The sequence below is a fragment of the Nocardioides sp. NPDC057767 genome (assembly GCF_042798275.1).
GTDB lineage: Bacteria > Actinomycetota > Actinomycetes > Propionibacteriales > Nocardioidaceae > Nocardioides.
Window position 1 is genome coordinate 1 of record NZ_JBHVKJ010000035.1, and the last position, 57102, is coordinate 57102.

51 protein-coding genes (1 of these 51 only partly in view) are annotated in these 57102 nt (G+C 70.8%); 18 read left to right on the forward strand and 33 right to left on the reverse strand.

The features are described 5' to 3' along the window. Positions 1-67 precede the first annotated feature (67 nt). Both ald and ACFVDI_RS18250 read right to left on the reverse strand, forming a co-directional pair. A complete protein-coding gene (gene ald / locus ACFVDI_RS18245; RefSeq protein WP_378907635.1) occupies positions 68-1183 on the reverse strand; it encodes an alanine dehydrogenase in 1116 nt (371 codons plus the stop codon). Positions 1184-1328: 145 nt separating this feature from the next. After that, the gene (locus ACFVDI_RS18250) at positions 1329-1970 is read right to left on the reverse strand and encodes an NUDIX domain-containing protein (protein WP_378907638.1); all 642 of its coding nucleotides are present in this window, start codon (positions 1968-1970) and stop codon (positions 1329-1331) included. A gap of 22 nt (positions 1971-1992) precedes the next feature. On the opposite strand from ACFVDI_RS18250, the gene pepN reads away from it, so the two are divergent. After that, complete coding sequence (gene pepN / locus ACFVDI_RS18255; RefSeq protein ID WP_378907641.1) at positions 1993-4431, forward strand: aminopeptidase N; 2439 nt, start codon at positions 1993-1995, stop codon at positions 4429-4431. 106 nt (positions 4432-4537) lie between these two features. Continuing rightward, positions 4538-5011: an SRPBCC family protein gene (locus ACFVDI_RS18260; protein WP_378907644.1), complete on the forward strand. Its 474-nt coding sequence runs from the start codon at positions 4538-4540 to the stop codon at positions 5009-5011. Between the two features lie 67 nt (positions 5012-5078). Here the strand turns inward: ACFVDI_RS18260 and ACFVDI_RS18265 are convergent, their stop codons facing one another. From ACFVDI_RS18265 to ACFVDI_RS18295, 7 genes are all read right to left on the reverse strand, one after another. Next, positions 5079-6791, reverse strand: coding sequence for a CTP synthase (locus ACFVDI_RS18265; protein ID WP_328530905.1), 1713 nt, complete (start codon positions 6789-6791; stop codon positions 5079-5081). Between the two features lie 14 nt (positions 6792-6805). Next, on the reverse strand, positions 6806-8758 hold the full coding sequence (steA, locus tag ACFVDI_RS18270; protein ID WP_378907648.1) for a putative cytokinetic ring protein SteA: 1953 nt from the start codon (positions 8756-8758) through the stop codon (positions 6806-6808). A 189-nt stretch (positions 8759-8947) separates the two neighbouring features. Further along, a complete protein-coding gene (gene recN / locus ACFVDI_RS18275) occupies positions 8948-10711 on the reverse strand; it encodes a DNA repair protein RecN (RefSeq protein WP_378907651.1) in 1764 nt (587 codons plus the stop codon). Continuing rightward, positions 10704-11675, reverse strand: a complete 972-nt coding sequence (locus ACFVDI_RS18280) for an NAD kinase (protein ID WP_378907822.1) — start codon at positions 11673-11675, stop codon at positions 10704-10706. The genes recN and ACFVDI_RS18280 overlap by 8 nt, the downstream gene beginning before the upstream one ends. Positions 11676-11695: 20 nt before the next feature. Next, a complete protein-coding gene (locus ACFVDI_RS18285; protein ID WP_378907654.1) occupies positions 11696-12559 on the reverse strand; it encodes a TlyA family RNA methyltransferase in 864 nt (287 codons plus the stop codon). A gap of 11 nt (positions 12560-12570) precedes the next feature. Continuing rightward, a complete protein-coding gene (locus tag ACFVDI_RS18290; RefSeq protein WP_378907657.1) occupies positions 12571-12837 on the reverse strand; it encodes a hypothetical protein in 267 nt (88 codons plus the stop codon). Next, entirely contained in the window at positions 12834-13883 is a 1050-nt protein-coding gene (locus ACFVDI_RS18295; RefSeq protein WP_378907660.1) for an HAD-IIA family hydrolase, read from the reverse strand. Before ACFVDI_RS18295 ends, ACFVDI_RS18290 begins: the two co-directional genes overlap by 4 nt. A 65-nt stretch (positions 13884-13948) precedes the next feature. On the opposite strand from ACFVDI_RS18295, the gene ACFVDI_RS18300 reads away from it, so the two are divergent. Next, complete coding sequence (locus ACFVDI_RS18300; protein WP_378907663.1) at positions 13949-15109, forward strand: DUF1015 family protein; 1161 nt, start codon at positions 13949-13951, stop codon at positions 15107-15109. Here ACFVDI_RS18300 and ACFVDI_RS18305 read toward each other — a convergent pair. From ACFVDI_RS18305 to argC, 10 genes are all read right to left on the reverse strand, one after another. After that, positions 15106-15525 carry a single-stranded DNA-binding protein gene (locus ACFVDI_RS18305; RefSeq protein WP_378907665.1) on the reverse strand — a complete coding sequence of 140 codons (420 nt, stop codon included), beginning with the start codon at positions 15523-15525 and terminating at the stop codon, positions 15106-15108. The two genes, ACFVDI_RS18300 and ACFVDI_RS18305, sit on opposite strands and share 4 nt — an antisense overlap. A 126-nt stretch (positions 15526-15651) precedes the next feature. Continuing rightward, positions 15652-16221: a DNA-3-methyladenine glycosylase gene (locus ACFVDI_RS18310; protein ID WP_378907667.1), complete on the reverse strand. Its 570-nt coding sequence runs from the start codon at positions 16219-16221 to the stop codon at positions 15652-15654. Next, positions 16221-17642, reverse strand: a complete 1422-nt coding sequence (gene argH / locus ACFVDI_RS18315) for an argininosuccinate lyase (RefSeq protein ID WP_378907676.1) — start codon at positions 17640-17642, stop codon at positions 16221-16223. Before argH ends, ACFVDI_RS18310 begins: the two co-directional genes overlap by 1 nt. Next, positions 17639-18109, reverse strand: a complete 471-nt coding sequence (locus tag ACFVDI_RS18320; RefSeq protein WP_378907679.1) for an NUDIX hydrolase — start codon at positions 18107-18109, stop codon at positions 17639-17641. The genes argH and ACFVDI_RS18320 overlap by 4 nt, the downstream gene beginning before the upstream one ends. After that, the gene (argG, locus tag ACFVDI_RS18325) at positions 18109-19569 is read right to left on the reverse strand and encodes an argininosuccinate synthase (protein ID WP_378907682.1); all 1461 of its coding nucleotides are present in this window, start codon (positions 19567-19569) and stop codon (positions 18109-18111) included. Before argG ends, ACFVDI_RS18320 begins: the two co-directional genes overlap by 1 nt. Before the next feature lie 25 nt (positions 19570-19594). After that, positions 19595-20122 (reverse strand): arginine repressor, encoded by a 528-nt coding sequence (locus ACFVDI_RS18330; protein WP_378907685.1) that lies wholly within the window; start codon positions 20120-20122, stop codon positions 19595-19597. After that, positions 20119-21042 carry an ornithine carbamoyltransferase gene (gene argF, locus ACFVDI_RS18335; protein ID WP_378907688.1) on the reverse strand — a complete coding sequence of 308 codons (924 nt, stop codon included), beginning with the start codon at positions 21040-21042 and terminating at the stop codon, positions 20119-20121. Before argF ends, ACFVDI_RS18330 begins: the two co-directional genes overlap by 4 nt. Then, positions 21039-22292: an acetylornithine transaminase gene (locus ACFVDI_RS18340; RefSeq protein WP_378907691.1), complete on the reverse strand. Its 1254-nt coding sequence runs from the start codon at positions 22290-22292 to the stop codon at positions 21039-21041. Before ACFVDI_RS18340 ends, argF begins: the two co-directional genes overlap by 4 nt. After that, positions 22289-23230: an acetylglutamate kinase gene (gene argB, locus ACFVDI_RS18345; RefSeq protein WP_378907693.1), complete on the reverse strand. Its 942-nt coding sequence runs from the start codon at positions 23228-23230 to the stop codon at positions 22289-22291. The genes ACFVDI_RS18340 and argB overlap by 4 nt, the downstream gene beginning before the upstream one ends. Continuing rightward, entirely contained in the window at positions 23227-24264 is a 1038-nt protein-coding gene (gene argC / locus ACFVDI_RS18350) for an N-acetyl-gamma-glutamyl-phosphate reductase (protein WP_378907824.1), read from the reverse strand. Before argC ends, argB begins: the two co-directional genes overlap by 4 nt. 108 nt (positions 24265-24372) lie before the next feature. On the opposite strand from argC, the gene ACFVDI_RS18355 reads away from it, so the two are divergent. The 4 genes from ACFVDI_RS18355 to ACFVDI_RS18370 all read left to right on the forward strand — a co-directional run bounded on the left by ACFVDI_RS18355 (position 24373) and on the right by ACFVDI_RS18370 (position 27739). Then, positions 24373-25200, forward strand: a complete 828-nt coding sequence (locus tag ACFVDI_RS18355; protein ID WP_378907696.1) for a maleylpyruvate isomerase family mycothiol-dependent enzyme — start codon at positions 24373-24375, stop codon at positions 25198-25200. A gap of 9 nt (positions 25201-25209) precedes the next feature. After that, the gene (locus ACFVDI_RS18360) at positions 25210-25764 is read left to right on the forward strand and encodes a TIGR00730 family Rossman fold protein (protein ID WP_378907698.1); all 555 of its coding nucleotides are present in this window, start codon (positions 25210-25212) and stop codon (positions 25762-25764) included. A gap of 93 nt (positions 25765-25857) precedes the next feature. After that, on the forward strand, positions 25858-26919 hold the full coding sequence (locus tag ACFVDI_RS18365; RefSeq protein ID WP_378907700.1) for an ATP-binding cassette domain-containing protein: 1062 nt from the start codon (positions 25858-25860) through the stop codon (positions 26917-26919). A gap of 1 nt (position 26920) precedes the next feature. Continuing rightward, positions 26921-27739 carry an ABC transporter permease gene (locus tag ACFVDI_RS18370; protein ID WP_378907703.1) on the forward strand — a complete coding sequence of 273 codons (819 nt, stop codon included), beginning with the start codon at positions 26921-26923 and terminating at the stop codon, positions 27737-27739. On the opposite strand, the gene ACFVDI_RS18375 is transcribed toward ACFVDI_RS18370, so the two are convergent. Next, positions 27736-30714 (reverse strand): ATP-binding protein, encoded by a 2979-nt coding sequence (locus ACFVDI_RS18375; protein WP_378907705.1) that lies wholly within the window; start codon positions 30712-30714, stop codon positions 27736-27738. The two genes, ACFVDI_RS18370 and ACFVDI_RS18375, sit on opposite strands and share 4 nt — an antisense overlap. A gap of 91 nt (positions 30715-30805) precedes the next feature. On the opposite strand from ACFVDI_RS18375, the gene ACFVDI_RS18380 reads away from it, so the two are divergent. Then, positions 30806-31834 carry a threonine aldolase family protein gene (locus ACFVDI_RS18380; protein WP_378907708.1) on the forward strand — a complete coding sequence of 343 codons (1029 nt, stop codon included), beginning with the start codon at positions 30806-30808 and terminating at the stop codon, positions 31832-31834. Between the two features lie 194 nt (positions 31835-32028). Here the strand turns inward: ACFVDI_RS18380 and pheT are convergent, their stop codons facing one another. Continuing rightward, the gene (pheT, locus tag ACFVDI_RS18385) at positions 32029-34524 is read right to left on the reverse strand and encodes a phenylalanine--tRNA ligase subunit beta (protein WP_378907711.1); all 2496 of its coding nucleotides are present in this window, start codon (positions 34522-34524) and stop codon (positions 32029-32031) included. Further along, positions 34521-35627: a phenylalanine--tRNA ligase subunit alpha gene (gene pheS / locus ACFVDI_RS18390; RefSeq protein ID WP_378907715.1), complete on the reverse strand. Its 1107-nt coding sequence runs from the start codon at positions 35625-35627 to the stop codon at positions 34521-34523. Before pheS ends, pheT begins: the two co-directional genes overlap by 4 nt. Positions 35628-35814: 187 nt before the next feature. On the opposite strand from pheS, the gene ACFVDI_RS18395 reads away from it, so the two are divergent. Genes ACFVDI_RS18395 through ACFVDI_RS18430 form a run of 8 tightly spaced genes read left to right on the forward strand, consistent with a single transcriptional unit; the run spans position 35815 to position 47823 of the window. Then, positions 35815-39477 (forward strand): nitrate reductase subunit alpha, encoded by a 3663-nt coding sequence (locus ACFVDI_RS18395; protein WP_378907718.1) that lies wholly within the window; start codon positions 35815-35817, stop codon positions 39475-39477. A 22-nt stretch (positions 39478-39499) separates the two neighbouring features. Then, on the forward strand, positions 39500-41194 hold the full coding sequence (gene narH / locus ACFVDI_RS18400) for a nitrate reductase subunit beta (protein WP_378907721.1): 1695 nt from the start codon (positions 39500-39502) through the stop codon (positions 41192-41194). After that, positions 41191-41862, forward strand: coding sequence for a nitrate reductase molybdenum cofactor assembly chaperone (gene narJ, locus ACFVDI_RS18405; RefSeq protein WP_378907723.1), 672 nt, complete (start codon positions 41191-41193; stop codon positions 41860-41862). Before narH ends, narJ begins: the two co-directional genes overlap by 4 nt. After that, complete coding sequence (narI, locus tag ACFVDI_RS18410; protein WP_378907726.1) at positions 41862-42629, forward strand: respiratory nitrate reductase subunit gamma; 768 nt, start codon at positions 41862-41864, stop codon at positions 42627-42629. Before narJ ends, narI begins: the two co-directional genes overlap by 1 nt. Continuing rightward, positions 42626-43840: an MFS transporter gene (locus ACFVDI_RS18415; protein ID WP_378907729.1), complete on the forward strand. Its 1215-nt coding sequence runs from the start codon at positions 42626-42628 to the stop codon at positions 43838-43840. The genes narI and ACFVDI_RS18415 overlap by 4 nt, the downstream gene beginning before the upstream one ends. A 44-nt stretch (positions 43841-43884) precedes the next feature. Next, positions 43885-44682, forward strand: a complete 798-nt coding sequence (locus tag ACFVDI_RS18420) for an ABC transporter ATP-binding protein (protein WP_378907732.1) — start codon at positions 43885-43887, stop codon at positions 44680-44682. Between the two features lie 25 nt (positions 44683-44707). Further along, the gene (locus tag ACFVDI_RS18425) at positions 44708-45727 is read left to right on the forward strand and encodes an iron-siderophore ABC transporter substrate-binding protein (RefSeq protein WP_378907736.1); all 1020 of its coding nucleotides are present in this window, start codon (positions 44708-44710) and stop codon (positions 45725-45727) included. Next, positions 45724-47823 (forward strand): iron ABC transporter permease, encoded by a 2100-nt coding sequence (locus ACFVDI_RS18430; RefSeq protein WP_378907739.1) that lies wholly within the window; start codon positions 45724-45726, stop codon positions 47821-47823. The genes ACFVDI_RS18425 and ACFVDI_RS18430 overlap by 4 nt, the downstream gene beginning before the upstream one ends. Positions 47824-47837: 14 nt before the next feature. Here the strand turns inward: ACFVDI_RS18430 and ACFVDI_RS18435 are convergent, their stop codons facing one another. From ACFVDI_RS18435 to ACFVDI_RS18475, 9 genes are all read right to left on the reverse strand, one after another. Further along, positions 47838-48881 (reverse strand): ATP-binding protein, encoded by a 1044-nt coding sequence (locus ACFVDI_RS18435; RefSeq protein ID WP_378907742.1) that lies wholly within the window; start codon positions 48879-48881, stop codon positions 47838-47840. 9 nt (positions 48882-48890) lie between these two features. After that, positions 48891-50096 (reverse strand): MFS transporter, encoded by a 1206-nt coding sequence (locus tag ACFVDI_RS18440; RefSeq protein ID WP_378907747.1) that lies wholly within the window; start codon positions 50094-50096, stop codon positions 48891-48893. 3 nt (positions 50097-50099) lie between these two features. Continuing rightward, positions 50100-51155 carry a MerR family transcriptional regulator gene (locus ACFVDI_RS18445; protein WP_378907750.1) on the reverse strand — a complete coding sequence of 352 codons (1056 nt, stop codon included), beginning with the start codon at positions 51153-51155 and terminating at the stop codon, positions 50100-50102. Between the two features lie 34 nt (positions 51156-51189). Continuing rightward, positions 51190-51531: an iron chaperone gene (locus ACFVDI_RS18450; protein WP_378907753.1), complete on the reverse strand. Its 342-nt coding sequence runs from the start codon at positions 51529-51531 to the stop codon at positions 51190-51192. Positions 51532-51551: 20 nt separating this feature from the next. After that, entirely contained in the window at positions 51552-52307 is a 756-nt protein-coding gene (locus tag ACFVDI_RS18455; RefSeq protein ID WP_378907755.1) for a TrmH family RNA methyltransferase, read from the reverse strand. Between the two features lie 118 nt (positions 52308-52425). Next, positions 52426-52809, reverse strand: a complete 384-nt coding sequence (gene rplT / locus ACFVDI_RS18460) for a 50S ribosomal protein L20 (RefSeq protein WP_008359372.1) — start codon at positions 52807-52809, stop codon at positions 52426-52428. Positions 52810-52852: 43 nt separating this feature from the next. Beyond that, positions 52853-53065 (reverse strand): 50S ribosomal protein L35, encoded by a 213-nt coding sequence (locus ACFVDI_RS18465; protein WP_008359371.1) that lies wholly within the window; start codon positions 53063-53065, stop codon positions 52853-52855. 67 nt (positions 53066-53132) lie between these two features. After that, on the reverse strand, positions 53133-53876 hold the full coding sequence (infC, locus tag ACFVDI_RS18470; RefSeq protein ID WP_378907759.1) for a translation initiation factor IF-3: 744 nt from the start codon (positions 53874-53876) through the stop codon (positions 53133-53135). A gap of 309 nt (positions 53877-54185) precedes the next feature. Further along, the gene (locus ACFVDI_RS18475; protein WP_231380283.1) at positions 54186-54680 is read right to left on the reverse strand and encodes an SseB family protein; all 495 of its coding nucleotides are present in this window, start codon (positions 54678-54680) and stop codon (positions 54186-54188) included. A 100-nt stretch (positions 54681-54780) separates the two neighbouring features. Here ACFVDI_RS18475 and ACFVDI_RS18480 point away from each other — a divergent pair, with 100 nt between their 5' ends. Together ACFVDI_RS18480 and ACFVDI_RS18485 are read left to right on the forward strand one after the other, a co-directional pair. Beyond that, positions 54781-55230 (forward strand): hypothetical protein, encoded by a 450-nt coding sequence (locus ACFVDI_RS18480; RefSeq protein WP_378907764.1) that lies wholly within the window; start codon positions 54781-54783, stop codon positions 55228-55230. Position 55231: 1 nt separating this feature from the next. Continuing rightward, positions 55232-55780, forward strand: coding sequence for a 4-amino-4-deoxy-L-arabinose transferase (locus ACFVDI_RS18485; protein ID WP_378907768.1), 549 nt, complete (start codon positions 55232-55234; stop codon positions 55778-55780). Here ACFVDI_RS18485 and ACFVDI_RS18490 read toward each other — a convergent pair. Both ACFVDI_RS18490 and ACFVDI_RS18495 read right to left on the reverse strand, forming a co-directional pair. Further along, the gene (locus ACFVDI_RS18490) at positions 55777-56724 is read right to left on the reverse strand and encodes a TauD/TfdA dioxygenase family protein (RefSeq protein ID WP_378907772.1); all 948 of its coding nucleotides are present in this window, start codon (positions 56722-56724) and stop codon (positions 55777-55779) included. The genes ACFVDI_RS18485 and ACFVDI_RS18490 overlap by 4 nt on opposite strands. Positions 56725-56750: 26 nt before the next feature. After that, on the reverse strand, positions 56751-57102 hold the end of the coding sequence (locus tag ACFVDI_RS18495) for an ABC transporter permease (RefSeq protein WP_378907775.1). It continues 545 nt past the right edge of the window; 352 of the gene's 897 nt are visible here — the last part of the coding sequence; its start codon lies off the right edge, out of view; its stop codon occupies positions 56751-56753.

Here is a 57102-nt window from a genome sequence, read left to right on the forward strand (position 1 = left end):
CCTTGGCGCGTTCGATCGGCAGTCCGTAGATGCGCCCGGCGATGCGTCAGGACCCGGCGACTCGGCCTCAGGCGAGGACGGTCTCGAGCGCGACCGAGTCGATCCCGACGGCCTCGCCGACAGGGGCGTTGGTCAGCTGACCGGCATGGGTGTTGAGGCCCTTGGCGAGCGCGGCGTCGTCACGCAGCGCCTGTTGCCAGCCCTTGTTGGCCACCGCGACGGCGTAGGGCATCGTCGCGTTGGTGAGGGCGTAGGTCGAGGTGTTGGGCACCGCGCCGGGCATGTTGGCCACGCAGTAGAACGTCGAGTTGTGGACCTGGTAGGTCGGGTCGGCGTGGGTGGTGGCGTGGGAGTCCTCGAAGCAGCCGCCCTGGTCGATGGCGATGTCGACGAGCACCGAGCCGGGCTTCATCCGCGAGACCAGGTCGTTGCTGACCAGCTTCGGCGCGGCCGCGCCGGGGATCAGCACGGCACCGATGACGAGATCGGCCTGGAGCACCTGCTCCTCGAGCACGAGCTTGTTGGAGGCCAGGCCGTGGACCTGGTTGGAGTAGCGCCAGAACGACATCCGCAGCTTCTCCAGGTCGGTGTCGAGCAGGGTGACGTCGGCGCCCATGCCGAGCGCGATGTTGGCGGCGTTCTGCCCGGAGACACCGGCACCGATGATGACGACCTTGGCGTTGGCGACACCGCCGACACCGCCCATCAGCACGCCGCGGCCGCCCTGGGCCTTCATCAGGTTGTAGGCGCCGACCTGGGGCGCCAGGCAGCCGGCGACCTCCGACATCGGGTAGAGCAGCGGCAGCGCCCGGTTGGGCAGCTCGACGGTCTCGTAGGCGATCGCGGTGACCTTCTTGGCCAGCAGCTCCTCGGTCAGCGGCTTGTCAGCGGCCAGGTGGAGGTAGGTGAACAGGGTCAGGCCCTCGCGCAGGCGGTGGTACTCCTCCGCGATCGGCTCCTTGACCTTCAGGACCATGTCGGCGTTGCCCCAGGTCTCGTCTGCGTCGCCGAGGATCTTGGCGCCGACCGCGGCGTACTCGCCGTCGGGGATGGAGGAGCCGAGGCCGGCGCCGGCCTCGACGAAGACCTCGTGGCCGTTGGCCACCAGCTCGTGGACGCCCGAGGGGGTGATCGCCACCCGGTATTCGTGGTTCTTGACTTCCTTGGGTACGCCGATTCTCATTGTCCTGCCTTCATCTCGTGGCCCTGAATGTGGTGGTCCGTGGGTTGTGGGTCAGCCGGATGTTCGCCGCCTGATGCGGCATGTCTAACCCCGTGTGGCGCAAGTCACCAAAACCACGTCGTTCGGTCATCGACCAGGCGCCTGTTCAGACTCTGCCACGCGACTTGAGAGCGGCGTACGCAAGCACAGCCTGGACGACCGGCGAGTCGGTTGCCCGGCCGCTCAGGACGGCTTCCAGGAGCTCCTCGAAGGGCACCCAGTGGATGCTCATCTCGGCCTCCTCGTGCTCGAGCTCGAAGCCGTCCCGGTCGGTCGCGGTCAGACCGCGGGCGAGGAAGAAGTGGTGGATCTCCTCGGAGATCCCCGGCGAGGTGTAGGTCGAGAGCAGCGGCGTCCACTCGGCCGCCTCGTGCGCCACCTCCTCGCGCAGCTCGCGCACGGCGACGTCGAGCGGGTCCTCGCCGGGATAGTCGATCAGACCGGCCGGAAGCTCGACGAAGCGGCGCTTGGCGGGGTGGCGGTACTGGGTGATCACCAGGGCCCGCTCGTCATCGTCGAGCGCCAGCACCACCGCCGCACCGGGGTGCTCGACGACGAGACGCCGAAACGGCTCCTCGTCCTCGTGACCTGGCCGGTTGATCCGGTCCGCACGCAGCGCGACCACCCAGCCGTCGCGGTGGAGGTCCTCGCTCGAGGCGACCGGCCAGCTCTCGGGGGCGTCCCACTCGGTGAGGGGCCCCGGGTCCAGCGGCATGGCCGAGTCGGAAATTCGTGCGTCCGATGTCATGGCCCGAGGCTACCCTCGGCCCATGTCCGCGATCTCCCCCGCCGCCCCTGCCTCACTCACCCAGGAGGAGGCCGCCGCACGCGCCGCCTCGATCACCGTGGAGCGCTACGACATCTCGCTCGACATGACCGGTCTGCTGGAGGGCGAGACGCTCTCCAGCGTCTCCACGATCACGTTCTCCGCCACTTCCGGCTCGAGCACGTTCGTCGACTGCGTGGCCGAGGTGTCGGCCGCCACGCTCAACGGCACCGACCTCGACCTCGCCACGATCAGCGCTGGACGGATCCCGCTCGAGGACCTCGCCGAGACCAACACCCTCGTCGTCAGCGCGTCCCAGTCCAACACCGCCTCCTCCGAGGGTGTGCTGCGCACCGTGGACCCGTCCGACGGCAACGTCTACGTGTGGACCTCCTTCGAGCCCGACGACGCCCGCCGGCTCTGGGCCTGCTTCGACCAGCCCGATCTCAAGGCGGTGCACGCGTTCACCGTGACCGCGCCCGAGCAGTGGACCGTGCTGTCCAACTCGGCGCCGAGCGACGTCTCGGACGCGACGGCCGGCGCCAGGACGTGGGTCTTCGAGGACACTCCCCCGCTGTCGACGTACGTCGTGGTGGTCAACGCCGGGCCGTTCGTCGAGGTCCGTGCCGAGCGTGGCGGCTACGACCTGGGGCTCTACGCCCGTCAGTCGCTGGCGAGCCAGCTGGAGCGGGACCGCGAGGAGATCCTCGACGTCACCGAGCACGGCCTGGCCTGGTTCGGGAGCAAGTTCGCGATGCCGTTCCCGCAGCGGCGCTACGACCAGATCTTCGTGCCCGACATGGGCGGCGCGATGGAGAACTGGGGCGCGGTCACGCACAGCGACATCTTCCTCTTCCGGACGACGCCGACCCATGCCGACCGCACCGAGCGCACCAACGTGATCCTGCACGAGATGGCGCACATGTGGTTCGGCGACCTGGTCACGATGCGCTGGTGGGACGACCTGTGGCTCAACGAGGCCTTCGCATCGTGGGCGGCCGTCTGGGCGTCGGCGGCCCTGCCCGACTACACCGACGTATGGGCCGCGATCGCGCTGACCGAGAAGAAGATGGCCTACGACACCGACCTGACGGCCGCCACCCACCCGATCCGCGGAGTGGTGCCCAGCGTGGACGTCGCGATGGCCAACTTCGACGCGATCACCTACATGAAGGGCCAGGCGGTGCTGCAGCAGCTGCACGCCTACATCGGAGAGGAGGCCTACCTGGCCGGGCTGCAGGCCTACTTCGCCGAGCACGCCTACGGCAACACCGTCCTCGACGACCTGATGGGCGCCTTCGGCACCGCCGCGGGCAAGGACCTCTCCGCCTGGACCACCGCCTGGCTCGATCACGCCGGCACCGACGTGATCACCCTCGCCGACGGCAAGGTGTCGGTCACCAGCGCTGACGGAACCGTACGTCCGCACCGGCTCGACATCGCCTCCTACGACGACGCCGGCGCCCTGCTCGCGACCACCCCGGTCACCGTGGAGGGCGAGCCCGTCGTCGTCTCGCTCCCCGACGCGGCCGCGCACCTGGTCAACGCGACCGACGTGACCTTCGCGGCGGTGCGCTCCGACGAGGCCAGCGAGGCCTGGCTCGGCCGCAACGCCGGCATCCTGCCCGACGCGGTGGCGCGAGCGGTCGCGGTCAACAGTGCGTGGTCGGCACTGTTCCGTGGTGAGATCGGCGGGCCCGAGGTCGTCTCCCGGGTCGTCTCGGTCCTCGAGCGCGAGCGGAACCCGCAGGTCACCGGGGAGTTCCTGGGCATGGCCGGGACCGCGGCCGAGCTCTGGACCGCTCCGGAGCGGGTCGCCGAGCAGCGCGCGCTGGTCGCCGCGGCCGCCGCGGTCCTCGCCGAGGATCCCGCCAACCGCGACACCGCGCTGCGGGTCGTCGCCTCGCACGCCTCCACACCCGAGCAGATCGCACTCGCCGAGGCCGGGGCCGCCGAGGACGTCCAGGTCGCCTGGCGGCTGCTCGGCCGGCGCGCGGAGCTGGGTGACTACGACGCCGAGGCGGTCGCAGCCCTGGAGGCCCGCGACCCGGATCCCGAGTCCTGGGTCAGCGCCCTGGCCGTACGCACCGCCCAGCCGCTCGCGGAGGCCAAGGAGGAGGCCTGGCAGGTGACCATGGTCGAGCGCCGGCTGCCGCGCACCGACAGCGCCTACACGTTGAGCTCGGCGTTCTGGCGGCCGGGCCAGGACGAGGTCCTGGCGCCGTACGCCCCGCGCTATCTCGAGGCCGTCGCCGCCATCAGGGGCGGCGGGCTGCTCTCCTTCGGGCTCCAGCTCAGGTTCTACCCGGCCCAAGCCGGTGAGGACGTCGCCGAGGCCGCACGGGCCGCCTGCGAGGGAGACACGCTCGTGCCGTTCGTACGGCAGACGGTCATCCGTCTCGCCGACGTGCACTCGCGGCAGGTGGCAGCTCGCGCGCTGTGAGATCGCAGTGAGATCGCAGTGAGATCGCTCCGGGTCGAGAAGGTATGGCCCGGGAACCCGTCGGGTACCCGAGTGTCGTACGCAATCGAGAGGAGACGCGAGAGAGATGAGCACCATCCAGAAGAGCGTCCAGGTCGGCGTTCCGGTCAGCACTGCGTATGACCAGTGGACCCAGTTCGAGTCGTTCCCTCAGTTCATGGAGGGCGTCGAGTCAGTCCGTCAGCTCGACGACAAGCACCTGCACTGGAAGGCCGAGATCGGCGGCGTCACCCGTGAGTGGGATGCCGAGATCGTCGACCAGGTTCCCGACGACCGGATCACCTGGCGCGCCGTGGAGGGCGCGAAGAACCAGGGCACGGTCTCGTTCACCGAGGACCAGATGAGCAAGACGACGAACGTCACGCTGCGCCTGGAGTACGAGCCCGAGGGCATGGTCGAGAAGACCGGTGACGTCCTCAAGATCGTCGACAAGCGCGCCGAGGGCGACCTCGAGCGGTTCAAGGACTTCATCGAGCACCGCGGCACCGAGACCGGTGCCTGGCGCGGCGAGGTGAAGCCGACCGGCGAGGTACGCGAGTAGCGCACACAGACGCGAGCCCCCTGGGTCCGGCACCAGCCGGCCCCAGGGGGCTCGTCACGTCAGCTGCTCAGGCCTCGGCGGGCTCAGGCAGCTCGACCTCGCTGACCTCGCGGCGCAGGTTGGTCTCGTCGATCGGGAACCGCTGCTCCTTCTGCCGGTCGAGGGCCGCCTTCACCAGGCCGGCGAACAGCGGGTGCGGGCGGGTCGGCCGCGAGCGGAGCTCGGGGTGGGCCTGGGTCGAGACGTAGTAGGGGTGTACGTCGCGGGGCAGCTCGACGAACTCGACGAGCTGGTTGTCGGGCGAGAGCCCGGAGAAGACCAGGCCGGCGTCCTCGAGCTGGTCACGGTAGGCGTTGTTGACCTCGTAGCGGTGGCGGTGGCGCTCCTCGATGGAGGTCGCTCCGTAGACCTCGGCCGCGATCGAGCCCTTCTTGAGCTCGGCCGGGTAGAGCCCCAGGCGCATCGTGCCGCCCAGGTCACCGGCGCCCTCGACGTACGCCTTCTGCTCCTCCATCGTCGCGATGACGGGCTCGGGGGTCTCGGCGTCGAACTCCGTGGAGTCGGCCTTCTCCAGGCCGAGCACGTTGCGGGCGTACTCGATGACCATGCACTGCAGACCCAGGCACAGGCCCAGCGTGGGGATCTGGTGGGTGCGGGTGTAGGTCAGTGCGCCGAGCTTCCCCTCCAGGCCACGGATGCCGAAGCCACCGGGAACGCAGACGGCGTCGACGTCGTGGAGGTTCTTCGCGGCACCCTCGGGGGTCTCGCACTCATCCGACGGGATCCAGCGGATGTGGACCTTGGCCTCGTTGGCGAAGCCGCCGGCGCGCAGCGCCTCGCCGACGCTGAGGTAGGCATCGGGGAGGTCGATGTACTTGCCGACCAGGCCGATGGTGAGCTCCTCCTTGGGGTGGTGCACCCGGCGGAGCAGGTCCTCCCACAGCGCCCAGTCGACGTCGCGGAAGGGCAGGTCGAGCTTGCGCACGACATAGGCGTCGAGGCCCTCGCGGTGGAGCACCTTCGGGATGTCGTAGATGCTCGGGGCGTCGGCGGCGGTCACCACGGCGTCCTCGTCGACGTCGCACATGAGCGCGATCTTGCGCTTGATGCCCTCGGGCAGCTCGCGGTCGGCGCGGCACACGATGGCATCGGGCTGGATGCCGATCTGGCGCAGCGCCATCACCGAGTGCTGCGTCGGCTTGGTCTTGAGCTCCTTGGACGGGCCGATGTAGGGCACCAGGGAGACGTGCACGAAGAAGACGTTGTCGCGGCCGAGGCGCTGGCGCACCTGGCGGGCGGCCTCGAGGAACGGCAGCGACTCGATGTCGCCGACGGTGCCGCCGATCTCGGTGATCACGACGTCGACCTCGGGGCCGTGCATGGCCAGGACCCGCTCGGAGATCTCGTCGGTGATGTGCGGGATCACCTGGACCGTCTCGCCGAGGTAGTCGCCGCGGCGCTCCTTGGCGATCACGTTGGAGTAGACCTGCCCGGTGGTCACGTTGGCGTGGCCGACCAGGTCGGTGTCGAGGAACCGCTCGTAGTGGCCGATGTCGAGGTCAGTCTCGGCACCGTCGTTGGTCACGAAGACCTCACCGTGCTGGAACGGGTTCATCGTGCCGGGGTCCACGTTGAGGTACGGGTCCAGCTTCTGCATGGTCACGCTCAGACCACGCGAACGGAGAAGACGGCCGAGGGACGATGCCGTCAGGCCCTTTCCCAATGAGGAGGCGACGCCCCCGGTGACAAAAATGTGCTTGGTCAAGCTCGCCGACTTCATGGACCTCAATCCTATCAACGCTTCAGCAGGCCGCCGAAACCTGACGCACCGAAATCGCCACCTTGTTGGCTCCGCTGTCGCGCCAGCACGAGCGGCGTGGCCACCTGACCGGTGACCGTCTCGACACCGTCGACCGACGCGAACCAGCCCGGCCAGTCGTTGGCGCGGAGCGTCTCCAGGTCCTCGGAGTCGGTGGTTCCGCCCACGACCAGGCCTTTCGTGGTGGCGCCGAGCCCTTCGACGAGACCTTCGACGGCGGTCGTGTCCTGGCTGTTCTCGCCGAGGACGACCAGGACGAGGTCGGCCGGCCCGGTCGGTCGTCCCCGGGCCGTGACCAGGTCGCCGGTGAGCAACGCCACAGCGGCGGTCTTGGCGGGCTGATCGAACTCCGTGGGTGGCTTCGTGCCGGCGTAGGTCTCCCCGACGACCTGACCCATCCGCTGGTAGGTCGCCCGGCCCGCATCGCCTCGGCCGAGCTGCTTGACCAGCTGCGTGGCCAGGCTGTCGACATACTGCTTGCGGTCCGGGTCCAGCAGGTTCGGTCGTACGTCGAGCACCCCCGTCGTCTCGCCACCGGCCGTCTTGATGGTGCCGGTGAGCGCGTCGACCGTCTTCGCGTCCGCGCCGGGGAGGGCGAGGACCGCGACCCGCTGCCCGGTGAGCTTGCCGGGCAGGAGCTCGTCGCCCGTCTCGGCGACGAACCGCTCCTCGACGGTCTGCGGGTCGTCTCCGGTGTTCGCCTCGCCTCGGCCGGAGGTGGTGCTCGCGGCGGCACCCTCACCCGCGCCGCCCCCGAAACTGCCCCCGAAACCGGCTCCGAAGCCGGTGCCGATCTCGGTCAGATCGTGGTCGGCGGCCCAGATGCCGGCGGGTACGCCGATCGCCAGCGCCGTCACCGCCGCCAGAACCGGCAGGGCCAGCCGACGGCTTCGGGGCTCCCTGCGCCGCACCGCCGGAACAGCGGAGGCGTCGATCAGCGTCGGGCCGAGGGCGAGCCGGGTCAGGTAGGTGCCGGCCAGGCCGGGGCGCTGGTCCTCGAGGAAGTCGGTCAGTGTGGTGCTCAGCCCGGCGCCGATCACGAGCGAGGGATGCTGCGTGTAGGCGACGAGCAGGGCCGCGTCCTCGGGCGCGAGGGACGACTCGAACCGCTTCGGCTGCACCCCGACCCGGTCGAGGAGCTCGGCCGCGCTCTCGCTCGCGGAGCCACCCGGAGCGAGCACGACCTCCGCTGCGCTGGTGAGCACCTTCGGTTCGGGGTAGGTGTCGGTGTCCGGGCCCAGGACGAGCACGGCGTGGCGTACCTGCTTCTTGGTCAGCCTCTTCGCCGCGGGTCCGACTGCGATGATCGCCGGGCGCTGCTCGCGCAGGAAGCCCTTGAGGTCGCCCAGGAGCCGATCCAGGTCGGGGTGGTCGGCGATCACGACGACGGGTCGGCCGGCCAGCGGGGTGTCGAGCGGAGGTACGCCGTTGCCGTGCAGCAGCACCTCCTCCTCGCGCTTGAGCAGCTCGCTGCTGTTGTGGGTGAAGAGCTCCAGATGGGAGCTCAGCCCCCGCTTCGCGTCCTCGAGGTCGTTGTCCAACGACTCCTGGTCGAGCGCGCGCCCTGCGGTCAGCAGCTGCTCACCGTCGAAGATCTCGCCGTCGAGGATCCGGGCCTTCCGCCCGTCGACCAGCTTCTCCAGGCCCGCCTCGCCGACCTTGTCGATCAGCTCGATCCCGGCGTCAACCAGCGTCTGCGGGCCCCGGTTGGGGTAGCGCCCCGACACCATCGGCTGGGCGTTGACGACGGCGATCACACCCTTGGCAGCGAGCGCCAGGGCGGTGCTCCGGTCGAGATCGACATGGTCGATGACCGCGATGTCACCCTCTTTGAGCCGCGGGATCAACGCTCTGGTCGGCCGTCCCGAGCGGAGGGTGCCGCGGATGCCCGGAAGTACGGAAGGAATCTGGCGAGTAGGCAGTCTCATGTCCCGCCAATCCTCCCCCGGTATCAGGGCACGACCCCGGATCTCTCATCCGGCGAGTCGGTCGTCGTGGCGGCCGAATGCGTACGTTTGGTGGCCGAATCTGCAGTTGTGGCGTGTGTCGTTCACCACAACTGCAGATTCGTTGACCAGATCTGCGGACTCGGCCGCCAGAACTGAGGTCTCGGCGGGTCAGGCCTTCGCGGAGCGGGCGACCTCGAGGAGCTCACGGGCGTGCGCGATGGCGGTGTCGGAGGCGGTCAGCCCGGCCAGCATCCGCGAGAGCTCGCGCTCGCGGGACTCGTCGTCGAGGACGGTGAGCCCGGAGCTGGTGACAACTCCGTCGCTGGTCTTCTCGACGGCCACGTGGTGATCGGCGAAGGCGGCGACCTGTGGCAGGTGGGTGACCACCAGGACCTGCGCGGTGCGGGCCAGGTGGGCGAGACGGCGGCCGATCTCGACCGCCGCGGTGCCGCCGACACCGGCGTCGACCTCGTCGAAGACGAAGGTCGGGACCGGGCTGGTGGCGGCCAGGACCACCTCGATGGCCAGCATCACCCGGGAGAGCTCACCGCCGGAGGCGCCCTTGTGGAGCGGGCGGGGCTCGGAACCGGTGTTGGCCGCCAGCAGCAGCTCGACCTCGTCGAGACCGTTCGAGCCGTAGCGCAGCCACCGCTGTGCCTTCCCCGACCCGACCTTCAGCGGCGCGTGCGGCTCGTCCTCGGAGGCGGGCGCGTCGGTCTCCTTCTGCCGTACGTCGACCACCAGTCGGGCGTGCGGCATGGCCAGTCCGGTCAGCTCGTCGCTGACCGCCTTGGCCAGGGCGCCGGCGGCGTCGGCACGGGCGGCCGACAGCGCCAGGCCGGCCTCGGCGAGGGCGGCTCTCAGCCGCGTACGCTCCCCGCGGAGCTCCTCGATGCGGTCGTCGTCCGAGTCGAGCTCGAGCAGCCGCTTGGCGCCGCTCTCGGCCCAGGCGAGCACCTCGTCGATGGTCTCGCCGTATTTCCGGGTCAGCGCGGTCAGGGCGGCGCGACGCTCGGAGACCACCGACAGCCGGGCCGGATCGGTCTCGATCGCGGTCGCGTAGGAGGCGACGTCGGCGGCCAGATCGGAGAGCAGGTAGGAGACCTCGGCGAGGCGGTCGGCCAGCGACGCGGCCTCGGGGTCGTGGTCGCGCACGCCGTCGAGGGCCTGGCGCGCGGCCGAGATCGCGCCCAGCGCGTCGGGGGCGTCGACCTCGGAGGAGAGCGCCTCGCGAGCCTGCTCCGCGGCGGTGCGCAGCGTGTCGGCGTAGCCGAGCCGCTCCTCCTCCTGGGCGAGGGTGACGTCCTCGCCGGGCTCGGGCGTGACCGCTTCGACCTCGCCCAGGCCGAAGCGGAGCAGGTCGGCCTCCTGCGCCCGCTCCCGGGCATGGGTGGTGACCTCGTCGAGCTCGCGCTCGACCTTGTGGAGCTGGCTGTGGAGGTCGGCGTAGGCGGCGAGGAGCTTGGCGACGGGCTCACCGCCGAAGCGGTCGAGCGAGTCACGCTGGGCACGTGGCTGCAGCAGCCGGTGCTGGTCGGACTGGCCGTGGACGGCGACGAGCGGGGAGGTCACCGAGCCCAGGGTGGCGACCGGGACGGTCGCTCCCCCGACGTAGGCCCGCGCGCGTCCTTCGGCGGCCACGGTGCGGGCGACGAGGACGCGGCCCTCCTCGACCTCTCCCCCGGCCTCCTCGGTCGCGTCGACGACGGCCGGCAGCGACCGGGCGTCGATGACGCCTTCGACCCGGGCCGCCTTCTTGCCCTTGCGGACGGAACCGGCGTCGCCGCGACCGCCGAGCAGCAGCCCGAGCGCGGTCACGATCATCGTCTTGCCCGCGCCGGTCTCACCGGTCACGACGGTCAGTCCTGGTCCGAGCTCCAGCGTCGAGGACTCGATGATCCCGAGTCCGGAGATCCTGATCTCCTCAAGCATGCTCGCCTCCGTTCATCCTGAACGGACGCCGTTCCGCGGCGCCTCGCCATCCCTCCACAGACAGTCCGAACTTCCGCACCAGACGATCCGTGAACGGGGCCTGGTGCAGGCGGACGAGTCTGACAGGCTCCACCCCCCGGGTGACCTCGATCCGGGCGCCCGGGCCCAGGTCGTAGGAGCGCCGGCCGTCGCACCACAGCACCCCGGCGCCATCGGCCCGGGTGATCACCTCGACGGCCAGGACCGAGGTCGGCGCCACCACCATCGGCCGCGCGAAGAGCGCGTGGGCGCTGATCGGGGTCAGCAGCAGAGCCTCGACGCCGGGCCACACGACCGGGCCGCCGGCGGAGAAGTTGTAGGCCGTCGAGCCGGTCGGGGTCGCACAGACGACGCCGTCGCAGCCCCACCTCGACAGCGGCCGGCCGTCGATCTCGACAACCACCTCGAGCATCCGCTCGCGAGACGCCTTCTCGACGCTGGCCTCGTTGACCGCGAACGTACGAAAGACCTTCTTGCCGTCCTCGAAGACGCTGACCTCGAGGGCGAGCCGGTCCTCGGAGGTGTAGCGGCGCTGCACGATCGCCTCGATCGTCGACTCGACGTCGTCGTACTCCGCCTCCGCGAGGAACCCGACGTGTCCCAGGTTGACCCCGAGCACCGGGGTGCGGTGGGGCTGGACGATCTCGGCGGCGCGCAGGATCGTGCCGTCGCCACCGATGACCAGCGCCAGCTCGCAGTCGCTGCTGGCGTCGAGCTCGTCGGCAGCCAGCTCCAGCTTCGGCTCGTAGGCGGCCGGGTCGATGCCGAGGTCGACGGCCTCGCTGGCCAGCATCCTCACCACGATGCCGTGGACCGCGAGCGACTTGGCACAGGCGAGACCGACCTCGCGGGCCTCCTCGCGCCCGGTGTGGATGAGCATGAGGACGCGCCGAACCTCGACTGAGTCCTCAGATGCTGGGCCCACAGCAGGGGTATCGGCGTCAGTCACGGATCAACCTTCTCAGACGGCACCGACACTTCGCGGACGGCCTGGATCTCCAGGCCGCGCTGCTCGCGCACGGCTTCCTCGATCTCGGCCTCGCTGACCGTCGCCTCACCACGGCGCAGCCAGAGAAAGAACTCCACGTTGCCCGAGGGGCCCGGCAGCGGGCTGGTCGTGACCGCGCGCGCACCCCAGCCGCGCTTGGCAGCTGCTGCCGCCACGGCGTTGACGGCCTCGGCCCGCAGAGCCGGGTCGCGCACCACGCCGCCCTTTCCGACCCGGTCCTTGCCGACCTCGAACTGCGGCTTGACCATCAGGGCCAGGTCGCCGTCGGGGCTGGTGACGCCGATCAGCGCGTCGAGGACGAGCCCGAGGGAGATGAAGGAGAGATCGCCTACGACGACATCGACGGGTTCCCCGACCACGTCGAGGGAGAGGTCGCGGATGTTGGTGCGGTCGTGGATGACGACCCGCTCGTCCTGCTGGAGCCTCCAGGCGAGCTGGCCGTAGCCGACGTCGACCGCGACGACCTGCCTGGCGTCGTTGCGAAGCAGTACGTCGGTGAACCCGCCCGTCGAGGCGCCGGCGTCCAGGCAGCGGCGGCCCTCGACCGAGAGTCCTAGCGGCTTGAACGCCGCGAGTGCTCCGGCGAGCTTGTGGCCGCCGCGGGAGACGAAGTCGGGGCGGTCTGGATCCTCGGTCACCACGATGGCGACATCGGTCGTGACCCCGGTGGCCGGCTTGGTGGCACGGTTTCCGGAGACGGTGACGCGGCCGGCGGCGATCAGCTCGCTGGCGTGCTCACGGGATCGGGCCAGCTTGCGCCGGACCAGCTCGGCGTCGAGACGCAGGCGGCGAGGAGGCATGTGCTCGCCTCTCAGGGCTGGTCGGTCGGCTGCGGCTCGCCGGACGCGGCGGCGATCCGGGCCATCGCGTCGTGGGCTCCGGTGTCGGGGTCCAGGGCGCGGCGCAGCTCGGTGTGGGCGGCCTCGAAGACGCTGACGTGCTCGGTCAGCGGCAGCTCGTCGAGCCGGTCGAGCGACTCGAGGACCGCGTCGACGCGCGCGACACCGGTGTGCGGCGCCGTGCCGGCGCCACCCAGCCCGGCCGGGGCCGGAGTCTCGTCGAAGTGCTGCTCGCTCATGAGGCTGAGACTACCGTCCCGCCGTCGGCATCCGGGCGAGGCGGCTCGGCCTGCGTGCCGATCGTGGCCACCGCTCCGGTGGCGTCCAGGTGCGCCCAGGCGCTGGTCGCGGCCACCCGCCACCAGTCGTCGGTGCTCCCCTGGCCGGTGACGCGCAGCTCGCCGTCGCGCACCTCCGCCGCCCAGCCGCCCAGCCGCGCCACCGTGCCGTCGCTGTCCGGGGCCGCGTGGGTCTCCAGCAGCCCGCGCAGGTCGGAGGCGATGTAGGCCGGCCGCCGGTGCGGCTCGGCGGCGACCAGCTCATCGAGGCCGGTCACGCCGGTGAGCACCAGCAACGTGTCGACGCCGGCGTTGTGCCCGCCCTCGATGTCGGTGTCGAGGCGGTCGCCGACCATCAGCGGGCGCTCGGCCGCGGTGCGCCGGATGGTCTCCTCGAGCAGCGGCCGCGACGGCTTTCCCGCGACGACGGGTTCGACACCCGAGAACCGGCGCAGGGTGTCGACCAGGACGCCGTGGCCCGGAGCGATGCCATAGGCGGCCGGGAAGGTCATGTCGGTGTTGCTGGCGACCCAGAAGAGTCCGTCCTTGATCCGGACCGCCGCGCGCAGGATGTCCTTCCACAGCAGCTCTGGGTTGTAGCCGGTCACGATCGCCTCGGCGTCCTCGTCGACGGCCACCGGCACCAGGCCGACCGCCTCGAGCGGCTCGCGGAGCCCGGCCGCGCCCAGGTTGACCACCTTCGCCCCCGGCGCGAGCCGCTCGGCGAGGACATGGGCGGCGGCCTGCGCCGAGGTGACCACGTCCTCGGCGGTCGCCTCGATCTCCAGGTTTCGGATGTTCGCGGCGACCTTGGCCGGAGTCCTGGCGGCGTTGTTCGTGATGAACGCCAGGTGCAGCCCGGCCTCGCGGGCCGCGGCGAGCGCCTCGGGGGCGCGCGGGACGGCGGCGCCACCGATGTAGACCACTCCGTCGAGGTCGAGCATCGCCACGTCGTAGACGGAGGCGAGTGTCCGTTCTGAGCCCTTCAACTGATGGCCGGTCAGCACACGCAGTTCCTTACTCTGAGTCGGGGGTTCGGCGAATGGCACCAGTGTGACCCTACGATGTGCGGATGGACGATACGGGTGTGGTCAGGGCGCCGTACCTGGGGCGTCCGCTGCGCCTGGAGCCTTTTCGAGCGCTCTCGCTGGCACCGTCCCGCATCGGTGACCCGACCTCGGCGCGGCTCTACTCGCGGCCCTATCGCGGCGTCGCGTCCCGGATCAGCTCGTGGCTGGCACGTGGCGACCTGCGCGAGCATCGCGACCTCGCGCTCTATCTGCACGAGTACACCGCGGCCGGGATCACCGTGCGGGGCGTCGTCGGGATCCTCGACGTGTCGCACCGCACCGGCGAGCCCGGCCAGGCCGCTGTGCTCCCCCACGAGGGCGTACGAACCGCGCAGGCCGAGCAGCTCGCGTCCCGGATGCGGCAGATGCGAGTGCACCCGGCTCCGATCCTGCTCACCTACCACGCGCCCGACGGCGTCGCAGCGCTGCTCGACCGGGTGCAGGCCAGCCCTCCCGAGGAGCAGTACGACGACCACGGCGGTCAGCACCATCGTGTCTGGGCGATCACCGACAAGGCACTGATCGGGCAGCTGCGCGCGGCCTGGGCGAGCCAGCAGGCGCTGATCGCCGACGGGCACCACCGCTACGCGGCCTACGCCGAGCTCCAGGGGGTCGCCGAACCGGGCGGGTCCGCCGCGACGGACTTCGGTCTGGCGATGCTCATCGACCAGGACGACACGCCGTTGCAGCTCGGAGCGATCCACCGGGTGCTCGCCGGAGTGAACCTGCGTGACCTACGGGCCGCGGCCGAGGCCGTCGGCGCGAAGTGGAGCGCGGGCGGCCGTGACGCCACGCTGGGCAGGCTGGGGCCAAAGGTCATCGTGGTCAGCGACGGCCGGGGCTGGGCCACGATCGACGTCGACACCTCCCGGAGTCCGATCACCGGTGATGTCGGCTATCTGCACGACCGGGTCCTCCCGGAGCTGCACCGACAGCCCTCGCGGGTGCTGCACGCGCACCAGGTGGATGCCGCGCTGAAGCGGGCCCGCCCGGGCCGCGACGTCGCGGTGCTGCTGGCGGCGCCCACGTTCGACACCATCCTGTCCTCGGCGTCGATCGGTCAGCTGCTCCCGGAGAAGGCGACCTCCTTCCAGCCCAAGCCGCACCCCGGGGTGCTCATCCGGCTTCTCGACGCAGCTCGACTCGAGAAGTCTCGCCACTAGCTGGCCTGCCTGGTCGCGGCGGCGGCACGACTCACACGTCTGGCCGTCAGCACCTCGACCTCGGTCATCGACTGCAGGCGTCCGCCGGTCTTGAAGAACCGGCGGCGCAGGGACCCGTTGACCTCGATCACGTCCCCGACCTGCCAGGTCGTCGCGGCTCGACGGACCCGGGCGACCCAGCTGTGACACTCGAGCGCGTCGATCTGCACCCGGCTCCCCCGGCGTTTGTCGCGCGGCCTGTTCACCACCACCCTGAACGCGGTGAGCTGGTCGCCGCTCGGCAGCTCCCTCTCCTCGGCTGCCAGCGACAGCCGGCCGATCAGCCGCACCTCGTTGACCGTTGCCAGCCCGCCGGCCGGCCCCATCCGCTCGCCATCGTCCGGTGATGGCTCCTTCTCTACCCTTGCGACCGTCATCTCGATCACCTCCGACCACCATCGTGGTCAAGGGCACCGACAGTTCCGCCCGGGCCTGTGAGGCCTGTGGAGAACCCCGGTCCGAACCCTGCCTGTGGACGGTGATCGGCCCGTCCGAGCGAGCTCTCAGAGCGCCTTCGCCGGCCGGTAGCGCGAGACCGTCGGGTCGCCGGCGACCCAGAACCGCCACGGACGCTCCGGCGCGAGACGCAGTCCGACCCGCGGTCCGGCGGCCACCTCGATCGCCGCCCAAGCCTCGGCCGGCGCCAGGTCCAGCTCGAAGTCGGTCGTCCCGTTCATGGTGAGGTCGATGCCGAGGGCCGAGGCGAGGCGGGCCGGGCCACGGGCGAGATCGACGTCGCGTACCGCTCCGCGTCGTTCCCGGACCGCCTCGATCCCCTCGATCACCTCTCCCGCGCGGAGCAGGATCCCCCCGGGTTCGCCGGCCGGGTGGCAGACCAGGTTGGCGCAGTAGTGCATCCCGTAGGTGAAGTAGACGTAGAGCCGCCCCGGCGGACCGAACATCACCCGGTTGCGGTTCGTCTCGCCGCGGAAGGCATGCGAGCCGGGGTCGTCGGCCGCGTATGCCTCCACCTCGGTGAGACGCACCTTCACCCCGTCGAACGACAGCGTCGCCCCGAGGAGCCGCGGAGCGGTCACCTCGGGGCGCTGGTGCAGCAGGTCGGTGAGGAGCACTAGGACGGACGGAACCCGGCTGCCTTGGACCGGAGCTCGGCGAGCTGCTCGGCGACCCGGTCAGGGGCCGTGCCGCCCCGGCCGTCCCGGGAGGCGACCGATCCCTCGATGGTCAGCACCAGGCGTACGTCCGGTGTGAGCGCCGGCGAGATCGTGGCGAACTCCTCGTCGGTCAGAGCGTCCAGCTCCGCCCCACGCTTCTCCGCCGCCTGGACGCAGGCGCCGGCGAGCTCGTGGGCGATCCGGAACGGGGTGCCCTGTCGCACCAGCCATTCGGCGATGTCGGTGGCCAGTGAGAAGCCCTGCGGGGCGAGCTCGGCCATCCGGTCGGTGTTGTAGATCAGCGTCGCGACCTGGCCGGTGAAGGCCGGGAGCAGCACCTCCAGGGTGTCGAGGGAGTCGAAGACCGGCTCCTTGTCCTCCTGCAGGTCACGGTTGTAGGCCAGCGGCAGCGCCTTCAGCGTCGTCAGCAGCCCGGTCAGGTTTCCGACGAGGCGGCCGGCCTTGCCCCGAGCGAGCTCGGAGATGTCGGGGTTCTTCTTCTGCGGCATGATGCTCGAACCCGTCGACCAGGAGTCGTGCAGCGTGACGAAGTCGAACTCCTTGGTCGCCCACAGGATGATCTCCTCGGCGATCCGGCTGATGTCGACGCCGATCTGGGCGCACACGTAGGCGAACTCGGCGACGAAGTCGCGCGAGGCGGTCCCGTCGATCGAGTTGGCGCTCGACCCGGTGAAGCCGAGCTCGGCGGCGACCAGCTCGGGGTCGAGCCCGAGCGACTGCCCGGCGAGCGCCCCGGACCCGTAGGGCGAGTCGCACACGACCCGCGCCTGCCAGTCGTTGAGCCGGTCGACGTCGCGCAGGAGCGTCCAGGCGTGGGCCATCAGGTGGTGGGAGAGCAACACCGGCTGGGCATGCTGGAGGTGCGTACGTCCCGGCATGATCGCGCCGAGGTTCTCCTCCGCCTGTCCGGCGAGGGCGTCGATCAGGTCGAGCACGAGTCCGCGGAGCACGCGCTCGTGGTCGAGCAGATAGCTGCGGAACAGGGTCGCGATCTGGTCGTTGCGCGAGCGCCCGGCACGGAGCTTGCCGCCGACCTCGGGACCGATCTCCTCGATCAGCAGCCGCTCCAGCGCGCCGTGCACGTCCTCGTCGGAGGATGCCGGGAGCAGCCGCCCGGCGGTGAACCGGTCGGCGAGGACGTCCAGGCCCCGGTGGATCTCGTTCTCCTCGTCACCGGTGAGCAGCCCGGCGGCGCCCAGCGCCTTGGCGTGGGCGTGCGACCCGGCGATGTCATAGAGCGCCAGCCGCCAGTCGAACTGCGTCGAGCGCGACAGTGCCTCCAGCTCCGGCGACGGACCCCCGGCGAACCGGCCTCCCCAGAGCTTGCCCTCGTTGGTGGTGTTGGCAGGCGTGGTCACGACTCTCCTCGTACGGCTTTGATAGCGATCTCCATGATGTCAGGAAGTGCGCCGGGGGCTGCGGTGCCCTCGGCGCGGAGCTTGTCCGGCGTCCACCATCCGGCCTGGACGACCGACACGACCTCGATCGGCTCAAGGTTGACGAAGCTGATCTCGACCTCACGGTCGAGGGCGAGGCCGAAGTAGGCGTTGTGGCCGCTGTAGTCGACGCCGTTCCAGCTGAACTCATCCTCGTGGACTCGGACGGGACCGACCAGCGCCTCGGGCGTGACCCGGACGCCGGCCTCCTCCCACAGCTCCCGGACCGCGGCGCCCACCGCTTCCTCGCCCGGGTCGATGGCGCCACCGATGCTGGTCCAGTAGGCGCCTCGCGACGGGTTCCCCGGGTCGGTGTCCTGCAACAGCAGCACCTCGCCGTCCGAGCTGACCGGGAGAACCCGCGCCGAGCTGCGATGGACGCGGACCATCAGTCGTTGCCCGCCTCCAGCGCGGCCTCGTCGAGGATGGTGTCGTCGAGGACCGTCCCCTCGACCGGAAGAGCAGCCGGGATGGGCTTCCCGTCGGTGGCGGCGATGCGGTCGAAGCCACCGGCGGGCAGCTCACCGAAGAGGGTGCCGTTCTCGACCAGGACCGTGCCCTGGTCCAGCGGGTGCCCGGCGTAGATCTCGAGCTTGGAGCGCGAGTCGGCGATGTCGAGGTTGCGCATGGTCAGCTGGCCGATGCGGTCGACGGGGCCGAAGGCGGCGTTCTCGACGCGCTCCATGGAGAGCTTCTCCGGGTGGTAGGAGAAGTGCGAACCCTCGGTGTTGAGGATCGTGTAGTCCTCGCCACGGCGCAGCCGCAGGGTGACCGTGCCGGAGACCAGCGAGGCGATCCAGCGCTGGATCGACTCGCGCAGCATGAGGGCCTGCGGGTCGAGCCAGCGGCCCTCGTAGAGCAGCCGGCCGAGCTTGCGGCCCTCGTTGTAGTAGTTGGACATGGTGTCCTCGTTGTGCACCGCGTTGAGCAGCCGCTCGTAGGCCGCCCACAGCAGCGCCATGCCCGGCGCCTCGTAGATGCCGCGCGACTTGGCCTCGATGATCCGGTTCTCGATCTGGTCGGACATACCCAGGCCGTGGCGACCACCGATCGCGTTGGCCTCGTAGACCAGCGCGACGGGGTCGGAGTAGGTCTTGCCGTTGATCGCCACCGGACGACCCTCGACGAACGAGATCGAGACGTCCTCGGTCTCGATGGCGACCGAGGGGTCCCAGAACTTCACGCCCATGATCGGCTCGACGGTCTCCAGGGAGACGTCGAGGTGTTCGAGGGTCTTGGCCTCGTGGGTGGCGCCCCAGATGTTGGCGTCGGTGGAGTAGGCCTTCTCGGTGGAGTCCCGGTAGGGCAGGTCGTGGGCGGCCAGCCACTCCGACATCTCGTGGCGGCCACCGAGCTCGTGGACGAAGTCGGCGTCGAGCCACGGCTTGTAGATGCGCAGCTCGGGGTTGGCCATCAGGCCGTAGCGGTAGAACCGCTCGATGTCGTTGCCCTTGAACGTCGACCCGTCACCCCAGATGTTGACGTCGTCGGCGTGCATGGCCCGCACCAGCATGGTGCCGGTCACCGCGCGCCCCAACGGCGTGGTGTTGAAGTAGGCACGACCGCCGGAGCGGATGTGGAAGGCGCCGCAGGCGAGCGCGGCCAGGCCTTCCTCGACCAGCTGCGGCTTGATGTCGACGGCGCGGGCGATCTCCGCGCCGTAGGCCATCGCACGGTCCGGGACCCCGGAGATGTCGGGCTCGTCGTACTGCCCGATGTCGGCGGTGTAGGTGCACGGGACCGCGCCCTTGTCGCGCATCCAGGCGACCGCCACGGAGGTGTCGAGGCCTCCGGAGAAGGCGATGCCGACACGCTCACCCTTGGGAAGGGAGGTCAGGACCTTGCTCACGAGATGTTGCTCCTTGCTCTGAAACTTACGGAATGTCTGTGGTCTTGCCGGCGAGGCTGAGGAACCGCTCGACGAGCGCCGCTCCGCCCTTGGGCTCGCGGCCGATGACGAGCACGGTGTCGTCGCCGGCGATGGTGCCGAGGATGTCGGGATACTCGGCCCGGTCGATCGCGGAGGCGAAGTACTGGGCTCCGCCCGCAGGAGTACGCAGCACCACCAGGTTCGCACTCCCGTCGGCGCTCACCAACAGCTCACGGGCGAGTCGGCCGAGCTTGCTGCGTCCGCTCGCGGACTCGCCCGGCGCCACCGCGGTGCGGTCGCCGCCCTCGCCAGGGACGGCGTAGACCAGCGCCCCGGAAGGTGCCCGCACCTTCACCGCGTCGAGCTCGTCCAGGTCGCGCGAGAGCGTCGCCTGGGTGACGTTGACCCCGTGGGACAGCAGCGCCTCGGAGAGCTCGGTCTGCGACCGGATCTCCGTGCCCCAGATGATGTCGACGATCAGCGACTGGCGCGCGCCCTTGGTCGCGGGACGCTGGGTCTCGTTCGTCGTCATCGTCGCTCCCACAAAAACGCCAGGATCGCCTTCTGGGCGTGGCGCCGGTTCTCCGCCTCGTCCCACACCAGGCTCCGCGGACCGTCGAGCACCTCGGCCTCGATCTCCTTGCCGCGGTAGGCCGGCAGGCAGTGGAGCACGACCACGTCGGGGTGGGCGTGGCCGAGCAGCTCGGTGGTGAGCGCGTAGGGCGAGAACACCGCGGCCCGGGCGGCCGCCTCGCTCTCCTTGCCCATCGAGACCCAGGTGTCGGTGATGAGTACGTCGGCCCCGGCTGCCGCTGCGGCCGGATCGGAGGTCACCGTGACCGAGCCGCCGGTCTCCTCGGCGATCTCCTTCGCCCGGACCAGCACCTCCGCGTCGGGCGCGTAGCCCTCCGGCGCGCCGAACCGGACGTGCATCCCGGCGATCGCGCCGGCCAGCGCCCAGGAGTTGCCCATGTTGCAGGCCGCGTCGCCGAGGAAGGCCGCGGTCAGGCCGGCCAGGGACCCCTTGTGCTCCTGCAGCGTCTGCAGGTCGGCGAGCAGCTGGCAGGGGTGGAACTCGTCGGTGAGCGCGTTGACGACCGGGACGCCGGAGTGGGCGGCCATCTCCTCGAGGTCGGTCTGCGCGAACGTACGCCACACGATCTCGCCCGCCTGCCGGCCGAGCACCCGGGCGACGTCGGCGACCGACTCCCGCTCCCCGATCCCGGCCAGGCGGCCGTCGACGAGCATCGAGTGGCCGCCGAGCTCGGCGATCCCGGAGGAGAACGACGCCTGGGTGCGCAGCGTCGGCTTGTCGTAGATCGTGGCCACGGTCACCGGGCCGGCCAGCGGCTTGGCCGCGTAGGGATCCTGCTTCATCGCCGCCGCGAGCGCCAGCACCTCGGCCTGCTCGGCCGGGGTGAGGTCGTCGTCGCGGAGGAAGTGTCTGGTCACTTCGTCGCCTCCTCGCTGCGCTCGGTCACTCCCTCGCTCGGCGCGAGCGGACGAGCAAGCTCGCCGCCCGACCTCGCTTCGGTCGTCTCCGCTGAGTCGAGGATCGCCGGCCAGGCGGCCAGAAGCTTCTCGGCGTCGTCCTCGGTGAGCACGAGCGGCGGCACGATCCGGATCCGCTCGGGGGTGGCGTTGTTGAGGATGAAGCCGGCCTCGAGCGCGGCCGCGGCGACGGCGGCGGTGTCGAGACCGGTGAGAACCACGCCGATGAACAGGCCTTCGCCCTCGACCCTCGCGACCCGCGGGTCGGCGGCGAGACCGTCGCGCAGCTTCTGGCCGAGGACGGTGACGTGCTCGAGGAGGCCCTCGGACTCGATCGTCTCGATCACCGCGAGACCGGCGGCACAGGCGACCGGGTTGCCACCGAAGGTGGTGCCGTGGTTGCCGGGCTCGAAGAGCGTGGCGGCCCGGCCCAGGCCGATGCAGGCACCGATCGGGAAGCCGCCGCCGAGACCCTTGGCCAGGGTCACGATGTCGGCGGTGACGCCCGAGGTCTCGTGGGCGAACCAGCGGCCGGTGCGGCCCAGACCCGACTGCACCTCGTCGAGCCACAGCAGCGCGCCGTGCTCGTCGGCCACGGCGCGCGCGGCAGCGAGGTAGTCGGCGGGTGGCACGATGACGCCGGCCTCGCCCTGGATCGGCTCCAGGATGATCGCCGCGGTCTCGTCGGTCACGGCCGCGGCCAGCGCGGAAGCGTCACCGTAGGGCACGAAGGTGACCTCACCCGGGAGCGGCTCGAACGGCGCCCGGTAGGCCTCCTTGGCGGTCAGCGCCAGCGCACCCATCGAGCGGCCGTGGAAGGCGCCCTGGGCGGCGACGATGTGCGTGCGGCCGGTGCGCCGGGTCAGCTTGAAGCCGGCCTCGTTGGCCTCGGTGCCGGAGTTGGTGAAGAACACCCGCCCGGTCTCCCCGCCGGGAACCCGCGCGAGCAGGGCCTCGGCCAGCTCGACCTGCGGGTGTGAGGTGAAGAAGTTGGAGACGTGGCCGAGGGACTGCATCTGCGAGGTCACCGCGGAGACCAGCGCGGGGTGGGCGTGGCCGAGCGCGTTGACCGCGATGCCGGCCAGCAGGTCGACGTACTCCTTGCCGTTCTCGTCCCACACGTGGGCACCCTCGCCTCGGGTGAGGACCAGCTTGGGGGCGCCGAAGGTGTTCATCAGGGAGGCGGCGTAGCGCTCTCCATAGGTGCTCATCGGTCCAGCTCCCTTGCCTTGCGGGTCTTGGTGGTGACGCCGGGGAGCACCTGGGTGCCGACTCCCTCGGCTGTGAACAGCTCCAGCAGCACGGCGTGCTGCTCGCGGCCGTCGACGACGGTGGCGCGCTTCACGCCACCCTTGACCGCCTCGAGGCAGGCGCTCATCTTCGGGATCATCCCGCTGGCGAGGTCGGGAAGGATGCCTTCGAGGGCCTCGGGGCTGATCTCGCCGATGACCTCCTCGGGGTCGGGCCAGTCGAGGTAGAGGCCCTCGACGTCGGTCAGGACGAGCAGCTTCTCGGCCTGCAGCGCGACCGCCAGGGCCGAGGCGGCGCGGTCGGCGTTGACGTTGTAGATCACGCCGTCGGCGTCCGGGGCGACGCTGGAGACCACCGGGATCCGGCCCGCCTCGATGATGTCGAGGACCGACGCGGGACGTACGTCGACGACCTCGCCGACCTGACCGAGATCGACCTCCTCGCCGTCGACGACGGTGCTGGCCGGCTCGGCGGTGAAGAGCCCGGCGTCCTCGCCGGAGAGGCCGACGGCCAGCGGGCCGTGCTCGTTGATCAGTCCGACGAGCTCGCGCTGCACCTGGCCGACCAGGACCATCCGGACCACGTCCATGGCCTCAGGGGTGGTCACCCTCAGCCCGCCGCGGAACTCCGACTCGATGCCGAGCCGGTCGAGCATGCTCGAGATCTGCGGGCCGCCGCCGTGCACGACGACCGGCTTGAAGCCGGCGAAGCGCATGAAGGCGACGTCCTCGGCGAACGCGCGCTTGAGCTTGTCGTCGGTCATGGCGTTGCCGCCGTACTTCACCACGACGATCTTGCCGTGGTACTCCTTCAGCCACGGCAGGGCGCCGGCGAGGGTGCGGGCCTTGGCGGGGTCGGGGCGTCCAGGCTCGTGCGAGACGGTCTCCAGGTCGATCACGGGGCCACTCCCACCGTGGTCAGCCCGGCGGTCTCGTCGAGGCCGAGCGCGAGGTTCATGCACTGGATCGCTCCCCCGGCGGTGCCCTTGGCGAGGTTGTCCTCGGCGCCGACGACGACCAGCCGCCCGGCGGCCTCGTCGACCGTCACCTGCAGGTGGACGGCGTTCGAGCCGAGCACGGCCTGGGTCTGGGGCCACTGGCCCTCGGGGAGCAGGTGGATGAAGGGCTCCTCGCCGTAGGCCTTCTCGTAGACGGCACGGGCATCGGCCGCGGTCACACCGTCGGCGAGCTTGGCCGAGCAGGTCGCCAGGATGCCGCGGGGCATCGGCACCAGGACCGGGGTGAAGGAGACCGACACCTCGCCGTCGACCAGGCCCGAGAGGTTCTGGACGATCTCGGGGGTGTGGCGGTGGCCGCCGCCGACCCCGTAGGCGCTCACGTTGCCCATCACCTCGGCACCGATCAGGTGGGGCTTGGACGACTTGCCCGCGCCGCTGGTGCCGGTGGCGGCGACGACGACGACCTCGGGCTCGACGATGCCGGCCCCGACGGCCGGGGCCAGGGCGAGCGTGGAGACGGTCGGGAAGCAGCCCGGCACCGCGATCCGGCTGGCGCCGGCCAGGGTCTCCCGCTGACCGGGAAGCTCGGGGAGCCCGTAGGGCCAGGTGCCGGCGTGGTCGGTGCCGTAGAACTTCGTCCACGTCTCGGCGTCGGCGAGCCGGTAGTCGGCGCCGCAGTCGATCACGACCACGTCGTCGGGAAGGCCGGCGGCGATCGGTCCGGACTCGCCGTGCGGGAGCGCCAGGAAGACGACGTCGTGACCGGCGAGGGTCTCGGCGTTGGTGGGCTCCAGCACGCGGTCGGCCAGCGGGAGCAGGTGGGGCTGGAGGCTCCCCAGGGTCTTGCCCGCGCTGGAGGCGGCGGTCAGCGCGCCGATCTCCACCTCGGGGTGGGCCAACAGCAGCCTGAGCAGCTCACCTCCGGCATATCCACTGGCACCGGCTACGGCGACGCGCTTCTTCGTCATGTGCATGAACATACGTCACCCTGCATGCATCATGCAAAGCTTGTTCGACCCCTGAGACGACTGAAGAAGAAACCCGGAGGAAATGCGTCGGCGCCGCCGCTTAAGGTTCCCTCCATGACTCGTCTCACCCCCACCGCCTACCTCGACCACATCCGGTCGGAGTCGGCGCGTTTCCGTGCCGTGCTGGCCGACACCGACCCCACGGCCCCGGTCCCGACCGCCCCGGAGTGGACCGCCGCCGACCTGCTGTGGCACGTCGCCGCCGAGGTGCAGCACTTCTGGACGTACGTCCTGGAGAGCCGTCCCGCGGAGCCGTCCGAGGAGACCTATACCGAGCTCGAGCGCCCCGAGGGCGCCAGCTACCAGGACCTGCTCGCCCGCTTCGACGACCTCAACGCCCGGTTCATCAAGACCCTCGAGCAGACCGGGCCCGAGGAGCCCACCTGGTCCTGGTCGCAGGACAACACCGCCGCCTTCACCTATCGCAGGCAGGCCCACGAGATCCTCATCCACCGCCTCGACGCCGAGCTCACCGCGGGCGCGGTGACGCCGCTCGACCCCGCGCTCGCCGCGGACGGGATCGACGAGCTCCTGGACGTGTTCTACGGCGGCAAGCCCGACTGGGCGAGCTTCGCCGGCAGCGACCACTACGTGCGCGTCGACGCCGTCGACACCGACACCCAGACCTGGGTCCAGCTCGGCGTCGTCTCCGGCACCCGCCCCAACGGCGACCGGCTCGAGGACGAGCCCGACCTCAGCGTCGTCCCCGCCGAGAAGATCCCGGCCGGCACCGAGCCGGACGTCGTCATCGAGGGCTCTGCGGCCGACCTCGACGCCTGGCTCTGGCGCCGGCGCGACGACGAGGGCATCCAGGTCACCGGAGACGACGACATCTACGAGCGTTTCCGCGCGTTGACCAACCAGGCGATCACGGACGACTAACCTTCCCGCATGATCAAGCACCTGGCGGTCTTTCTCGGCTCCCGCGACGGCAACGACCCGGCCCTCGGGAAGAAGGCCTACGAGGTCGGCGCGGGGCTCGCCGAGCGTGGCATCGAGCTGGTCTACGGCGCGGGCGGCGGCGGCCTGATGGGCCAGATCTCCCAGGGCACCATCGACGGTGGCGGCAGGGTCTTCGGCGTGATCCCACGATTCATGATCGAGCGCGAGTGGGGTCGCGTCGAAGGCGCGCCGGGGATGCAGACGATCGTGGTCGACACGATGCACGAGCGCAAGGCGCGCATGGCCGAACGCGCCGAGGCGTTCCTGGTGCTCCCCGGCGGGATCGGCACGCTCGAGGAGCTCTTCGAGGTCTGGACCTGGCAGACCCTGTCGCTGCACGGCAAGCCCGTCGGCCTGCTCAACATCAACGGCTTCTGGGACCCGCTCGTGGAGATGATGGAGCGCATCGCCGAGGCCGGGTTCCTGCACGGCTCCCCCGGCGAGTCGCTGGTGGTCGGCGAGGACCTCGACGACGTCCTCGCCCGCCTCGACGCCGCCCGCTGAAATCGGCCACTGAAACCGGCCACTGAAACCGGCTCGGAGGTCGTGAAACCGCGGTGAAGGCGCCCTGAAACCAGCGCCCTTCACCGTGGGAGCATGACAACCACCGAACTGGCCGTATCGGCCTCAGGTCTGGTCAAGACCTTCGGAGACTTCACCGCGGTCGACGGGATCGACCTCGAGATCCGCCGCGGTGAGGTCTTCGGCGTGCTGGGCCCCAACGGCGCCGGCAAGACCACGACCCTCAAGATGCTCGCGACCCTGCTCCCGATCGACGCCGGCGAGGCGGAGATCTTCGGGGTCGACGTCAAGGCGCACCCCCACCAGGTGCGTCAGCTCGTCGGCGTGACCGGGCAGTACGCCTCGGTCGACGAGAACCTCACCGCCACCGAGAACCTGGTCCTCTTCGGCCGCCTGCTCGGCATGTCCGGCAAGGCCGCCCGAGCCGCCTCGGAGGAGCTCCTGGAGTCCTTCGGCCTCCAGGAGGCCGCCAAGCGGCAGATCTCGAAGTTCTCCGGCGGCATGCGCAGACGCCTCGACCTGGCCGCCTCGCTCCTGTCCCGTCCCCCGCTCATCTTCCTCGACGAGCCCACCACCGGACTGGACCCTCGCACCCGCGGCCAGATGTGGGACACCATCCGTACGTTGGTCTCCGGCGGCTCCACGGTCCTGCTGACCACGCAGTACCTCGACGAGGCCGACCAGCTCGCCGACCGGATCGCGGTCATCGACCGCGGCGTCAAGGTCGCCGAGGGCACCTCCGAGCAGCTCAAGACCTCGGTCGGGAACTCGACGCTGCATCTGTGGCTGAGCGACAAGGCACAGGTCGCCGCCGCCGCGGCCGTGGTCGAGAAGGTCACCGGCGACCGTCCCGTGCTCACTCCCGAGGCAGGCGGCGTCAACGTACCGCTGGCCGATGCCGACCGCGCCGCCGACGTGCTCATCGGTCTTCGCCACGCAGGCATCTCGATCACGACCGCCAACGTGCAGCAGCCGACCCTCGACGAGGCCTTCCTCGCCCTGACCGGCCACGGCACCGAGAGCACCGAGAACCCTGACGACGACCGCACCGACGCCCGCACCGACGCCCGCACCGACGCCCGCACCGACGCCCGCACCGACATCCGCACCGACATCCGCACCGAGGAGGTGGCCTGAGATGGCTGCACTGATCTCCACGTACGCCGTGGCCGACCGTCCGCTCAAGGCTCACCCGGGCGTGGGCGAGACGATCAGCCAGACGCTGACCATGGCCCGCCGGGCGTACATCAAGATGATGCGCAACCCCGAGCAGTTCTTCGACGTGACGATCCAGCCGCTGCTGTTCACCGCGATGTTCGCCTACATCTTCGGCGGCGCGATCTCCGGTGACGTGAAGGCCTACCTGCCGACCATCATCACCGGCATCCTGGCCCAGACCGCGCTGACCGCCTCGATGGCTCGCGGCACCCAGCTGCGCGAGGACATGGACAAGGGTGTCTTCGACCGGTTCAAGGCACTCCCGATCGCCCGGATCGCGCCGCTGGCCGGACCCGCCGTCGCCGACCTGCTCCGCTACGGGATCGCGGCGACGCTGACGGTCCTGGTCGGCCTGCTGATGGGCTACCGGCCCGGCGGCGGTGTCGGCGGAGTGCTCGCCGGCTGGGCGCTGACCATCTTCGCCGGCTGGTCGCTGAGCTGGATCTTCACCTGGCTCGGCACGGTCCTGAAGACCGCAGGCGGGGTGCAGGGCCTGGGCATGATGATCATGTTCCCGCTGACCTTCCTCTCCCCCGCGTTCGTACCGAAGGAGACCATGCCGGTCTGGTTGCAGCACTTCGTCGACGTCAACCCGGTCACGCTGGTCATCAACGCCACCCGCGACCTGATGAACGCCGGGGACCTCACCCTGAGCGTCGTGTGGGCGCTCGTCGGGTGCGCCACGGTGGTCGCGGTCTTCGCGCCGCTCTCGGTGTGGAGCTACAGCAAGAAGCTCTAGGCCAGCCGCGCAATCACGCCGCGGGCCTCGTCCAGCAGGGCGAGCCCGCGGCGGTCGCCGTATTCGGCCGACACCCGGTCGAGTACGCCCGGCGCGAGCCGGGCCGCGTCGGCGACGGCGAGCTCCCAGCGCATGTCGAGGAACGACCGGGAGTAGCCGAACCGGTCGGCCAGCACCAGCAACCGCACCGACTCCTCACGCGGCAGCGCGTCCCGCAGAAGACCCCACACGCCCAGGGCGAGGAGCATCATGCCGGTCACGGGATAGTCCTGGGACCGGCGCTCCCGGGAGACCAGACGGGGCGCCTTCTCCATCAGCACGCCGAAGAGATCGGCGCCGTCGGCACCGTCGCCGTGGCGAGCGCAGCTGACCACGGTGACGGCCTCGGCCGCGACCCGCCACGGGACCAGGTCGGGGTCGTCGCTGAATCCCGGGAACGGCAGCTCGCCCATCGTCGCCACCACCTCGCGGAACAGCGCCAGGCCCTCCCGGACCCGCCCCTGGGCGAGGAGGGCCTGGGCACGCGCGCCGTGGACGGCGCCACGGGAGCCGAAGCCACCGCGAGGCTGCTCCTCGGAGAGCTCGGCGAGGATCTCGGCGGCCTCCGCCAGGCGCCCCTGCTCCACCGCGTACGTCACCAGGATCGCGTGGGTCTGGACGAGGTCGTCGTCGGCACCGAGACGGCGCAGGACCGGGACGGCCTCGCGGGCATGGTGGGCGGCCTCGCCGAGCCGGCCGAGCTGGGCGTAGAGACCGCTGAGCTGGGCGTGCAGCATGGCGCGCGGCCAGGGTCCGCCCTCGGTGCCGGTCAGGCGCAACGCCTCCGTCCCCGCGGCGAGCGCGCCCTCGGGATCGCCGAGGTTCTCCCGCTCGTGGCTGAGGAAGGTGTAGGCGCGGGCACGCACCTCCGGGTCGGGGTCGGCGATCAGGTCGATCAGCTCGTCCTCCAGCGGCCGGCCGGGCTCGCCGAGGCGGGCGACCGTCGCCGCCATCGCCTGCATGACCTTCAGCATCACCCTGAGCTGCGGATCGGCGGCGTCGGTGCCGACCCGGTCGAGGATCCCCATCAGCCGCTCCAGCCCGGACCCGCCGGTGACGGCCGCGCCGAAGAGCAGCAGGGCCAGGACGAGGCGGGTCTTCTCCAGCATCTCGGCAGGCGGGTCCCACTCGGCGAGGAGGTCGGCGACGGGTCCGGCGAGCATGATCACGCGCTGGTGCTCGCCCGCGATGGTCCAGAAGACACCCAGCGCGCAGAAGAGGCGGATCACGGACTCGGCCTCGTCGTCGGCCAGGACCTGGCGCAGGATGTCAGCGAGGTTGCTCTCCTCCGCACGCAGCTCGTCCATGGCGTCGAACTGCGCCGGGGAGTAGATCCGGCGGGCACCGGAGTCCGCGTACACCGCGGCCCAGCCTCGCTGAGCGGCCCGGGCGGCGTCGTCCTCGCCGGCGTCGATGAGCTGCATCCGGCCGAACTCACGAACGGTCTCGAGCATCCGGTAGCGGAACCCGAACGGTGCCTCGACGACCGTCAGCAGGGACTGGTCGACCAGCTCCTCGATCGCCGCGAACGCATCGGCGCCGAGCATCGCCTCGGCCGCCGCGAGCGTGAAGCCGTCATGGAAGACCGAGAGCCAGCGCATCGCCCGGCGCTCGCGCTCGGAGAGCAGGTTCCAGGACCAGTCGATGACCGCGACAAGGGTCTGGTGACGGTCGGGGGCGTTGCGGTCGCCGCCGCGCAGGAGCTCGAACCGGTTCTCCAGCCTCCGGGCGATGTCGGCCACCGACATCGCCCTGACCTTGACCGCAGCCAGCTCGATCGCCAGCGGCAGCCCGTCGAGCCGGGTGACGATCTCCTCGACGCGCTCCTCGTCGAGGTGGACACCGGGGCGGGCGGCGACCGCTCGGCGCCGGAACAGCTCGCTGCCGTCGTACGCCCCCAACCGGCCGAGCGGGTAGACCCGTTCCGCGCCGATGGCGAGCGGGCTCCGGGAGGTCGTCAGGACCGTCAGGTCGCGCACCGTCGCGACCAGGAAGGCGGTCAGACCCGCGACGGCGGCGACGATGTGCTCGCAGTTGTCGAGCACGAGCAGGGTGGGCGCGCCGTCGAGCTGCTGCGCGATCCGCGACCGCACGTCGGCCCGCTGCTCGGGAGTGAGCCGATCGCGGCGGGCGACCGAGTCGCGTACGCCGAGCGCCGAACCCACCTCGCTGACCAGGTCGTCGGGCGCGGTCACGCCGACCAGCTCGACGAAGTGGACCACCGGCTGCTCGGCGTCGTGTGCGATCACCTGGGCCAGGCTGGTCTTGCCCAGACCACCGGGCCCGAGGATGGTGACGACTCGCGAGCCCTTCAGCAGGGCGGAGACCTCGGCGGTGTCCTGCTCGCGGCCGATCAGCACGTCGGCGTCGTGGCGCAGCCCCGAGCGCACCGGGCGGTCACGCGCGAGCAGCTCGGCATGAACCGCCCGCAGTCGTGGGCTCGGGTCGACACCGAGGCCGTCGGCCAGCCCGGACCGGTACGCCGCGAACCGCTCCAGCGCCGCCGGCACACCGTGCACCGCGGCGACCGCCCGGAGGATCGCCTCGGTGACCACCTCGTCGGGGTCGAGCCGGTCGAGCCGCTCGAGGAGCGGCAGCGCCTCCGCATAGCGCTTCTCCGCGGCCAGTCGCAACGCCTGCGGCCGCAGCGACCAGGCGTCGACCTCGCCCGCCTCGAGTCCGAGGCGGTAGCCACGCGGCGTACGCTCGATCGCGCCCGGCGCGGTCGCCGTCCGCGCCCGGGAGACGACCACCTGGAGCGCCTTGGAGGGGTTGGCCGGGACGTCGTCGCGGCCCCAGATCTCCTCGACCAGAGCAGCCTCGGAGGCACCTCGCGGACCGGCCTCGACCAGCGCGCGCAGCAGCGCCCGGGTCCGTTCGCCGGCCACCGGCGCACCCGCCCAGGTGACCTCGTCCAGCACACTCAGCGTCGTCACAGCGGCCATTCTGTCATAACGATATATCGCGTACGTACGGGATTTCGGCCCTCCCTCCGAGGAGTGGAGCCGTCATGGCGAGAATAGGACCGTGACCGTCGAACTGCGCTCTGACAACGCCGCCGCCGTCTCCCCCGCGATCCTGGAGGCGATGGCTGCCGTCAACTCCGGCTCCGCGCTCGCCTACGGAGGTGATGAGGTGACCGCTGCACTGGAGAGCCGGGTACGCGAGGTCTTCGAGCACCCCACGGCCCGTGCCTTCCCGGTCCTGAGCGGCACGGCCGCCAACGCCCTCTCGCTCTCCGCGATGACCCCGCCGTGGGGCTCGGTCGTGTGTCACGAGACCGCCCACATCCTCGGCAGCGAGGGCGGCGCCACCTCCTTCCTGAGCGGTGGCGCGGTGATGACCGGCATCGCGGGCGAGGACTACAAGATGGCGCCGGAGGCGCTGCAGGCCCACCTGGCCGGCGTACGTTGGGGCGACCCGCACCACTCCCAGCCGGCCGTCCTGTCGCTGACCTCACCGTCCGACTACGGCACGGTCTACTCGGTCGAGGAGATCGCCGAGCTCACCGGGATCGCCAAGACCCGCGACCTACGGGTGCACCTGGACGGCGCCCGCTTCGCGAACGGTGTCGTGGCCACGGGTGCATCGCCGGCCGACCTCACCTGGCGATCCGGCGTCGACGTACTCTCCCTGGGCGCGACCAAGAACGGCGCCCTCTCGGCCGAGGCCATCGTCTGCTTCACCGACGCCCCCGCCGACGAGCTGGTCTTCCGCACCAAGCGCAGCGGCCACGTCACCTCGAAGATGCGCTACCAGTCGGCCCAGCTGCTGGCCTACCTCACCGACGACCTCTGGCTCCGCAACGCCCGCAACGCCAACGAGCGGATGGCGGAGCTCGCCGCGGGCCTGGAGAAGGCTGACGTACGCATCACCAACTCCGTCGACGCCAACCTCGCCTGGGTGGACCTGCCCGAGAAGGCCGCCGACCGTTTGGAGGCCGCCGGGGTGCTCTTCTACCAGCTCGACGGCCAGGTCCGGTTCGTGACGTCCTGGCAGACCACGCCCGAGGAGATCGACACCGTCCTCGCCGCGCTTCGGGACGCGCTCTCCTGACCTGGCGCTGATCAGCGGATCCCCGGCGGGGCAAATTCCCGCCATGGCGGGAAATGGTGCCCGACGAATCCCGTTCCTCCGGTCAGAATCCCACCATGGCGGGAAAGTGCCCGCCCCAGACGACCGCCACACGCAACCAGGAGGGCCGCTCGCAACGACGCGCGAGCGGCCCTCCCGGGTTGTCGAACGGCCCCTCAGCGCTGCACGGCGCCGGTGAGCTCGGCCGCCTTGGCGACCGCCGCGCCGCGGGCGGCCGCGGTCTCCTCGGCCGTCAACGTGCGGTCGGGGGCGCGGAAGCGGAGCGCGAAGGCGAGCGACTTCTTGCCCTCACCCACCTGGTCCCCGACATAGACGTCGAAGAGCCGCACGGTCTCCAGCAGCTCGCCGGCGCCCTCACGCAGCGCCGCCTCGACGGCAGCGACGGTGACGTCGGTCGACACGGTCAGCGCGACGTCCTCCTTGGCCACCGGCATGGTCGAGAAGACCGGGCCGGCGGCGGTGGCGGGCACCTTCGAGATCAGGAAGTCGAGGTCGATCTCGACCGCGGCCGAGCGGGCCGGCAGCCCGAACGCCTTACACACGTTGGGGTGCAGCTCGCCGGCGTGGCCGAACTCGACGCCGTCGACGGAGACGACCGCGCAGCGACCCGGGTGCCACGGCGCTCGCGTCGACGAGGCGACCTCGACCGGAACCCCGAGCTCGGACCCAAGACGCCGGACGACGTCGATGGCATCGGCCCACGAGGCGGTCTCCGCCGAACCCCACCAACCGCTTCGCGTACGCTCCCCGGCGAGGACGACGGCGAGGTGCAGCGGCTGGCGCGGGATCGCGGCGAGGAGCTTGTCGAGCTCTTCGGCCGACGGGCGCCGGTCGACACCGTAGATCGGCGCGGCCTGGTCCACCGGGAACGCGACCGTGGCGGTCTCGAACAGGGAGACCCCGTCCTGACCCCGCGAGACGTTGCGGGCAGCGACCTTCAGCAGCCCCGGTAGGAGCGTCGTGGTGTAGCCCGGCTCCTCGCTGCTGAGCGGGTTGGCCAGCTTGACGGTGTGGCGACGGACGTCGTCGGCGGCCAGTCCGAGCCGGTCGAAGTCGGCCTCGCCCACGAACGGGAAGTCGACGACCTCCACCAGTCCGGCACCGGCGAGCGCCCGCCCGATCCGGCGGCGCAGCTGCTGGGCGCGGGTCAGGCCACGGCCGGTCGCCCGGCGCGGCAGCACCGAGGGGACCTTGTCGTAGCCGACGATGCGGGCGACCTCCTCGATCAGGTCGTAGGGGTCGACCAGGTCGGTCCGGTAGGTCGGGACCTTCGCGGTCAGCGAGTCACCCACGACACTCACCTGGCAGCCGACCAGCTCCAGCGACCTCACGACCGTCTCGACGGATACGTCGATACCGATGATCCGAGCCGGAAGGTCGGTGGCGATGGTGATTTCGGTGAGCGGCGCGCGCGTGGCCGGCGAGGCGGTCGGGCCGACCGCGGTCACGCCCTCCTCGACCACGCCGCCGCCGTGCTCCACGAGCAGCTCGACCACACGCTGGGCCGAGACCGGCGGCAGCAGCCGGTCGGTGCCGCGCTCGTTGCGCTTGCCGGCCTCGGATGTCAGCTTGTGGCGGCGCCCGGTGCGGAACATCGAGCGCGGCTCCCAGTGAGCGACCTCGATGAGCAGGTCGGTGGTGGACTCGGAGACCTCGGTCGTGGCACCGCCCATCACCCCGCCCAGGCCGATCGGGCCGGAGTCGTCGCAGACGACCAGGTCCTCGGGGTCGAGGACACGGACGGTCCCGTCGAGGGTCTCCAGCTTCTCGCCCGCGTTCGCACGACGGACCACGATCGGGCCCTGCAGCTTGGCGCGGTCGTAGGCGTGGATCGGCTGGCCGAGCTCGAACATCACGTAGTTGGTCACGTCGACGGCCAGGGAGATCGACCGCACCCCGACGGCCTCGAGCCGCTTCCTGATGAAGTCGGGCGTCGCGGCGGCCGGGTCGAAGCCGGTGATGGTGCGGGCCACGAAGAGGTCGCACCCGTCGGTGTCCTCGATCTGGACCGGGTAGCCGGCGTCGTTCGCCATCGGCGTGTCCCGCTGAGCCGGGTCGTGGAACGGCGCCTCGAACCCGAGCGCCGCGTCGCGCGCGATGCCGCGCATCGAGAGCGCGTAGGCACGGTCGGGGTTGATCTCGAACTCGATGATCTCCTCGCCGAGCCCGAGCACCTCGCGCGCGTCGGTCCCGGGTGCGGGAGCGTCGGCCGGGAGCACGATGATGCCGTCGGCCTCCTCCCCCAGCCCGAGCTCACGGGCGGAGCAGATCATGCCGGCCGACATGTGGCCGTAGGTCTTGCGCGCAGAGATCTGGAAGTTGCCCGGCAGCACGCCACCAGGCAGGATCACGACGACCTTGTCGCCGGGGACGAAGTTGTGCGCACCACAGACGATTCCCTGCGGCTCCCCCGTGCCGTTGGCAGAACCGACGTCGACGGTGCACCAGTTGATGACCTTGCCGTTCTTCTGCGGCTCCTTCTCCGCGGTGAGCACCTGGCCCACCACGAGCGGGCCCTCGATGCCGGCGCCGGAGGTCTCGATCGCCTCCAGCTTGAGGCCGAGCGCGGTCAGCCGGTCGGTGATCTCGTCGATGCCGAGATCCTCCGGCAGCGAGACGTACTCCTTGATCCAGGAGAGAGGCGCCTTCACAGTTCACTCCCGAAAGCAGTAGTAAGCCGGACGTCACCCTCGAACAGGGTGCGCAGGTCGGACAGGCCGGTGCGGAACATCAGGGTGCGGTCGATGCCCATCCCGAACGCGAAGCCGCTGTATTTCTCCGGGTCGACGCCGCACGCCACCAGGACGCGCGGGTTGACGATCCCGCAGCCGCCCCACTCGATCCAGCCCTCGCCCTTGCACGTACGACACGTGACGCCGTCGATCACCTGGGCCCCCCGGCAGACGAAGCAGGTCAGGTCGACCTCGGCCGAAGGCTCGGTGAACGGGAAGTACGACGGCCGGAACCGGGTCACGATGCCCTCGCCGAACATCTGGGTGGCGAAGTGGTCCAGGGTGCCCTTCAGGTTCGCCATCGAGATGCCCTCGTCGATGGCCAGCCCCTCGACCTGGTGGAACATCGGCGAGTGGGTCGCGTCGTACTCGTCGGTGCGGAAGACGCGGCCGGGGCACACCACGTAGATCGGCGCCTCGCGGGTCAGCATCGTGCGCGCCTGGACGGGGCTGGTGTGGGTCCGGAGGACCACGTGGTTCTCGGCCGGCTCGGTCCAGAAGGTGTCCTGCATGGTGCGAGCGGGGTGGTCCGGACCGAGGTTGAGCGCGTCGAAGTTGAGCCACTCGGCCTCGATGAGCGGCCCCTCGGCGACCTCCCAGCCCATCGCCACGAAGATGTCGGCGATGTATTCGGCACCGGTGGTGAGCGGGTGTCGCCCGCCGGCCGGGACCCGGTCGGTCGGGAGCGTCACGTCGACGGTCTCCTCGACCAGCATCCGCGCCTCGTGCTCGGCCTCGAGCACCTTCTGCCGCGCCGCGAGCGCCTGGTTGACCGCGCCACGCGCCTTGCCGACCCGCTGGCCGGCCTCCTTGCGCGCGGCCGGAGGCAGGGCGCCGATCTCGCGGTTGGCCAGGGCCAGCGGCGAACGGTCGCCGGCGTGGTCGAGCCGTGTCTGCTTGAGCTCCTCGAGACTGTTCGCGGCGTCGATGGCCACCAGCGCAGCATCGCGCGCGGCCTCGACCTCCTCAGCCTTCAAGGGGGTGACCTCTACCGGGTCATAGTCGGTGTTGGGACCGGACATCACTGGCTTTCGTCGTCTGATGACTCAGTTGTCATGAATGAACGACAGTCTAGGAACCTCGCCCGTCCGCGCGCGAACCGGACATCCCGCGGACCTCGCGCGCGGGCGAGCGAACCGCCACCGTCGACACGTTGTCAAGGTCCTGCGGTCCTTGTATCTCTTCCGTCGGCGGAGTGATAGTAAAAACATGCCTCGAGTCGACGGCCCGGCAAGCGACCTCCTGCTCAAGACAGGTCGCTTCTTCACCAGATGGGACGAGACCGACGACGGTCGCGCGGTCTTCCGCAAGGGCGGCCGGGCCGGCGACGTGTTCTATCGCGACCGCTGGAGCCACGACAAGGTGGTCAGGTCCACCCACGGGGTGAACTGCACCGGTTCGTGCTCGTGGAAGGTGTACGTCAAGGACGGCATCATCACGTGGGAGACCCAACAGACCGACTACCCCTCCGTCGGCCCCGACCGGCCGGAGTACGAACCCCGCGGCTGTCCTCGCGGAGCGGCCTTCTCCTGGTACACCTACTCCCCCACGCGGGTCCGCTATCCCTACGTACGCGGCGTGCTCCTCGATCTCTTCCGCGAGGCCAAGAGCCGCACGGGTGGGGACCCGGTGGAGGCCTGGGCAGACATCCAGGCCGACCCCGAGCGCCGCCGCCGCTACCAGCAGGCCCGCGGCAAGGGCGGCCTCGTCCGGGCGAGCTGGGACGAGGCGCTCGAGATCGCCGCCGCCGCACAGGTCCACACCATCAAGACCCACGGCCCCGACCGCAACATCGGCTTCTCCCCGATCCCGGCGATGTCGATGGTCTCCCACTGCGTCGGCACCCGCTACACCCAGCTCATCGGCGGGGTCATGACCAGCTTCTACGACTGGTACGCCGATCTCCCGGTCGCATCCCCCCAGGTCTTCGGCGACCAGACCGACGTGCCGGAGTCCGGCGACTGGTGGGACTCGACCTACCTGATGATGTGGGGATCGAACGTCCCGGTCACCCGCACGCCCGACGCCCACTGGATGGCCGAGGTCCGCTACCGCGGAACCAAGGTGGTCACGGTCAGTCCCGACTTCGCCGACAACACCAAGTTCGCCGACGAATGGCTGCCGGCCCAGGCCGGCACGGACGCCGCGCTCGCGATGGCCATGGGCCACGTGATCCTGCGCGAGTTCTTCGTCGAGAGGAAGACCCCGTTCTTCGAGGACTACGTCCGCACCTACACCGACCTGCCGCACCTGGTCCGTCTGGAGGAGAAGGACGGAGCGTACGTCCCCGGGAAGTTCCTCACCGCCGCCGACCTCGGCCATCTCCTCGACCCACTGACCGGGGAGACACCGCCGGAGGATCGCTGGAAGACCGTGGTCATCGACGAGGGCTCGAGCGCCCCGGTCGTCCCGAACGGCTCGATGGGATTCCGCTACGCCGACTCCGGGAAGGGCAGGTGGAACCTCGACCTGGACGGCGTACGTCCCCGGCTCACCCTCCACGGCGACGGCGAGCCCGTCGAGGTGCTGCTGCCGGCGTTCACCAGTCCCGACGGCGCCGGTGAGGTGCTGCGCCGCGGGGTGCCCACGACCCGGGTCGGTGGCCAGCTGGTGACGACCGTCTTCGACCTGATGCTGGCGCAGTACGGCGTGGGCCGCGAGGGCCTGCCGGGCCTGTGGCCGGACGGCTACGAGGACCCGAACGTGCCCTACACCCCCGCCTGGCAGGCGGAGATCACCTCGGTGCCGGCCGAGGCCTGCCTCCGGATCGCCCGGGAGTTCGCCACCAACGCCGAGGAGTCCCAGGGCCGCTCGATGATCATCCTGGGCGCCGGCGTGTGCCAGTGGTTCCACGGCGACACGATCTACCGCTCGATCCTGTCACTGCTGATCCTGACCGGCTGCATGGGCCGCAACGGCGGCGGCTGGGCGCACTACGTCGGGCAGGAGAAGTGTCGCCCGATCACCGGCTGGATCTCGCTGGCCAACGGCCTCGACTGGTCCCGGCCGCCACGGACGATGACCGGCACCTCGTTCTGGTACATGCACACCGGGCAGTGGCGCAACGACGGCTACAGCGCCGACTCGCTCACCTCGCCGCTGGCCGCGGGACACCTGCGCGGCCACACCGCCGACGTGATCGCCGAATCTGCCGCCAAGGGCTGGATGCCCTTCTACCCGCAGTTCGACCGCAGCTCGCTCGACGTCGCCGACGAGGCGGCGAAGGCCGTCACCGCGGGTTACGCCGACAGCCCCGCCACCTACGTCAAGACCGCCCTGGCCGAGGGCACCCTCCGACCAGCCATCGCCGACATCGACGCCCCCAGCGCCTGGCCACGGACGCTGGTGCTGTGGCGTTCGAACCTGCTCGGCTCCTCGGCGAAGGGCAACGAGTACTTCCTGCGCACCCTGCTGGGCACGCACCACAACGTCCTCGGCACCGAGAACCCCATCACCCCACGCCCCAAGGGCGTGCGCTGGCACGACCAGCAGCCGGAGGGGAAGCTCGATCTGCTCGTCTCGGCCGACTTCCGGATGACCTCGACGACGCTGCTCTCCGACGTCGTCCTCCCGGCGGCGACCTGGTACGAGAAGCACGACCTCTCCTCGACCGACATGCACCCGTTCGTGCACGCCTTCACGCCCGCCATCGACCCGCCATGGGAGGCGCGGACCGACTTCGACCTCTTCCACGGACTGGCCGAGAAGCTCTCCGCGCTCGCCCGCAAGCACCTCGGCACCCGCAAGGACATCGTCAGCGTCCCCGTCCAGCACGACACCCCCGGTGAAACTCCTGCCGACCCCGGCCAGACCCGGCCGGTGATCGCCGTGGTCGAGCGGGACTACACCGCGATCGCCGACAAGCTGGCCTCGGTCGGACCGCTGGCCGACACCCTCGGGTTCACGGTCAAGAACATCACCTACCGGATGGAGGAGCAGACCGCGAAGCTGGCCAGGCAGACCGGCGTGATGCCGAGTGGTCCGGCAGCAGGGCGCCCCGCCATCGACACCGACGAGAAGCTTGCCGAGGCGATCCTGCTCTTCTCGGGCACCACCAACGGCGAGCTCGCGGTCCAGGGTTTCACGAGCCTCGAGCAACGCGTCGGGAAGAGGCTCGCCGACCTCGCCGAGGGCTCGGAGGAGAAGCGGATCACCTTCGCCCAGACACAGTCCGCCCCGGTGCCGGTGATCACCTCACCGGAATGGTCCGGATCGGAGACCGGCGGCCGCCGCTATGCCCCCTTCACGGTCAACATCGAGCGCCTCAAGCCGTTCCACACACTGACCGGGCGGATGCACTTCTACCTCGACCACGACTGGCTCACCGACATCGGCGAGGCGATGCCGCTCTACCGGCCACCGCTGGACATGCACCGACTCTTCGGCGAGCCCCGGATCGGCCGGGACGGTGCCGCACAGGTCACCGTCCGCTACCTGACCCCGCACTCCAAGTGGTCGATCCACTCCGAGTACCAGGACAACCTGTTCATGCTCTCCCTCTCCCGGGGCGGTCCCACGGTCTGGATGTCGCCGCAGGACGCCGAGGCCATCGACGTACGCGACAACGACTGGGTCGAGGCCACCAACGCAAACGGCGTCGTGGTCGCCCGTGCGGTCGTCTCCCACCGGATGCCCGAGGGCGTCGTCTACATGCACCACGCCCAGGACCGCACCATCGACGTACCGAAGTCGGAGACCACCGGCAGACGCGGCGGGATCCACAACTCCGCCACCCGGCTGCTGATCAAGCCCAGCCACCTCATCGGTGGCTACGCCCAGCTCTCCTACACGTTCAACTACCTCGGCCCGACCGGCAACCAGCGGGACATGGTCGCCACGGTCCGCAAGCGATCGCAGAAGGTGACCTACTGATGCCCCGGAGCGGAGCGACCTCATGAGACTCATGGCTCAGATGGCGATGGTGATGAACCTCGACAAGTGCATCGGGTGCCACACCTGCTCGGTGACCTGCAAGCAGGCCTGGACCAACCGGGCCGGCACCGAGTACGTCTGGTTCAACAACGTCGAGACCCGCCCCGGCCAGGGCTACCCGAGACGCTACGAGGACCAGGAGCGATGGCGCGGCGGCTGGACGCTGGACCGGAGGGGCAACCTGCGCCTCAAGGCCGGCGGACGCGTCAAGAAGCTGCTCACCATCTTCTCCAGCCCCGTCCAGCCCGAGCTCGACGACTACTACGAGCCCTGGACCTACGACTACCAGACCCTCATCGACGCCCCGCTCGGCGACGACTTCCCGGTCGCCCGCCCGAAGAGCCTGATCACCGGCGAGGACACCAAGATCACCTGGTCGGCCAACTGGGACGACAACCTCGGCGGCTCGATGGAGCACGGGCATCTCGACCCGATCGTGGCGAAGATCCGCGAGGAGTCGAACGAGCGGATCAGGTTCGAGCTCGAGCAGACCTTCATGTTCTACCTGCCCCGCATCTGCGAGCACTGCCTCAACCCCTCCTGCATGGCGTCATGCCCCTCGGGGGCGATCTACAAGCGCGAGGAGGACGGCATCGTCCTCGTCGACCAGGACCGCTGCCGCGGCTGGCGCCAGTGCGTCACCGGGTGCCCCTACAAGAAGATCTACTTCAACCACCGCTCCGGCAAGGCCGAGAAGTGCACGCTGTGCTACCCCCGCGTCGAGGTCGGGCTGCCGACGGTGTGCGCGGAGACCTGCGTCGGCAGGCTGCGCTACCTGGGTCTGGTCCTCTACGACGCCGACGCGGTGACCGCGGCCGCCTCGACGACATCCGAACAGGACCTGTACGCCGCCCAGCTGGACGTGATCCTCGACCCGAAGGACCCGCAGGTCGTGGCCGAGGCCAGGAAGCAGGGCATTCCCGAGGACTGGCTGGAGGCCGCCCGCCGGTCGCCGGTCCACGCACTGATCAAGGACTACCGCGTCGCGCTGCCCCTGCATCCGGAGTACCGGACCATGCCGATGGTCTGGTACGTCCCGCCGCTCTCCCCCGTCGTCGACCTGCTCAAGGAGCAGGGGCACGACGCCGAGGCCGCGCCCAACCTCTTCGGCGCGATCGACTCGTTGCGGATCCCGGTGGAGTACCTGGCCGAGCTCTTCACCGCCGGCGACACCGGCGTCGTCGACCTGGTCCTGAAGAAGCTGGCCGCGATGCGCGCCTACATGCGCGACGTCACCCTCGGCCGCGACCCGGACGCGTCGATCCCCGCCGCGGTCGGGATGAGCGAGGAGGAGATCTACGAGATGTACCGACTGCTCGCCATCGCGAAGTACGAGGAGAGGTACGTCATTCCCACCGCCCACGCCGAGCAGGCCCACGACCTCGAGGAGATGGGCTGCTCCCTCGACTTCGACGACGGGCCCGGAATGTACGATTCCGGCCCGCTCGGCGAGGCCAGCGGACGTCCCGTCCCCGTCGCCGTGGAGACCTACCACGCACTGAAGCAGCGCCAGACCACCGACGCCGCGGCCTCCGACGACACCCTGCGCGGACGGGTCAACCTGCTCAACTGGGACGGCAACGGGACGCCGGAAGGACTGTTCCCCGACAAGCACAGCCCGGAGAGACCGGGCACCGAGCGAGAGGCGCGGTCATGAAGCGGCGTACCCAGGACTGGCGCGTCGTCCACCAGGTCGCGGCCTGGTGCCTCGGCTACCCCGACGAGGACCTGATCGCGAAGCTCCCGCTGCTGCGCAGCGCGCTCGACGAGCAGCCCGCCTCCGAGCCGGTCGCGCTGCTGCGCGGCTTCGTGGACACCCTCGCCCGCCAGGACCCGCACGCGCTGCAGCACGTCTACGTCGAGCTGTTCGACCTGCACCGCCGCCAGACCCTGCACCTGTCCTACTGGCGCGACGGTGACACCCGGCGCCGTGGGGAGTCGCTCGCGGACTTCAAGGCACGCCTTCGCGACGGCACCGCGAAGGGCGCGGGCTGGGTCGTGGACACCCACGGCGAGCTGCCCGACCACCTGCCGATGGTGCTGGAGTACGCCGCCCTGGCCGACCCCGAGGGCGGGCGTCGGCTGCTCATCGAGAACCGGTCGGCGCTCGAGCTGATCCGGCTCTCCCTGGTCGAGCGCGGGTCGGCGTACGCCGATGTCCTCGCCGCCGTCTGCGCGACCCTCCCCGGGCCGTCGGCACGCGACAAGCAGGAGGCGCTCGCCATGGCGCAGGCCGGACCGCCCGCGGAGTCCGTCGGCCTGGAGATGCTGCCGTTCCCGACCGCTCGGCCGGGATCGGCGGCCACGATGATGGGGGCCCGCTGATGACCACGGCCTCCGGATGGGACGTGGTGCTGTGGGGCGTGCTGCCCTATCTGGCCATCGCCGTCCTCGTCGTCGGCACCTGGTGGCGCTACCGCTACGACAAGTTCGGGTGGACGACGCGGTCCTCGCAGCTCTACGAGTCCCGGCTGCTGCGGATCGGCTCACCGCTGTTCCACTTCGGCATCCTGGTCGTCGTCGTCGGCCACGCCGCGGGCCTGCTCGTTCCCGCCTCCTGGACCGAGGCGATGGGCATCTCCGAGGACGTCTACCACGGCAACGCCCTCTTCTGGGGCCTGATCGCCGGCGTCTGCACCCTGGCGGGCCTGGCGCTGCTGGTCTACCGGCGGCGTACGACCGGGCCGGTCTTCATGGCCACCACCGCGAACGACAAGGTCATGTACGTCGTCCTGGTGGCAGCGATCGTGCTCGGTCTGTGGACCACCGTGGTCGCCGTCGCCGACGGAGACCAGGCGCACGACTACCGCGAGACGGTCTCGCCCTGGTTCCGCTCCCTGTTCGTCCTCCGCCCCGACGTGGAGGCGATGGCTGCCGCGCCGATCCAGTTCCACGTCCACGTGCTGGTCGGTCTGCTCCTCTTCACGATCTGGCCGTTCACCCGCCTGGTGCATGCGTTCACCGCGCCGGTGCACTACCTGTTCCGTCCCTACATCGTCTATCGCAGCCGGGACGTACGCCCGCGTGCCGGCGCCCGCCCGGAGCGGCCCGGCTGGGCCGGCACCGGCACCTTCGACCGGGAGGACCGATGAGCACGCAGACCGCGCCCACCAAGACCCAGAGCGGACAGCTCAGGAATCTCCTGCTGGCCACCTGGGCGTTCACGATCAGCTTCTGGGCCTGGAACATGATCGCGCCGCTCGGGGTCCGCTACACCGGCGACCTGGCCCTCTCGGCCGGTGAGAAGTCGATCCTCGTCGCGACACCGGTACTGGTCGGATCGGTGGGCCGGATCCTCGCCGGCGCGCTCGCCGACCGTTACGGCGGCCGGATCATGTTCCCGGTGCTGATGCTGGCCGCGGCGCCCTTCGTGCTGCTGGTGGCGCTGGCGGGCAACATCGGCTCGTTCGCGCTGCTGCTGGTGTTCGGCTTCTTCCTCGGCATCGCCGGGACGACCTTCGCGGTGGGGATCCCGTTCGCCAACGCGTGGTATCAGCAGTCCCGGCGTGGCTTCGCGACCGGCGTCTTCGGGATGGGCATGGGCGGCACCGCGCTGTCGGCCTTCTTCACGCCGCGGTTCGTCGAGTGGTTCGGCTACACGACGACCCACGTGGTCATCACGATCGCGCTGGTCGCCTCGGCGGTGCTGATGTGGTTCACGCTCGCGGACGCGCCCACCTGGCGCCCCAACACCGACCCGGTGCTCCCGAAGCTGGTCGCGGCGATCAAGCTCCCGGTGACCTGGCAGATGTCGTTCCTGTACGCCGTGGCCTTCGGGGGCTTCGTGGCCTTCTCCACCTATCTCCCGACCTTCCTCAAGGACGTCTACGACTTCGACCTCACCGCGGCGGGCACTCGCACCGCTGGGTTCGCCATCGCGGCGGTGGTGTGCCGCCCGCTCGGCGGGATCCTGTCCGACAAGGTCGGGCCGCGTACGGTGGCCTCGATCTCCTTCGGCGGCGCGACCGTCCTCGCGGTGCTCATGTCCCTGACCCCGCCGCTCGAGGTCCCCGCCGGCGCTGTGTTCGTGCTCATGGCCGCCTTCCTGGGCCTCGGGACAGGCGCTGTCTTCACCTGGGTGGCCCAGCTGGCTCCGCCGGCCCGGGTGGGATCGGTCACCGGCCTGGTCGGTGCGGCCGGAGGCCTCGGTGGCTTCTTCCCTCCGCTGGTGATGGGGGCGACCTACGACGCCGCCTCGCACTCCTACACGACCGGGCTGCTGCTGTTGTGCGCCGTGGCGGCGATCGCACTGGCCTTCACGCTGTTCGGGATCCGGAGACGGGCGGGAGCGACCACTTCGTAGGACCCCCCGAGACAGGCCAGCCTTAGTTAGGCTAGCCTCACCTCATGCTTCCTGCGCTCTCCGGTCACGACCTGGTTCTCGGCTACGCCCGCGCCACCGTCGTCCATGGAGTCTCGATCGGCCTCGAGGCGGGGCGGGTCACCGCTCTCATCGGCCCGAACGGCTCGGGAAAGTCGACCGTGCTCCGCTCCCTCGCCCGGTTGCACCGGGTGACCTCCGGATCGGTGTCGCTGGACGGCGACGACAGCGCTCCGCTGGGCGCACGCGAGTTCGCGCGCCGGGTGACGCTGCTGTCCCAGTCGCGTCCGCACCCCTCCGGTCTCACCGTCCGCGACATCGTCGGGTTCGGCCGTCACCCCCACCGCCGGCGCTTCGCCGCGCTGACCGAGGACGACCTGACGAGCATCGACCGGGCGCTGGAGCTGACCGGCACCGCCCGGATGGCGGACCGGCCGGTCGACCAGCTCTCCGGTGGCGAGCTGCAGCGCGTGTGGCTGGCCAGCTGCCTGGCCCAGGACACCGGCGTGCTGCTGCTCGACGAGCCCACCAATCACCTCGACCTGCGCTACCAGGTCGAGATCTTGGACCTGGTCCGCGACCTCGCGGACCACCACGGGACGGCCATCGGCGTCGTCCTGCACGACCTGAACCAGACCGCCGCCGTGGCGGACCAGGTCGTACTGCTGCACCACGGCGTTGTGCACGCCACCGGCGACCCCGCTGACGTGCTCACCGCCGAACACCTCTCTGAGGTGTACGGACTCCCGATCGAGGTGACCTCCGATCTGGAGACCGGGCGCGTCCGGGTCGAGCCACGCGGCAGGCATCACGCCCGGCGCTGACGCCGGCGGACACGAAGAGGAAGACATGATTCGACGTACGACGACGGCTGCCCTGACGACGGCTTGCGCGGCCCTGCTGCTCGCCGCGTGCGGCCAGACCACCACCGCCGCCGAGACCGACCCGTCCGAGAAGAAGGCCTCCGCTGGCTGCGAGGGGGTCGAGACCTCGACCGGCGCGGTCAGCCTGACCGACTCCTTCGGCAACAAGGTCGAGCTCGACAAGCCGGCCGAGCGGGTCGCGGTCCTCGAGTGGCAGCAGACCGAGGATCTCCTCAGCCTCTGCGTGGACCCGGTCGCCGTCGCCGACGCCAAGGGCTACCGCACCTGGGACACCGCCGAGGAGCTCGACGAGGACGTCACCGACGTCGGCACCCGGGGCGAGCCCAACCTGGAGACCCTCTTCGGCACCGACCCCGACCTGATCGTCGTCGAGGCCTACACCGCCGACGACGAGATCCTCAAGCAGCTCGCCAAGTACGACGTCCCCGTCCTGGCCACCAAGGGCGCCGACGCCAAGGACCCGGTCGCCAACATGGTGACCACCTTCGAGATGATCGCCGAGGCCACCGGCCGCGAGGCGCAGGCCGAGGCCGTCGTCGGTGACTTCGAGGACAAGCTCGCCGCCTCCAAGAAGGCGGTCGCCGAGGCCGACGCCGCGGGCACCGAGTTCGTCTACTTCGACGGCTGGATCGACGGCGCCAACGTCGCGATCCGCCCGTTCGGCCAGGGCTCGCTCATCGGTGAGCTCGGCGAGGAGATCGGCCTGAAGAACGCCTGGACGGGCGAGGTCGACCCTGCGTACGGCCTCGGTCAGACCGACATCGAGGGCATGACCACGCTCGGCGACGCCACCTTCTTCCACACCGGCACCGTCGACCCCGCCGGCGACATCAACGCCGAGCTCGCCAAGAACAACGTCTGGAAGTCGATCCCCGCCGTCAGCGAGGGCCGCACCCACGCGTTCCCCGAGGGCGTCTGGACCTTCGGTGGCCCGCGGTCCGCCGAGCAGGTCCTGGACGCGTACGTCGACCTGCTCAGCAAGTGACCGATGCCGTCAAAGCCCCGCGGGCGGGTGCCGGAGGCGCCTCTGTCGTCCTCCTGTGCCTGCTCGCCGGGCTGCTGCTGACCGCCTGCTGGCACCTCACCCAGGGCACCTCGGGCGTCGGCCCCGCAGACTTCCTCGACGCGCTGCTCGGACGTGAGCAGTCGCACGGCGCCACCGCGTCGACGATGGAGATCATCACCGGCTCGCGGATCCCCCGGCTCGCCGCGGGCATCGCGGTCGGGTTCGCCCTGGGTGTCGCCGGCGCGCTCCTGCAGTCGCTCGCCCGCAACGCCATGGCGGCCCCCGACACCCTCGCGGTGACCGGCGGCGCCTACTTCGCGGTCACGCTGGTCGCCGCCTTCGGCCTGTCGGTGCCGCTGTGGGCCTCCGGCATCACGGCCTTCCTCGGCGGTCTCGTGGCCGCCGGCATCGTCCTCGCCCTGGCCGGTGGCGCCGGTACGTCGACGACCCGGCTGATCCTGGCCGGGTCGGCCGTCGCGCTCGCCCTCCAGGCCGCCACCTCGACGCTGCTCATCCTCTACTCGGAAGAGACCACGAGCCTGTTCGCCTGGGGCAGCGGGTCGCTGAGCCAGCTCGGGCTGCGGGCCTTCTGGCAGGTGGCGCCGGTGGTGCTGGTGGCGACGGTCTGCGGGCTGCTGCTGGCCCGCCGGCTCGACCTGCTCTCCGCCGGCGACGACGCCGCCTCGGTGCTCGGGGTCCCGGTCCGCTCGACCCGTGCGGTCGGGACCGTGCTCGCGGTGCTGCTCACCTCGGCGTCGGTGACGCTGGCGGGGCCGATCGGCTTCGTCGGGCTGTGCGCCCCCGTCCTCGTCCGCCTGCTCGGCCGGCTCGTGCCGACGCTGAACCGGCACGCGGTGCTCCTGCCGGCCGCGGGTCTGGTGGGCGCTCTCGTCGTCGTGGTGGCGGACGTGGTCGTCCGCGCCGTGCTCGGCGCCGACGAGGCCATGTCCGTGCCCACCGGGGTGACCACGACGATCGCCGGCGCGGTCGTGATGGTGCTCCTCGCCCGAGGCGGTCGCGACTCCGGACCCACCCGCCGCCCGCCCGGCGCCACCGTCACCATCCGCAGCCGACTGCGCTTCCTGGTGGTGCTCGTCCTCCTGCTCGCCCTCACCGTCGGCGCCACCGTCGTCGGGCTGCTCGCGGGCCACCAGTGGCTCTACACCGGCGACATCGTCGCCTGGTTGCAGAACCAGGGCATCCCGCTGGTCCAGTTCGCCCTCGACGAGCGCGCACCCCGGGTCGGCGCCGCCGTGCTCGCCGGTGGCGCCCTCGCCCTGGCCGGCACCTTCGTCCAGGCCACGTGCCGCAACCCGCTGGCGGAGCCAGGGATCCTCGGCATCACCGGCGGAGCCGGGGTGGGCGCGGTCGTCGTGGTGACCGGGCTGTCCTCCGGCTGGAGCGGCGGCAGCTCGGCGGCAGCCTCGACGACCACGATGCTCGTCGCCGCGACGATCGGATCTCTGGTCGCCTTCGGCCTGGTCTACGGACTGGCCTGGCGGCACGGGATCGACACCGACCGGCTGGTGCTCATCGGGATCGGCGTCTGGTACGGGTCGGTCTCCCTCAGCACCTTCCTGCTGGTGCGCTCCAACCCCTGGGACACGCCACGGATCTACACCTGGCTGTCCGGCTCGACCTACGGTCGCAGCTGGGAGCAGGTCGCCCCGGTCGCGGTCGCCCTGGCCGTCGCGATCCCGATCGCGTTCATGGTGCGCCGCGAGCTCGACCTGCTCACGCTGGACGAGGACACACCGCGGCTCGTCGGGGTTCCCTCGGAGCGGGTGCGGCTGCTGATCCTGCTGACCGCCGCGGTGCTCACCGCGATGGCCGTCTCCGCGGTCGGCGTCGTGGGCTTCGTCGGCCTGGTCGCCCCGCACATCGCGCGCGCCCTCGTCGGTGGCCGGGCCGTACGCGTGGTCCCGGTCGCCATCCTGGTCGGGGCGCTGCTCCTGGTGCTCGCCGATGCCATCGGCCGCACCGCGATCAGCCCCGCCCAGATCCCCGCGGGTCTCGTCGTCGCGCTCATCGGCGCGCCGTACTTCATCTTCCTGCTGGCCAGATCCAGGCCGTGAGCGGAAGGTGATCCTCAGGCCGACGGCGGATTCCGGGGCCAGCCGACCTCGATGCGAGCCCCTCCGCCGTCGGCGTCGGCGATCCTGACCGAGCCGCCGTGGGCCTTGGTCAGGCCACCGACGATGTAGAGACCCAGACCCGAGCCGCCGCGGGCGCCGTGCTTCCAGAACTTCGTGAACACCCGCTGGCGCAGCTCCGTGGGGATGCCCTCGCCGCGGTCCTCGACGACCAGCAGGACCTGGTCGGGGTCGTCCGGCACGAAGCCGAGGCTCACGGTGACGACACCGTCACCGTGACGTACGGCGTTCTCGACCAGGTTGGTGACGACCTGGGTGAACTTGTCCGGGTCGGCGTGGATCTCGAGCTCGTCGGGATCGGCTGCGATGTCGAGCTCGATCGGCCGCGAGGTCGCCGAGCGCACCGACTCGACCACGCGGGTGACCAGCACGGTCGCGTCGCTGCCGCGCGGGTAGAGCTGGAGCCGGCCGGTGTCGATTCGGGCCACGTCGAGGAGCTCGGCGATCAGCCGGGAGAGCCGGTCGGAGTCGGAGGCGACCGTCCTGAGCATCAGCTTCTTCTGGTCGTCGTTGAGCTTGTCCCACCGGTTCAGGAGCGCCTGCACGAATCCCTTGACACCCGTCAGCGGTGAGCGCAGCTCGTGGGCGACGGTGGCGACCAGGTCAGACCGCTCACGGTCGAGGCGCTTGCGACCACGTCCCGACCGCAGCGAGATCGAGACCTGGTCGACCGCTGCGTCCAGCGCCGGGCGCCGGATCGTCGAGACGACCAGCACCTCGGTGCCGTCGGGCAGCAGCCAGGCCTGCTCCGGGGTGCCGGTGACGGTCGGCAGGGTCTCGTAGGGCCGGTTGACCTTGGTCCAGGTGTGTCCGTCGGTGTTGCTCAGCGTGAGTACGTCACCCAGCGGCCGCCCGAGGCTAGCGTCGGGGTCCACGCCGAGCATCCGCCCCGCCAGGGCGGAGACCAGGACGACCATGCCATCCGCGTCGGCGACGACGACACCGTCGGGCAGGGCATCGGCGAGTTCTCTGGCGTCCACGCCGCCACCCTAGACCGAGGACACCGACGTGGGATCGCAACTCCGCACGATTGCCTGTCGGGCGACCCGCACCGCGGCCGGGACGGTCGCCAGAAGCAGCACCGCGACGACAGCCAGCGCCAGCCGTACATCGACCCCGGCCGCCGCCCCGATCAGCGGTGTCGCGACCAGGACCGGGCCGGTCTGGGCCAGCTGGATCAGGCTCGAGAACCGGGCCAGCATCTCGGCTGGCGTGCGGGCGACGTAGGCCGGGAGGAGGTAGGTGGTCAGCATCGTGGTGCCGACACCGACCAGGCCGACCGCGAGCACCCCCACCCAGATCTCCGTACGCAGCGCCAGCAGGCCCACCCCCGCAGCCGCGATCACGGGGCCGGTGACCGCGACCGGCGCCCGTGGTGCGCCCCGGCGGGCGACGAGGAGGGTCATCACCAGTCCCCCGGCCACCCAAGCGCCGGAGACGAGGCCGGTCTCCGCCGCGGTCCAGCCGCGCTCGCGGCCGGCCAGGGGCAGGGCGAGCATGACCAGCGGAAGGACCGACGCGGCGAGACCGGTGATGGCGACGAGGACCGGCACGACTCCCGGGGTGCGTCGTGCCGCCCTCGCGCCGTCGGCCAGGCTGCGCCAGACCGAGCCCTGGGCGGGCTCTGGAGCCGGTTCGTGCGGTGGGCGCACCAGGAGGAGCGCGGTCAGGACGAGGGCGAACGTCACCGCGTCCAGACCGGCGGTCAGCGGCAGCCCGCCGTGGCCGATCAGGAAGCCGCCGGCAGCGGGCCCGGCGGTGCGGGCGATCTGGTGGGCCGAACCGACCAGGGCCATCCGCCGGTCCAGGTCCTCGGAGCCGAACAACCGCGGGAAGACCCCTTCTGCCGGTCGCCGCAGTGCCTGGAGCGTGCCCGAGAGGGCGCCGACGGCGACCAGCATCCACAGCTCCGCGCCGCCGATCGCGCCTACCGCGAACGCGGCCATGACCAGCACCATCGCGGCGTCGCACACAGCCATCGTCCGCCGGATACCGATGCGGTCGGCCAGTACTCCCCCGGCCAGCACCAGCACGGCCAGCGGGATGCCCTCGATCGTCAGCACCAAGCCGGCCGCTTCGGCTCCGAAGCCGGCCGCGGCCCAGCCGATCGCGAAGAAGGTCACCGAGTCGCCGAAGACCGACGCGGTCGAAGCAGCCAGCCAGGGGCGGAACCCCCGGCCCGTGGTCGCTCCCACGGGTCAGTCCTCGGGGTGATGGCGCACGGGCATGATCAGCGCGGTGAAGCCGGGCTGATAGGGCGAGGTGACGACCACGGGCCGGTCCGGGGCGGTCACCGCCAGCTGCACCTCCTCACCCAGGCACGCCGCCAGGGCGCGGCCGAACAGGGCCGTGCCGAGCCGGAGCCGGGCCGGCGGACCGGTCACCACGCCGCGTACGTCGCTCTGCTCCGCGGTGTGCGGCGAGCGGAGCCGGGACTGGTCGCCCAGGAAGAGGTCGACCTCGGTGTAGGCGGCCGCGTCGAGCCCGGCGAGCAGGTCGGCCTTGGCGAGCACGGCACGGGTGCCGGCCGGCTCCAGGCCGGCCAGGACGAGGCGATGGGCCGGGTAGGTCGTATCGCGGCCCAGCGCTTGGCCCAGCTCGTGGCCGGCGAGGGTCAGGGTGCCGTCGGCGACACGCAGCTCGGCGGTGGGGAGAACGTCGAGCCGGTCGGCGAGCGCGGCGGCGTCAGGCAGGGACAGCACCGCTCGGCCTCCGTCCCCCTCGGTGGCCGCCGGCAGCTCCCGCACCGCCATCCAGTAGCGGTTGGTCGCGACCACGTCCACTCCGGCGCCGTCGACGTCGATGAGGACGGAGGCGAGCTCGGAGGCCGGGTCGGACTCCGCCGCGTGCCGCACCTGCCGGATCGCCGCGGCCAGCACGGGACCGGGCACCTCCACGAGCGCCGGCCTGGCGGCAGGGCCGGCGTCGACGACGGCCAGCACGCCGCGTACGGCCTCCTCGGCGCGCCCCGTGCGCGCCGTCTGCTCCTCGAGGAACGCCGCCAACGCGGCCCTGGCCTCCGCGGCGGAGGAGTCGAGCACGACCCGCATCGTCTCGATCGGGACCCCGGCCTCCCGCATCCCCACGATCAGCCGGGCCCGGTCGGCGAGCTCGGGGGTGTAGTAGCGATACCCGGTCCCCGAGTCGACCTCGGCCGGCACGAGCAACCCGCACTCGTCGTAGTGGCGCAGCGCACTCGCGGTCAGGCCCACGGCCCGCGCGAACGCCCCGATCGTCAGCAGTGGATCGTCCATGCCCGCAACCATCGGCCTTCAGGTGAGATGAAGGTCAAGCGATCTGGGCCGCGCGCAGACGGACGAGCTCGGCGAAAGCGTCGTCGGGCAACGGACGCTCGACGGTGCAGTAGAGCGAGCCACCGCCGTCGGAGACCTCGAAGTCGCCGGCGACCTGGGCGTTGAGACTTCCGCTGAACGGGATCACCGACAAGCCGGCCCTGGTCGCCATCACCGAGACCAAGCCTTTCCCACGGAGCGTGTAGCACGCCATCGCGTACTTCGTGCCGGGGACAGCCTCCGGGAACAGCTCGAGCACGAGGTCGTAGTAGTGCTCGATCAAGGCCCGCTTCGCCGGCTCGACGCCGGCCAGGTAGGCCATCACAGGGTCGCTCACGACCCCAACCATAGGCGCGTTCAGCGCTGGGCGCGGGCGCTCGCGTAGAGGCAGAGCGCAGCGGCGGTGGAGAGATTGAGCGACTCGGCCTTCCCGAAGATCGGGATGCTCACGATCTCGTCGGCCTCGGCGGCCAGCTCCGGCGGGAGACCCCAGGCCTCGTTGCCCATCAGCCAGGCGGTGGGCCGGGCGAGGAGGTCGTCGGCGGTGAACAGGTCCGCGGTGCCGTGCATGTCTGCGGCCAGGACGGTCAGCCCTGCGGCCTTGGCGGCCTTCACCGCGGCCACCGGGTCGCGCTCGACCGCGACCGGGAGGTGGAAGGCGGAGCCGACCGAGGCCCGGATGGTCTTGGGGTTGTAGAGGTCGACCGAGTCGCCGGCCAGGATCACCCCGGACGCTCCGGCGGCGTCGGCGCAGCGGATGACCGTGCCGGCGTTGCCGGGATCGCGTACGTCGGCGCAGATCACCACGAGTGGACCGGTGATATCGGCGAGCGGGACGTCGAGGAACCGGCACAGCGCCACCACACCGGCCGGCGTCACCGAGTCGGACAGGCCGGTCATGGCCCGGTCCTCGACGAGCGTCACCGGCGAACCCGCCAGCAGTGCGGCGTACGTCTCCGCACCCGCCTCGGTGGCGAAGATCTCCTGCACGCAACTCGCGCCGGAATCCGACACCGTGCCGAGGGCGCCCTCGACCGCCTTCGGGCCATCGGCCAGGAAGAGACCTCGCTCCGCACGAACCGAGCGGCGGCCGAGCTTACGGATCTCTTTCAAGCGGGAGTTCCCCGACGACAGCAAATCACTCACCCCGTGATCGAGTACGCGTGCAAATGGAACGTGGGAGTCCCAGTGTCACCAGGTGACACCAAGACTCCCACGATCGGAGTCAGACTCAGGCGTTCGCCGGGGCGTTGACGTCCTCCGGCAGCGCAGCCTTGGCCTGGGCGACGAGCGCGTTGAACGCGGCCACGTCGTTGACGGCGAGGTCGGCGAGGATCTTGCGGTCGACCTCGATGCCGGCCAGGTTGAGACCCTGGATGAAGCGGTTGTAGGTCATGCCCTCGGCGCGCGCCGCGGCGTTGATCCGCTGGATCCACAGGCGACGGAAGTTGCCCTTGTTCTTGCGGCGGTCGTTGTAGGAGTAGACCAGCGAGTGGGTGACCTGCTCCTTCGCCTTGCGGTAGAGGCGCGAGCGCTGGCCCCGGTAACCGGAGGCCCGCTCGAGGGTGGTGCGACGCTTCTTCGCAGCGTTCACTGCGCGCTTGACGCGTGCCATTTCAGTGCTCCTTGAATGCTAGGGAAAGTTTCGGGGTGATCGCTCAGCGACCGAGCAGCTTCTTCGCGCGCTTGACGTCGGCGGGGGCGAGCTCCACCAGACCAGCGTTGCGACGGTGCTTCTTGCGCGAGCCGGTCGTCGGCGCGGAGGCGAACGCAGCGCCGGACTTACGGCCGGCCTGCAGGCGCTGGATCTTCCCGGAACCGGTCACCTTGAAGCGCTTCTTGGAACCGGAGTGGGTCTTGTTCTTCGGCATAGTTCTTCCTTCTCTCGTCGTCCGGCCGGTCACGGGGCGCCGCGGCGGCGGAAGTCAGGGGATCGACTCAGAGGTCGATGTCGGGGTCGAGGTTCTCCGAGCGGCGCTTGACCTTGGGGGTCGAGGCCGGACGCGCGGCATTCGCGGCCGTACGCTCCGCCTTCTCGGCGGCCTCGTCGGCGGCACGCTCGGCGGCCTTCTCCTCCTTGGCCGTCTTCGCCTCCACCTTGGCGTCGGCCTTCTTCTTGTGAGGGCCGAGCACCATGATCATGTTGCGGCCGTCCTGCTTCGGCGAGGACTCGACGAAGCCCAGCTCCGCGACGTCGTCGGCCAGCTGCTGCAGCAGGCGGAAGCCGAGCTCGGGACGGTGCTGCTCACGACCGCGGAACATGATCGTGATCTTGACCTTGTCCCCAGCGTTGAGGAACCGCACGACGTGACCCTTCTTGGTCTCGTAGTCGTGCTTGTCGATCTTCGGACGAAGCTTCATCTCCTTGATGATCACGTTCGTCTGGTTTCGACGGGCTTCACGGGCCTTCTGGGCGTTCTCGTACTTGAACTTCCCGTAGTCCATGAGCTTGCAGACCGGCGGCTTGCCCTGCGGGGCGATCTCGACCAGGTCGAGGTCGGCCTCCTGGGCCAGGCGCAGCGCGTCAGGGGTCGGCACGATGCCGACCGTCTCTCCGTTGGGACCAACGAGGCGGACCTCGGGAACCCGGATCCGGTCGTTGATACGAAGCTCAGTGCTGATGTGTCCTCCAGTTGTTGTGGCTGCGGAGGCTCTGGATCTTGCTTTCCGGGCCGCGTGCACGGGCGGTCCGGAAATGAAAAAGGGCTTCCGCTGGAATTGTCACAAGCGGAAGCCAGTCATGACGCTCACCCATGCGTGGGCTTGCACCACCGAATCCGATGCCCCACGAATTTCTGCGGCACTGTCTTCGGGACCGGACCCGACGACCTTTGTTGCTTGCGGTCGATGCGGGTGGGAGAACGCTGTCGTGATCTCCGCTTGTTGGATCGAACCGACGGCGTACGTCGGCTGATCGGTCAACACGGAACACTACTGCAACATTCCCCGCCATCCCAATCCCCAGAGCGCCGGGGCGTCAGGCGCTGAGGCTCACGGCCGCACCCAGGCCGTACGCGGCCCGACGGTCGCCAGCTGCCACCCCTCGGCCACCTTGTGGAGGTCATCACCCTCGATCGCGAACGGGACCGGGCCGGCGAGGTCGAGCACGAGTGCGTCGGCACCGTCGTGGACGGCCGCCCGCGCGGCATCGCGCAGGGAGACCGGCACCGGGCGGGCGTCGGCCTGCCACGCCTGCAGCGACGCGGTGCCGGTGAACCCGAGCAGCGCCTGCCGCCCGTCGGCGCCGGTGAGCAGCACGGTGGCCATGTCGGAGGTCTTGTCGTGGGCCAGACCGGCCTCGTCGACCTCGACCTCGCCCAGCACCGCGACGACCGGGACGAGCACCCGGGCGGCGGCGAGCGTGGTGAGCACGTCGGCCTGAGTGGCCTGGCCCGCTGCGTACGACCTCATCACGGCCACGACCTCGGGGCTGGTCTCCCCCGTGTCGCCGGGAAACGCAGTGCCGAGGAGTCGCTTGTCGTTCATCGCCTCCATTGAACCCCAGCATGAGCCCCAGTCGAAGATCAGGGCCGATATCGGGGACAGTCCCGGTGCCGCATCACCGCCGCTGTGGGAGTCTGGAGACATGGACCAAGGCGCCTACCTCGCACTAGCCGCCGCGCTCACCGTGCTGGGCGCGATCTGGACGTGGATCGCGTTCCGACGGCGTGGTCTGGGCGCCGGCGTGAAGGGCCTGGGGTGGACGCTGCTCGCCCCGGCCGCCTACCTGACCGGGCTGTTGCGTGCCGGCGGCAGGATCGTGGACGCGATCGCGGACTGGGCCGCACGGCTGGTCTTCAGCCCGACCGTCTGGATCGGCTTCGGCATCGCCGCGCTGGCGATCGTGCTGATCTTCGTGGCCCGGGTGCTGCCCACCAAGGAGAAGCCCAGCCGGGCCGCGCGGAAGGAGGCCGGCGCCGCCCCCGGTCCGGCCTCGGTGACCGCCCCGAAGGCCGCCAAGGGCCCGGTGCTCGACGACGATGACGACGACCTGGCCGACGTCAACGACATCTTGAAGAAGTACGGCATCTCCTGACTTGACCGACCCGAGCGTCCAGCCCGCCGCGGATCTGCTGACGATCGCGATGAGCCGCCCGGCCACCCTCGGCCCCGGGCGGCTGGTCTGCGTCGATGGCCCCGCCGGCTCCGGGAAGACGACCCTGGCCGCCGCCCTGGCCGAGATGACCGAGGCTCCGGTGATCCACATGGACGACCTCTACGCCGGCTGGGACGGTCTCGAGGACGGCATCGCCCAGCTCGAGACGATCCTGCTCCCCCTCGTCGAGGGCGCCCCGGGCTCCTACCGCCGCTACGACTGGCGCCGAGGCGCCTATGCCGAGACGGTCATGGTCCCGCCGTGCCCGCTGCTCGTCGTCGAGGGCGTGGGCAGCGGAGCGGCGGCCTACGACAGCTTTCGCACCGCCCTGGCCTGGGTCGACGCGCCGGTCGAGCTGCGCAGGTCGCGCGGCATCGCTCGCGACGGCGACACCTTCGCACCCCACTGGGACGCGTGGGCGGCCGCCGAGGCCGGGCATTTCGCCGAGAGCATGACCGCGGCCCGCGCCGACATCGTCGTGATGACCTAGGAGATCAGCTCGTCCAGCCGGCTGTAGGCCCGCGCATCGCCCTGGAGCACGACCGAGCGCCGGCCGTCGACCGAGACCGGTACGTCACCGGCGACCGTGACCCGGCGCATCTCGCGCGGATGGTGGTCGAAGTCGGCGACCGCGTAGTGCTGGGTGGCCCGGTTGTCCCACATCGCCACGTCGCCGGGCTGCCAGCCCCAGCGGACGGTGTTCTCGAGCTTGGTGACCCGGTCCTGGAGCAGGTTGAACAGATGGATCGACTCGGTGGAGGTGAGCCCGTCGAACTCCTTCACGAACGAGCCGAGCACCAGGGACCGCTCCCCCGTCTCCGGGTGGACGCGGACGACGGGGTGCCGGGTCTCGAAGTGGATCGAGGCGAAGTCGTCGCGGGAGTAGTTGGCGTCCGGCTGCTCGTGCTCCTCGTCGCGCTGGGCGTAGTCGTAGGAGTTGGTGTGCACCGCCCACAGCTCGTCGGCCAGCGCCTTCAGCGGCGCCGGGAGCCGGTCGTAGGCGGCCGCGGTGTTCGCCCAGATAGTGGTGCCGCCGTAGGGCGGCAGGGTGACCGCACGCAGCACCGAGATCGCCGGGACCCGGTCGACGAAGGTGACGTCGGTGTGCCAGGCGTTGGCCGCCATGCCGGCGTTGGCGGTGACCCGGAGCACCCGGCCGGAGCCGGTGTCGACCGTCGGGTGTGCGGTCGTCAGCTCCCCGAACCGGGCCGCGAAGGCGCCCTGCGCCTCGTCGGTGAGCCCGTCCTGGCCCCGGAAGAAGAGCACCTTGTGGCGCAGCAGGGCGCTGCGTACGTCCTGGATCTGGGTGTCGTCCGCCTCGGCGAGGCGCAGCCCCTCGATGACGGCGCCGATCCGGGCGCCGGCACGGCGGACCCGTACGCCCGAGGGCGTCTCGACGACATCGGCGGGCCGGTGCGGCTCGGTGATGGTCACGTTCGTTCTCCGATCAGGGATGAGGGTCAGGCGGGAACGGGCTCTGGCTCAACGGTCTTCCCGCGGCCGAGCCTCGTCGGCCACCAGGACGGCGCCAGGCCACGCTGACCGCCGAGGGCGGCGGAGACCCGGTCGAGGTAGATCGCGATGACGACGACCGCGAGGCCGCCCTCGATCGAGGCGCCGATCTGCAGGCCCTGGACGGCGTTGACCACGACACCGCCGAGGCCCGAGCCGCCGACCAGGCCGGCCACCACGACCATGGAGAGCGCGAGCATGATGACCTGGTTCACGCCGGTCATGATCGACTCCTTGGCCAGCGGGAGCTGCACCTCGCGCAGGATCTCCCAGCGGCCCGCGCCGAAGGCGGCGGCCGCC

What these genes read in the sequence shown, in the direction of transcription:
- ACFVDI_RS18475 (WP_231380283.1), bottom strand. Translation starts at nt 54,680, where the DNA reads ATGAACGACAAGCGACTCCTCGGCACTGCGTTTCCCGGCGACACGGGG.
- ACFVDI_RS18320 (WP_378907679.1), bottom strand. Translation starts at nt 18,109, where the DNA reads ATGGTCCGCGTCCATCGCAGCTCGGCGCGGGTTCTCCCGGTCAGCTCG.
- ACFVDI_RS18370 (WP_378907703.1), top strand. Translation starts at nt 26,921, where the DNA reads ATGGCTGCACTGATCTCCACGTACGCCGTGGCCGACCGTCCGCTCAAG.
- ACFVDI_RS18330 (WP_378907685.1), bottom strand. Translation starts at nt 20,122, where the DNA reads ATGACGACGAACGAGACCCAGCGTCCCGCGACCAAGGGCGCGCGCCAG.
- argC (WP_378907824.1), bottom strand. Translation starts at nt 24,264, where the DNA reads ATGCACATGACGAAGAAGCGCGTCGCCGTAGCCGGTGCCAGTGGATAT.
- ACFVDI_RS18425 (WP_378907736.1), top strand. Translation starts at nt 44,708, where the DNA reads ATGATTCGACGTACGACGACGGCTGCCCTGACGACGGCTTGCGCGGCC.
- ACFVDI_RS18285 (WP_378907654.1), bottom strand. Translation starts at nt 12,559, where the DNA reads ATGCCTCCTCGCCGCCTGCGTCTCGACGCCGAGCTGGTCCGGCGCAAG.
- ACFVDI_RS18300 (WP_378907663.1), top strand. Translation starts at nt 13,949, where the DNA reads ATGGACGATACGGGTGTGGTCAGGGCGCCGTACCTGGGGCGTCCGCTG.
- ACFVDI_RS18395 (WP_378907718.1), top strand. Translation starts at nt 35,815, where the DNA reads ATGCCTCGAGTCGACGGCCCGGCAAGCGACCTCCTGCTCAAGACAGGT.
- ACFVDI_RS18420 (WP_378907732.1), top strand. Translation starts at nt 43,885, where the DNA reads ATGCTTCCTGCGCTCTCCGGTCACGACCTGGTTCTCGGCTACGCCCGC.
- ACFVDI_RS18260 (WP_378907644.1), top strand. Translation starts at nt 4,538, where the DNA reads ATGAGCACCATCCAGAAGAGCGTCCAGGTCGGCGTTCCGGTCAGCACT.
- steA (WP_378907648.1), bottom strand. Translation starts at nt 8,758, where the DNA reads ATGAGACTGCCTACTCGCCAGATTCCTTCCGTACTTCCGGGCATCCGC.
- narH (WP_378907721.1), top strand. Translation starts at nt 39,500, where the DNA reads ATGAGACTCATGGCTCAGATGGCGATGGTGATGAACCTCGACAAGTGC.
- rplT (WP_008359372.1), bottom strand. Translation starts at nt 52,809, where the DNA reads ATGGCACGCGTCAAGCGCGCAGTGAACGCTGCGAAGAAGCGTCGCACC.
- ACFVDI_RS18340 (WP_378907691.1), bottom strand. Translation starts at nt 22,292, where the DNA reads ATGAGCACCTATGGAGAGCGCTACGCCGCCTCCCTGATGAACACCTTC.
- ACFVDI_RS18305 (WP_378907665.1), bottom strand. Translation starts at nt 15,525, where the DNA reads ATGACGGTCGCAAGGGTAGAGAAGGAGCCATCACCGGACGATGGCGAG.
- ACFVDI_RS18365 (WP_378907700.1), top strand. Translation starts at nt 25,858, where the DNA reads ATGACAACCACCGAACTGGCCGTATCGGCCTCAGGTCTGGTCAAGACC.
- ald (WP_378907635.1), bottom strand. Translation starts at nt 1,183, where the DNA reads ATGAGAATCGGCGTACCCAAGGAAGTCAAGAACCACGAATACCGGGTG.
- ACFVDI_RS18265 (WP_328530905.1), bottom strand. Translation starts at nt 6,791, where the DNA reads ATGAAGTCGGCGAGCTTGACCAAGCACATTTTTGTCACCGGGGGCGTC.
- pheS (WP_378907715.1), bottom strand. Translation starts at nt 35,627, where the DNA reads ATGTCCGGTCCCAACACCGACTATGACCCGGTAGAGGTCACCCCCTTG.
- ACFVDI_RS18290 (WP_378907657.1), bottom strand. Translation starts at nt 12,837, where the DNA reads ATGAGCGAGCAGCACTTCGACGAGACTCCGGCCCCGGCCGGGCTGGGT.
- ACFVDI_RS18465 (WP_008359371.1), bottom strand. Translation starts at nt 53,065, where the DNA reads ATGCCGAAGAACAAGACCCACTCCGGTTCCAAGAAGCGCTTCAAGGTG.
- ACFVDI_RS18480 (WP_378907764.1), top strand. Translation starts at nt 54,781, where the DNA reads ATGGACCAAGGCGCCTACCTCGCACTAGCCGCCGCGCTCACCGTGCTG.
- ACFVDI_RS18250 (WP_378907638.1), bottom strand. Translation starts at nt 1,970, where the DNA reads ATGACATCGGACGCACGAATTTCCGACTCGGCCATGCCGCTGGACCCG.
- narI (WP_378907726.1), top strand. Translation starts at nt 41,862, where the DNA reads ATGACCACGGCCTCCGGATGGGACGTGGTGCTGTGGGGCGTGCTGCCC.
- recN (WP_378907651.1), bottom strand. Translation starts at nt 10,711, where the DNA reads ATGCTTGAGGAGATCAGGATCTCCGGACTCGGGATCATCGAGTCCTCG.
- ACFVDI_RS18355 (WP_378907696.1), top strand. Translation starts at nt 24,373, where the DNA reads ATGACTCGTCTCACCCCCACCGCCTACCTCGACCACATCCGGTCGGAG.
- pepN (WP_378907641.1), top strand. Translation starts at nt 1,993, where the DNA reads ATGTCCGCGATCTCCCCCGCCGCCCCTGCCTCACTCACCCAGGAGGAG.
- narJ (WP_378907723.1), top strand. Translation starts at nt 41,191, where the DNA reads ATGAAGCGGCGTACCCAGGACTGGCGCGTCGTCCACCAGGTCGCGGCC.
- ACFVDI_RS18415 (WP_378907729.1), top strand. Translation starts at nt 42,626, where the DNA reads ATGAGCACGCAGACCGCGCCCACCAAGACCCAGAGCGGACAGCTCAGG.
- ACFVDI_RS18360 (WP_378907698.1), top strand. Translation starts at nt 25,210, where the DNA reads ATGATCAAGCACCTGGCGGTCTTTCTCGGCTCCCGCGACGGCAACGAC.
- ACFVDI_RS18445 (WP_378907750.1), bottom strand. Translation starts at nt 51,155, where the DNA reads ATGGACGATCCACTGCTGACGATCGGGGCGTTCGCGCGGGCCGTGGGC.